Annotated in this window: 44 protein-coding genes, 1 pseudogene and 2 riboswitches; of the genes and pseudogenes, 26 read left to right on the top strand and 19 right to left on the bottom strand. The window is 62.3% G+C overall.

Features of this window, described 5'->3' with window-relative positions:
- The 6 genes from EU811_RS20345 to EU811_RS20320 form a co-directional block, all read left to right on the top strand.
- A partial coding sequence (locus EU811_RS20345; RefSeq protein ID WP_187697082.1) for an L-serine ammonia-lyase, iron-sulfur-dependent, subunit alpha occupies nucleotides 1-257 on the top strand: 257 nt, incomplete at its 5' end.
- Nucleotides 258-299: 42 nt separating this feature from the next.
- The gene (locus EU811_RS20340) at nucleotides 300-551 is read left to right on the top strand and encodes a hypothetical protein (protein WP_142940109.1); all 252 of its coding nucleotides are present in this window, start codon (nucleotides 300-302) and stop codon (nucleotides 549-551) included.
- A gap of 15 nt (nucleotides 552-566) precedes the next feature.
- Entirely contained in the window at nucleotides 567-1,388 is an 822-nt protein-coding gene (locus EU811_RS20335; protein ID WP_142940108.1) for a DNA/RNA non-specific endonuclease, read from the top strand.
- Between the two features lie 108 nt (nucleotides 1,389-1,496).
- Nucleotides 1,497-2,585 carry a lipid II:glycine glycyltransferase FemX gene (locus tag EU811_RS20330; protein ID WP_142940107.1) on the top strand — a complete coding sequence of 363 codons (1,089 nt, stop codon included), beginning with the start codon at nucleotides 1,497-1,499 and terminating at the stop codon, nucleotides 2,583-2,585.
- A gap of 110 nt (nucleotides 2,586-2,695) precedes the next feature.
- Nucleotides 2,696-4,012: a peptidoglycan bridge formation glycyltransferase FemA/FemB family protein gene (locus tag EU811_RS20325; protein WP_142940106.1), complete on the top strand. Its 1,317-nt coding sequence runs from the start codon at nucleotides 2,696-2,698 to the stop codon at nucleotides 4,010-4,012.
- A gap of 27 nt (nucleotides 4,013-4,039) precedes the next feature.
- Nucleotides 4,040-5,527 carry a threonine/serine ThrE exporter family protein gene (locus EU811_RS20320; RefSeq protein ID WP_142940105.1) on the top strand — a complete coding sequence of 496 codons (1,488 nt, stop codon included), beginning with the start codon at nucleotides 4,040-4,042 and terminating at the stop codon, nucleotides 5,525-5,527.
- A gap of 111 nt (nucleotides 5,528-5,638) precedes the next feature.
- Here EU811_RS20320 and EU811_RS20315 read toward each other — a convergent pair whose 3' ends face one another.
- Both EU811_RS20315 and EU811_RS20310 read right to left on the bottom strand, forming a co-directional pair.
- Nucleotides 5,639-6,478 carry a siderophore-interacting protein gene (locus tag EU811_RS20315; RefSeq protein ID WP_142940104.1) on the bottom strand — a complete coding sequence of 280 codons (840 nt, stop codon included), beginning with the start codon at nucleotides 6,476-6,478 and terminating at the stop codon, nucleotides 5,639-5,641.
- A gap of 82 nt (nucleotides 6,479-6,560) precedes the next feature.
- Entirely contained in the window at nucleotides 6,561-7,328 is a 768-nt protein-coding gene (locus EU811_RS20310) for a uracil-DNA glycosylase (protein ID WP_187697273.1), read from the bottom strand.
- A gap of 110 nt (nucleotides 7,329-7,438) precedes the next feature.
- On the opposite strand from EU811_RS20310, the gene EU811_RS20305 reads away from it, so the two are divergent.
- From EU811_RS20305 to EU811_RS20285, 5 genes are all read left to right on the top strand, one after another.
- On the top strand, nucleotides 7,439-7,774 hold the full coding sequence (locus tag EU811_RS20305; protein WP_024819788.1) for a DUF3263 domain-containing protein: 336 nt from the start codon (nucleotides 7,439-7,441) through the stop codon (nucleotides 7,772-7,774).
- A 49-nt stretch (nucleotides 7,775-7,823) separates the two neighbouring features.
- Nucleotides 7,824-8,456, top strand: a complete 633-nt coding sequence (locus tag EU811_RS20300; RefSeq protein WP_142940102.1) for a LytR C-terminal domain-containing protein — start codon at nucleotides 7,824-7,826, stop codon at nucleotides 8,454-8,456.
- Nucleotides 8,457-8,627: 171 nt separating this feature from the next.
- Nucleotides 8,628-8,831, top strand: a complete 204-nt coding sequence (locus EU811_RS20295) for a cold-shock protein (RefSeq protein ID WP_011773737.1) — start codon at nucleotides 8,628-8,630, stop codon at nucleotides 8,829-8,831.
- A 297-nt stretch (nucleotides 8,832-9,128) separates the two neighbouring features.
- Entirely contained in the window at nucleotides 9,129-10,754 is a 1,626-nt protein-coding gene (groL, locus tag EU811_RS20290) for a chaperonin GroEL (RefSeq protein WP_142940101.1), read from the top strand.
- Between the two features lie 160 nt (nucleotides 10,755-10,914).
- Nucleotides 10,915-11,994 (top strand): ribonuclease HI family protein, encoded by a 1,080-nt coding sequence (locus EU811_RS20285; protein ID WP_142940100.1) that lies wholly within the window; start codon nucleotides 10,915-10,917, stop codon nucleotides 11,992-11,994.
- Nucleotides 11,995-12,125: 131 nt separating this feature from the next.
- On the opposite strand, the gene EU811_RS20280 is transcribed toward EU811_RS20285, so the two are convergent.
- From EU811_RS20280 to EU811_RS20265, 4 genes are all read right to left on the bottom strand, one after another.
- On the bottom strand, nucleotides 12,126-12,416 hold the full coding sequence (locus EU811_RS20280; protein WP_142940099.1) for a WXG100 family type VII secretion target: 291 nt from the start codon (nucleotides 12,414-12,416) through the stop codon (nucleotides 12,126-12,128).
- A gap of 119 nt (nucleotides 12,417-12,535) precedes the next feature.
- The gene (locus EU811_RS20275) at nucleotides 12,536-13,999 is read right to left on the bottom strand and encodes a sensor histidine kinase (RefSeq protein WP_142940098.1); all 1,464 of its coding nucleotides are present in this window, start codon (nucleotides 13,997-13,999) and stop codon (nucleotides 12,536-12,538) included.
- Between the two features lie 3 nt (nucleotides 14,000-14,002).
- On the bottom strand, nucleotides 14,003-14,713 hold the full coding sequence (locus EU811_RS20270; RefSeq protein WP_024819794.1) for a response regulator transcription factor: 711 nt from the start codon (nucleotides 14,711-14,713) through the stop codon (nucleotides 14,003-14,005).
- Nucleotides 14,714-14,791: 78 nt separating this feature from the next.
- The gene (locus tag EU811_RS20265; protein ID WP_142940097.1) at nucleotides 14,792-15,427 is read right to left on the bottom strand and encodes a LysE/ArgO family amino acid transporter; all 636 of its coding nucleotides are present in this window, start codon (nucleotides 15,425-15,427) and stop codon (nucleotides 14,792-14,794) included.
- 68 nt (nucleotides 15,428-15,495) lie between these two features.
- On the opposite strand from EU811_RS20265, the gene EU811_RS20260 reads away from it, so the two are divergent.
- Nucleotides 15,496-16,455: a LysR family transcriptional regulator ArgP gene (locus tag EU811_RS20260; RefSeq protein ID WP_142940096.1), complete on the top strand. Its 960-nt coding sequence runs from the start codon at nucleotides 15,496-15,498 to the stop codon at nucleotides 16,453-16,455.
- 68 nt (nucleotides 16,456-16,523) lie between these two features.
- Complete coding sequence (locus EU811_RS20255; RefSeq protein WP_142940095.1) at nucleotides 16,524-16,745, top strand: hypothetical protein; 222 nt, start codon at nucleotides 16,524-16,526, stop codon at nucleotides 16,743-16,745.
- Nucleotides 16,746-16,804: 59 nt separating this feature from the next.
- Here EU811_RS20255 and EU811_RS20250 read toward each other — a convergent pair whose 3' ends face one another.
- The 5 genes from EU811_RS20250 to EU811_RS20230 form a co-directional block, all read right to left on the bottom strand.
- Nucleotides 16,805-18,922, bottom strand: coding sequence for a multicopper oxidase family protein (locus EU811_RS20250; protein ID WP_142940094.1), 2,118 nt, complete (start codon nucleotides 18,920-18,922; stop codon nucleotides 16,805-16,807).
- A gap of 12 nt (nucleotides 18,923-18,934) precedes the next feature.
- Nucleotides 18,935-19,408, bottom strand: a complete 474-nt coding sequence (locus EU811_RS20245; protein ID WP_142940093.1) for a hypothetical protein — start codon at nucleotides 19,406-19,408, stop codon at nucleotides 18,935-18,937.
- A gap of 209 nt (nucleotides 19,409-19,617) precedes the next feature.
- Entirely contained in the window at nucleotides 19,618-21,276 is a 1,659-nt protein-coding gene (locus EU811_RS20240) for a DNA repair helicase XPB (RefSeq protein ID WP_142940092.1), read from the bottom strand.
- A 13-nt stretch (nucleotides 21,277-21,289) separates the two neighbouring features.
- Entirely contained in the window at nucleotides 21,290-23,755 is a 2,466-nt protein-coding gene (locus EU811_RS20235) for a helicase-associated domain-containing protein (RefSeq protein ID WP_142940091.1), read from the bottom strand.
- 53 nt (nucleotides 23,756-23,808) lie between these two features.
- The gene (locus EU811_RS20230; RefSeq protein ID WP_142940090.1) at nucleotides 23,809-24,024 is read right to left on the bottom strand and encodes a hypothetical protein; all 216 of its coding nucleotides are present in this window, start codon (nucleotides 24,022-24,024) and stop codon (nucleotides 23,809-23,811) included.
- 260 nt (nucleotides 24,025-24,284) lie between these two features.
- On the opposite strand from EU811_RS20230, the gene EU811_RS20225 reads away from it, so the two are divergent.
- From EU811_RS20225 to EU811_RS20215, 3 genes are read left to right on the top strand one after another with little or no spacing between them, the layout of a single operon-like run.
- Nucleotides 24,285-24,668 carry a cold-shock protein gene (locus tag EU811_RS20225; RefSeq protein WP_026543217.1) on the top strand — a complete coding sequence of 128 codons (384 nt, stop codon included), beginning with the start codon at nucleotides 24,285-24,287 and terminating at the stop codon, nucleotides 24,666-24,668.
- A 7-nt stretch (nucleotides 24,669-24,675) separates the two neighbouring features.
- Nucleotides 24,676-25,236: a DUF3027 domain-containing protein gene (locus EU811_RS20220; protein WP_142940089.1), complete on the top strand. Its 561-nt coding sequence runs from the start codon at nucleotides 24,676-24,678 to the stop codon at nucleotides 25,234-25,236.
- Between the two features lie 43 nt (nucleotides 25,237-25,279).
- Nucleotides 25,280-26,587, top strand: coding sequence for an MFS transporter (locus EU811_RS20215; RefSeq protein WP_142940088.1), 1,308 nt, complete (start codon nucleotides 25,280-25,282; stop codon nucleotides 26,585-26,587).
- A gap of 81 nt (nucleotides 26,588-26,668) precedes the next feature.
- On the opposite strand, the gene serC is transcribed toward EU811_RS20215, so the two are convergent.
- Nucleotides 26,669-27,799 carry a phosphoserine transaminase gene (serC, locus tag EU811_RS20210; protein ID WP_142940087.1) on the bottom strand — a complete coding sequence of 377 codons (1,131 nt, stop codon included), beginning with the start codon at nucleotides 27,797-27,799 and terminating at the stop codon, nucleotides 26,669-26,671.
- A gap of 293 nt (nucleotides 27,800-28,092) precedes the next feature.
- Between serC and EU811_RS20205 the strand changes: the two genes are divergently transcribed.
- The 10 genes from EU811_RS20205 to EU811_RS20160 all read left to right on the top strand — a co-directional run bounded on the left by EU811_RS20205 (nucleotide 28,093) and on the right by EU811_RS20160 (nucleotide 41,469).
- The gene (locus EU811_RS20205) at nucleotides 28,093-28,788 is read left to right on the top strand and encodes a metal-dependent transcriptional regulator (RefSeq protein ID WP_142940086.1); all 696 of its coding nucleotides are present in this window, start codon (nucleotides 28,093-28,095) and stop codon (nucleotides 28,786-28,788) included.
- A 211-nt stretch (nucleotides 28,789-28,999) separates the two neighbouring features.
- A riboswitch (cyclic di-AMP (ydaO/yuaA leader) is annotated at nucleotides 29,000-29,211 on the top strand.
- A gap of 4 nt (nucleotides 29,212-29,215) precedes the next feature.
- The gene (locus tag EU811_RS20200) at nucleotides 29,216-30,052 is read left to right on the top strand and encodes a M23 family metallopeptidase (protein ID WP_142940085.1); all 837 of its coding nucleotides are present in this window, start codon (nucleotides 29,216-29,218) and stop codon (nucleotides 30,050-30,052) included.
- 145 nt (nucleotides 30,053-30,197) lie between these two features.
- A riboswitch (cyclic di-AMP (ydaO/yuaA leader) is annotated at nucleotides 30,198-30,359 on the top strand.
- Between the two features lie 4 nt (nucleotides 30,360-30,363).
- Nucleotides 30,364-31,107, top strand: a complete 744-nt coding sequence (locus tag EU811_RS20195) for a C40 family peptidase (RefSeq protein ID WP_238703480.1) — start codon at nucleotides 30,364-30,366, stop codon at nucleotides 31,105-31,107.
- A 98-nt stretch (nucleotides 31,108-31,205) separates the two neighbouring features.
- Nucleotides 31,206-32,003 carry an NlpC/P60 family protein gene (locus EU811_RS20190; RefSeq protein WP_142940083.1) on the top strand — a complete coding sequence of 266 codons (798 nt, stop codon included), beginning with the start codon at nucleotides 31,206-31,208 and terminating at the stop codon, nucleotides 32,001-32,003.
- 216 nt (nucleotides 32,004-32,219) lie between these two features.
- Complete coding sequence (locus EU811_RS20185) at nucleotides 32,220-32,720, top strand: HNH endonuclease (protein ID WP_142940082.1); 501 nt, start codon at nucleotides 32,220-32,222, stop codon at nucleotides 32,718-32,720.
- Between the two features lie 42 nt (nucleotides 32,721-32,762).
- Nucleotides 32,763-33,686: a DUF6457 domain-containing protein gene (locus EU811_RS20180; RefSeq protein WP_142940081.1), complete on the top strand. Its 924-nt coding sequence runs from the start codon at nucleotides 32,763-32,765 to the stop codon at nucleotides 33,684-33,686.
- Nucleotides 33,683-35,041 carry a molybdopterin molybdotransferase MoeA gene (locus tag EU811_RS20175; protein ID WP_142940080.1) on the top strand — a complete coding sequence of 453 codons (1,359 nt, stop codon included), beginning with the start codon at nucleotides 33,683-33,685 and terminating at the stop codon, nucleotides 35,039-35,041. The genes EU811_RS20180 and EU811_RS20175 overlap by 4 nt, the downstream gene beginning before the upstream one ends.
- A gap of 51 nt (nucleotides 35,042-35,092) precedes the next feature.
- Complete coding sequence (locus tag EU811_RS20170) at nucleotides 35,093-37,399, top strand: FdhF/YdeP family oxidoreductase (RefSeq protein ID WP_187697271.1); 2,307 nt, start codon at nucleotides 35,093-35,095, stop codon at nucleotides 37,397-37,399.
- Between the two features lies 1 nt (nucleotide 37,400).
- Complete coding sequence (gene fdhD, locus EU811_RS20165; RefSeq protein WP_142940079.1) at nucleotides 37,401-38,312, top strand: formate dehydrogenase accessory sulfurtransferase FdhD; 912 nt, start codon at nucleotides 37,401-37,403, stop codon at nucleotides 38,310-38,312.
- Between the two features lie 127 nt (nucleotides 38,313-38,439).
- On the top strand, nucleotides 38,440-41,469 hold the full coding sequence (locus tag EU811_RS20160; protein ID WP_142940078.1) for an alpha-mannosidase: 3,030 nt from the start codon (nucleotides 38,440-38,442) through the stop codon (nucleotides 41,467-41,469).
- Nucleotides 41,470-41,500: 31 nt separating this feature from the next.
- Here EU811_RS20160 and EU811_RS20155 read toward each other — a convergent pair whose 3' ends face one another.
- From EU811_RS20155 to EU811_RS20125, 7 genes and pseudogenes are all read right to left on the bottom strand, one after another.
- The gene (locus EU811_RS20155) at nucleotides 41,501-42,508 is read right to left on the bottom strand and encodes a hypothetical protein (RefSeq protein WP_142940077.1); all 1,008 of its coding nucleotides are present in this window, start codon (nucleotides 42,506-42,508) and stop codon (nucleotides 41,501-41,503) included.
- A 2-nt stretch (nucleotides 42,509-42,510) separates the two neighbouring features.
- Complete coding sequence (locus tag EU811_RS20150; RefSeq protein ID WP_142940076.1) at nucleotides 42,511-43,422, bottom strand: hypothetical protein; 912 nt, start codon at nucleotides 43,420-43,422, stop codon at nucleotides 42,511-42,513.
- 51 nt (nucleotides 43,423-43,473) lie between these two features.
- Entirely contained in the window at nucleotides 43,474-44,280 is an 807-nt protein-coding gene (locus EU811_RS20145; protein WP_142940075.1) for an amino acid ABC transporter ATP-binding protein, read from the bottom strand.
- On the bottom strand, nucleotides 44,267-44,926 hold the full coding sequence (locus EU811_RS20140) for an amino acid ABC transporter permease (protein WP_142940074.1): 660 nt from the start codon (nucleotides 44,924-44,926) through the stop codon (nucleotides 44,267-44,269). The genes EU811_RS20145 and EU811_RS20140 overlap by 14 nt, the downstream gene beginning before the upstream one ends.
- A complete protein-coding gene (locus EU811_RS20135) occupies nucleotides 44,927-45,742 on the bottom strand; it encodes an amino acid ABC transporter substrate-binding protein (RefSeq protein WP_142940073.1) in 816 nt (271 codons plus the stop codon).
- Nucleotides 45,743-45,970: 228 nt separating this feature from the next.
- Nucleotides 45,971-46,678: a hypothetical protein gene (locus tag EU811_RS20130; protein ID WP_142940072.1), complete on the bottom strand. Its 708-nt coding sequence runs from the start codon at nucleotides 46,676-46,678 to the stop codon at nucleotides 45,971-45,973.
- Nucleotides 46,675-47,047: pseudogene (locus EU811_RS20125) on the bottom strand (hypothetical protein); the annotation flags it as partial. The gene EU811_RS20130 and the pseudogene EU811_RS20125, both read right to left, overlap by 4 nt.

The following is a 47,047-nucleotide window of genomic DNA, read 5'->3' as shown; positions in this document are numbered from 1 at the left end:
AGATCGCCATGGAGCATAATCTGGGGCTGACGTGTGATCCGATCGGGGGGTTGGTGCAGATTCCGTGTATTGAGCGGAACGCGATCGCGGCGGCGAAGGCCATCAACGCGGCGAAGATGGCGTTGTGGGGCGATGGGACGCATCGGGTGTCGTTGGACGAGGTGATCGTGACCATGCGGGAGACGGGCAAGGACATGTCCCATAAGTACAAGGAAACCGCGATGGGCGGCCTGGCCGTCAACGTCGTCGAATGCTGATTCTGTAGGCTGTGGGTTCACAACTGTCTCTGGGGGGACCGTATGAATGATCAAGTAAATCCCATTGTTCCCACGCTGTGGGAAGCCGCAGTGGTGGGGGCCGGGCTAGTGTCACTGCTTCTGTTTGTAGCTGCCCTGATCCTGGTACTTCGCACTAAGTCCTTCTCACCGGGCGTTCGGTTCGCGTTGGCGCTATTGGCGCTTGCTGTGCCCGTCGCCGGCCCAGTGGCGGCCGTTGTGGTGGCACTTCTTGAGCAGCGAAGGGCCCGGCGCCCCATTACTGTCAGCCCCTGATGTCATGCTGTATCCATGAGCGGGGGATACAGCAGGGACTTTCTGCGGACACGGCTTGAACTGCCCAGTCCGTCGGCAACCACCATTCTTTTGGACTACACCCACTTCTCCGTGCGGTTCCGGGTTGCCCGGAAGCTCGCGGCAATTGTGGGAGTGAACATCAACGGCAAGGATCTGGTGCCGCTGGCCCGTGAGGGGTCATGGCATGTGGATGACAGAATCCCCCGGGAGCAGCAGGCCGGCCCGGATCTGTACAAGAACAATGCGTTTGATCGCGGCCATCTGGTCCGGCGCCTGGATCCGGTGTGGGGCGATTCAGCAACGGCGAAGAAAGCCAATCAGGACACCTTTAGTTACACCAATGCGGCACCACAAATTGATGACTTCAATCAGGGCAAGGAGCTCTGGGTGGGGCTCGAAGACCACGTTCTTGGCCATGCTGATGCCTATGACGCAAAGCTGAGCGTGTTCACGGGGCCGGTGTTTGTCGATGACGACCCCGTATATCGGGGTGTTCAGATCCCTCGAAAGTTTTGGAAAATTGCGGCATGGACCAACGACGCCAAGCTGGCCGCCGTCGGCTTTGTCCTGGACCAGTCACCCATGCTGGGCAAGGTGGAGCTGAAGAAGGCAATCGTCCAGCGGCTCCTTGAGGGCGAGCCACCGCCGCTGGGCCCCTTCAGGACGTTCCAAGTGCCCATCGGGCAGATAGCGGATCTGACCGGGCTCAGCCTCAGCAGGCTGATCAATGCGGACCGGCTTGTGAGCGGCCAGCGGGAATCCGGCGTGGAACCCAGGGCCATAGAGCTGGAGAGCATGGAGCAGATCAGGCTCTGAACCGTGGTGATCCAGCAGAATCGGGCGATATCCACATACCCCGATAGACTTGGGGCTGCATGTCCGCATGCGCACTACGCTTTTGAACACTGCACCAAAACCCTGAGATTGGACACGGCCACCTTGCGAGAATTTACCGCCCGCTTTGCCACCGCCGAGGAAATCGATAACTGGGACAAGCACGTCACGGCAAATCCGAACGGCGGCAACATGCTGCAGTCGGACGCCTACGCGGCGGTCAAGGACGGAAACGGCTGGCTCGTCCGGCGGCTCGTCGTGGAGACTCAGGAGTACTCCAGCTACAACCTGCTCCTGGAGAAGAAGTTCCCCGTGATGGGTCGGCTCTGGTACCTGATCAAGGGGCCGGACGTCCTGGAGGTCAGCGACATTCAGCCGGCCCTGAAAGCAGTGGCCGCGCTGGCTCGTGAGAAGAAGATGAACGTCTTCAGCATCAAGATCGAGCCTGACATTGTGGACTCGGCTGAGGCCGTGGCAGAACTTAATGCCGCCGGACTGGTCAAAGCTCCCAACATCCAGTCCAATGACTCCACGGCTCTGCTGGATATCTCCGCGCCGGCCAATGAAGTCCTCCGCAGCATATCCTCGCGTGCCCGTAATGCCGTGCGTAGGGCGGAGCGTGAAGGCTGCGAGGTAGTTCAGGCCGAGCCGGGTGAGGACAGCTACCGCAAGCTCTACGCCCTCATGCGGAACACCATGGACGCTAAAGGCTCCATGCCGCTGCGGAGCTACGAGTACTACTCCAGGTTCTGGGAAGAGTTCTGCAGCCGTGGGCAGGGCCACTTCTTCTTCGTATATGAGGACGGCGCACCTAGCGTTGGTGCATTCGTCATCAATTACGGATCGAAAGCGACGTACAAGGACGGCGGCTCTACCCAGAACCGCAAGCAGTACGGCGACTCCCATCTGGTCCAATGGGCAGCGATCCAGCGTATGCAGGAGCTCGGTTGCGTGGAGTACGACTTCTGCGGCACACCCTCTGCTGACCGGATCAAGGACAAGAGCCACCCCCTGTACGGACTGGGATCGTTCAAGACAAGCTTCACCAAAACCGTGACGGACTTCGTGGGTTGTTATGACCTTGTCCTGGGCCCCGTCCGCCACAAGCTGTGGCTCAAGGGCGCTGAGAAGGTGTTCAGAAGGCTCGAAACCAGGCGTACCGGCGGTCAGTTCTACTGACGGCCACCCGCAGCCAGCACGCCAAATTCAGGCCCGCCCCGGCCACCAACGGGTGCAATCTACTTTTAGGTGAGGTAATTTCTTTGACTCCGATTGAGGCTGGAACCGACATGGAATTCGTGATTCTCAGTGACGCTGATTTCGAGACATTCGCCAAGGGACACCCGCAGGGGAGCTTCATCCAGTCCATGGATCTGACGCGTTTCCAGCGCGCCCGTGGGCAGGAAGTGGAACTCTTCGGTGTGACTCGCGGCGGCACCCTCATTGCTGCGGGAAAGCTGGTGTACACGTCCAACCGCATCGGGTACAAGACCGCAGACTGCGCCAAGGGACCCCTGATGGACTACAGCGACCCCACAGTGGTGAGCTTCGTCGTCGAGCGGTTGAAGAAGCATGCGGCCTCCAAGAAGGCTGCCGAGCTGCGCATTTCGCCCAACATCCGGTACATCGCGCGGGACGAAGAAGGCGCCGAACACCCCGAAGTTGAAGACAACCGCCCGCTGCTGAAGGAGCTCAAAGGGCTTGGCTTCACGCACCAGGGCTTCGACATGAACTTCGCCAATATCAACTGGATGTTCATCAAGCAGCTCGACGGGATCGCTGACTCCGAAGAGCTCATCATGGGGATGAACTACCGCACGCGCAAGGCCATCCGTAAAGCCGAGAAGAACGGCGTCTACCTGGAACAGGCCACGCTGGAGACGCTGGACGATTTTTACAACGCGCTGAGCACCGCTGGTGATGAGAAGGGCTTCACGTACCGCGAACGCGAGTACTACGAGCAACTCCTGCGGAATACCTCCGATGAGTTCACCAAGCTCATGATGGCCAAGATCAACATTCCCGAGTACCGGGCCTCCATCACGGAGCGCCTGGAAGCCGAGTCCAAGACCTTGGCCGATCTGAAGCGCGAGGTCGAGGAGACCGGCAGCAAGAAGAAGGCCAACCGGGTCAAAGTGGTCCAGGACCTGGTGGACAGCTACGAGCGCAGCCTCAAGGACATTGAACGCTTCCCCGATTCCGTGGGTGTGGCTACGGTGGCCGCCATCCACTTTGCGTGCTCCGGCGACGAACTGGTGTGCGTCATTGGCGGAACAGTGCAGGACTACATCTACTTCAACGGCGCCACGTCCCTTTACTGGGGCATGATGCTGCACGCGTTGAACAACGGATACTCGCGCTACAACTTCTATGGCACGTTCGGTATCCAAGGCCAGGATGAAACCGGCCATGGAGGCTACGAATTCAAGAAGGGCTTCGGTGGCGAGGTGGTCCAGTTGGTGGGCGATTTCGTAGCGCCGGTGAACCCGCTCATCTTCCATGGCTACCGCGCGGTCAGGAAGCTCGCAGGGGCCGCCCAGACAGTTCTGGGACGATTGCCCCTTGAGAAATTGCCGGTAGTAGGAAAATTTCGGAGGAATCGCTAATCACACAAGCCAAGGGAGGATCACCGCGTGACTGAACGCCCCGACGGGTCCGCCAACAGGCCCCATACCGACGGGTTGCCTAAAACCCAGCCGTTGCGGCCATCCCAGGTCCGGCAGAACGTCAACGCCAAGCGCATGCTGATGCGTTTGGTTCAAGGCGATAGCCCGCCCACCGCACCCATGAACATCGTGGACCGGTTGGCCGGAAGTCCTTACGCCAACCCCACCATTCAAGTGGTGGGTGTGGACGCTTCGGCCCGCAAGACCATCGACTTCGCTCTGCATTTGGCCGAAGTCATGTTCCGTTATGGTGCAGGTGCCCTTGAGGTGGAGACCAGCATGATTGCGGTCACAGCAGCTCTTGGCCTTAAGAACGTTGAAGTGGACATCACCAACCAGTCGGTGGCCATCAACTATGCGCCCAAAGACCAGACTCCCATCACGCTGCTGCGTGTAGTGCGCTCCTGGACCAACAACTACGCTGGCCTGGCTCAGGTGCATCAGTTGGTCACGGACATCGTGGCAGGGGGAGTAGGCCGTGACGAAGCCGTGCGCAGGTTGAACGAGATCATCCGCAGCGCCAAACCGTTCCCCCGGTGGATGGTCACCATAGCGTTCGGTATTTTCTCGGCGGTATTTGTTGGCGTACTGGGTGGGGGACTGGGCGCGTCGGTGGTTGCCTTCTGCTCCAATATCCTGATCAGCCTGCTCTCCCGGCAGCTAGCACGGTGGCGCACAGCGGACTTCTTCAACACCATGGCGTGCGCATTCCTGGTTACCTTTATTGCCCTGATGCTGCGGTGGGCGGGTGTGGACATTGCTCCTTCCATTGTGGTTGCCGGCGGAATCCTGCTGCTGCTGCCAACGGGTCGACTTGTCTCATCTGTTCAAGACGCGATCAACGGCTTCCCGGTAACGGCGGCGGGCCGCTTTCTTTCCACGGCACTGACATTCGGTGCGATCGTGGCAGGTATCGGCGTCGCCGTGGTGGTGGGAACGCTCATGGGCAGCGCCGTCCTGGACGTCACGCAAACCTTCCCGGACGCGTATCCGCTGTGGATCCAGGCAGTGCTCATTGCCATCGCGGTGGTGGCCATCGGCGTCACCGAACAGACTCAAATGCGGCTGTTACTCCCGACGGCGGCAGTTGGCATAGTGGGCTTCTTCGTCTTGTGGGGGGTGGGCGAAGCCGGCCTTGGCGACCGCTTGTCACCAGCGGTCGCCGCCGTGGCCATCGGCTTGTTGGGCCGTGTAGTGGCGCTCAAACTCGGGGCACCGCAGCTTGTGGTGGCTGTTCCAGCTGCACTGATCCTGCTGCCAGGTCTGACGATCTTCCGCTCCATGTACGCGCTCACCGTTGAGGGGGGCAACATCCTTCTGGGTGCGGGTGGAATGCTCAACGCCGGCGCCATAGTGCTGGGAGTGGCGGCGGGCATTGTGCTGGGCGACAACTTGGCCAGACCGCTCACGAAGGGGTTGTCCAGCAACGAACGGCGCAGGGTACGCAGGCGCTAACCACAAAAGCCGAACGGCGCTGCCCAATGAGGCGGCGCCGTTCGGCTTTAAGAAGTGACGCTTGATCTGTCCTGAGTCTGGATCTGTCCTGAGTCTAGATTTGACCTGAGTCTAGATTTGTCCGACGGGGAGCTTCTTTTCTGCCTGGAAGACTTCCTCCACGCGACCCTGCGCCCAATACCCGGAGAGCGATACCTGCGAACGCTCCAAGCGGCGCTGCACGAAGAAGATCTCGCGGAGACCCTTCATGTAGCCCCGCTCGCCGTGAGCGAAGACATCCACTCGTCCCGGCAGCCATTCGGTGTTTCTTAGTGCTTCAAGGAGCAGGTGGCTGGATCCCGCCTGAATCCCTTTGCGCAGCAGCCAGTGCAACTCCACACCTGCGGGTGCGGAAATCGGAAGAATGTCCGCCTCGTTGTCCACTTCAAGGAACACGGTGCCGCGGGCATCCGGAGCAAGGGCCTCAACACAGGCCGCAATGGCCGGTATGGCGGCGTCGTCGCCGGCGAACAGGTACCAGTCGGCGCCAGGTGCGGGGTTGTAGGCACCGCCCGGACCTGTGAACGTCAGTGAATCGCCGGGCTTGGCCGCTGCAGCCCAGGGGCCAGCCAGTCCTTCGTCGCCGTGGACCACAAAGTCGATGGCCAGTTCCTGAGCTTCCAAGTCCACCCAGCGGATGGTGTACGTACGAGTGTGGGGCCACTGCTCGCGGGGCATGGTGTCGCGGATGGCCCACAAGTCCAGCGGGAGTTCGTACTCCACGCCGGGTTGGGGGAAGACGATCTTGACGTATCGGTCCACGTATTCGTTGTTCGCGTAGTCACTGAATCCTGGTCCGCCTGCAACGATCCGAACCATGTGCGGTGACAGGCGTTCGTTGCGCAGGACGGTCAGGGTCACCTGCGGGCGAGTCTTGCGTGAAGCGGATGAAGTGACGGGGAGTGCAGTCATGTAGGCAAGCCTAAGCTAATGACCTGCGCACCGGCTGGGTATGAGTCGAAGGTTACAGCTGCCGGAGGTTGCAGCCGTGAGTCTACAGAACCGGCAGTTCCCAGTTGATGGGGTCCGCGCCCAAACCCACCAGGAGATCGTTGGTCCGGCTAAAGGGCTTTGAGCCGAAGAAACCCCTCGAGGCCGACAGCGGACTCGGATGGACGGACACGATGGACGGCGCCCCGCCCAGCAGCGGCACCACGCCCTCGGCGTCCTTGCCCCACAAGATCGCCACCAGCGGACTTTGCCGCCCATCGCCGTCTGTACGGTTTACGACGGCGGTGACCGCCGCCGTCGTAATGGCCTCCCAACCTTTGCCGCGGTGGGAACCGGCGTTCCCGGCTTCGACGCTGAGGACTCGGTTCAGGAGCAGGACGCCTTGCTCGGTCCAGGCGCCGAGATCGCCGTGGACGCGCGGTGGAAGTCCGAGGTCGTCGTGGAGTTCGCGATAGATGTTGACCAGGCTTCGGGGGATGGGCCGTGTTTGCCGCGACACTGCGAAGGAAAGTCCAACGGCGTGGCCGGGAGTCGGGTAGGGATCCTGGCCGAGAATCAAGACTTTGACATCGGCCAGCGGTTGCTCGAAAGCCCGCAGCAGGTTTTTGGCCGCAGGAAGAACCTGTGCGCCGTTTGAGGATTGGCCGGCCACGTACTTCAGGGTCTCCCGGAGTTGGCCTTCCACAGGGCGCAAGGCGTCGGCCCAGTCGGGAGCCATCAGGTCTTCGAGCGGCGCCTCACACAACGCGGCGAAGCCCGGGTCGGCCGAGTCGGCAGGTTCAAGATCAAAGAGTGCATCCTCGCCAGTCATCACGCTATTGTCTCCCGCGCGGCACCCGCACTGCGAATGACAGCCTTGTTATTCGCCCGTAGCATGGGGGTAGGACATTTTCCCCCCAATAAGCGTCGAAGGAGTGTGCCGTGGCAGAACCAGCACCGGAACCGATGGCGTCGCAGGCCACAGGTTTCGCGCTCGAGGACCTCGCAGCCGAGACCCGCAGCGACTCTCCGTTGAGCGAACGGGATCAGCAGATGCTGGCACTGGAGCGGCAGTGGTGGAAGTACGCCGGGGCCAAAGAACAGGCTATCCGCGAGCTGTTCGACCTCTCCGCCACCCACTATTATCAGATCCTGAACGCGCTGATCGATACCGAGGACGCGTTGGCCCACGATCCCATGCTCGTCAAGAGACTGCGTAGACTACGTACGTCCCGCCAGCGTGCGAGGACTGCACGTCGCTTGGGGTCCGACGCGTAAATCGCCAGGCTGATCAGTCAGCAGCAACCAGCAAGGACACCGCTTCACCATGACCAAATATGCCAAGGACGAATTCGACCGGGTTCCGCAGAACACGTCCCGTCAAGGCGTTCACCGCGACGCCCAAGAGACCGCACGCCCCACCCTGTGGCCGGTCCTGACCGTTGGGGCAGTGGCCTTGGTGCTCGGACTGGTGGCCTTCCTGATCCTCCCCAACCTTGGGCTGGTATCACCGGGCGCAGCATCAAACGCCACGACGCCGGCACCCCAGCAGACTTCAACAGCATCGTCAGCTGCACCCACTGAAGCGAGCAGCGCGCCGTCCGCCTCCGGCGATCCCGGCAGTCAAGCCAGCACCGAACCGGCGCCGTCGGATTCTCCTTCTGCGACTCCCTCCTCGGCTCCTGTGGACAAGACCACTCCGGTAGCTGTGTACAACGGCGCTGGAACAGCCGGCTTGGCCGGGCGTGTGGCCGGCCTCGTTCAGGGTGATGGTTGGGCGTTGAGCACGGTGGGGAACTGGGGTGGACTGCCGCAGCAGACGTCCGTGATCTTCTACAACGCCCCGGAGCAAAAGGCGAACGCTGAGGCCCTGGGAACCTTGCTGGGCATTCAAACCATTGTGGAAACGCCTGAGGTTCAACAACCCCTGGTGGTTGTGGCCGGCCCCGGTTTCCAATAAGAATCACGCCCGGCTGGAAGCGATAAGGCCCAACTCGGTTAAGCCTCAATAACAAAAGCGGTGCCTTCGCTCTTTGGGGCAGCGCGGTGATGGTGACAGTGGTTACAGTGGATTGATTCCGGTACGGAGATCCCGGCAACCGGTCTTGGCTACTGCGAAAGTGTGGGCATTATGGCTTTGGGAACCGTCAAATGGTTCAACGCCGAAAAAGGCTACGGATTCATCACTGTGGATGAATCCGGCGACGACGTCTTTGTGCATTGGTCGGCCATTCAGATGGATGGCTTCCGCGCCCTCGAAGAAGGTCAGCGTGTTGAGTTCGAACTTGGGGAGGGCCAGAAGGGTCCGCAGGCCGAAGGCGTCCGCGTCGCGTAGGTCAGCCCACGGCTGAAAGCCCTCCTATTTGTAGCGGGAAGTGGCATCCCTGCTTGCACTCTCACCGGTCGAGTGCTAATTATTGAGTTAGCACTCCTACGGTTCGACTGCTAAGTCCGGCCCGGCTCATCCCGGCGGCGGGCAGGCGTCGAATCTGCGGAGGATCAAGAAACACCTTGGTGGGGTGAGGTCCGGAGCGCGTGGCATACAGAGGCCGCAAGCAATGGACCGTCCGTCGCGGGCACCCCATCTGACAGGTACCTTCTTAACGACTGTCCCGAAAGGACTACCGCCGTTATGGCCAAGATCATTGCATTTGATGAAGAGGCACGCCGCGGCCTCGAGCGGGGCCTGAACATCCTCGCAGACGCCGTCAAGGTCACCCTCGGCCCGCGTGGACGCAACGTCGTCCTCGAAAAGAAGTGGGGCGCCCCCACGATCACCAACGATGGCGTTTCCATCGCCAAGGAGATCGAACTGGACGACCCCTACGAGAAGATCGGTGCAGAACTGGTCAAGGAAGTTGCCAAGAAGACGGATGACGTCGCTGGCGACGGTACTACCACTGCAACCGTCCTCGCCCAGGCACTGGTGAAGGAAGGCCTGCGCAACGTTGCCGCCGGAGCCGACCCGCTGTCCCTCAAGCGCGGTATCGAGAAGGCTGTTGAGGCAGTCATCAGTGAACTGCTCGCCTCCGCCAAGGAAATCGAGACCAAGGAAGAGATCGCAGCTACCGCTTCCATCTCCGCCGGCGACCCGGAAATCGGCAGCCTCATCGCCGAAGCCCTGGACAAGGTGGGCAAGGAAGGCGTCATCACGGTCGAGGAATCCAACACCTTCGGCCTGGAGCTCGAACTCACCGAAGGCATGCGCTTCGACAAGGGTTACATCTCCGCTTACTTCGTCACCGACGCGGAGCGCCAGGAAACGGTCCTCGAAGACCCGTACATCCTCATCGTCAACTCCAAGATCTCCAACGTGAAGGAACTCGTCACGGTTCTGGAGAAGGTCATGCAGTCCAACAAGCCGCTGCTGATCATCGCCGAAGACATCGAGGGCGAGGCCTTGGCCACCCTGATCGTCAACAAGATCCGTGGCACCTTCAAGTCCGTTGCCGTCAAGGCTCCGGGCTTCGGTGACCGCCGCAAGGCACAGCTGGCCGATATCGCCATCCTCACCGGTGGCCAGGTCATCTCCGAAGAAGTTGGCCTCAAGCTCGAAAACGCTGGCCTGGAACTCCTCGGCACCGCCCGCAAGGTTGTTGTCACCAAGGACGAGACCACCATCGTTGAAGGTGCCGGCGACGCCGATCAGATCGCAGGCCGCGTGGCCCAGATCCGCGCCGAGATCGAGAACTCCGACTCCGACTACGACCGCGAGAAGCTGCAGGAACGCCTGGCCAAGCTGGCCGGCGGCGTTGCAGTCATCAAGGCCGGTGCCGCAACCGAAGTTGAGCTCAAGGAACGCAAGCACCGCATTGAGGACGCAGTCCGCAACGCAAAGGCTGCTGTTGAAGAAGGCATCGTTGCCGGTGGTGGCGTAGCCCTCATCCAGGCTGGCGCCAAGGCATTCGCCAACCTCACCCTCCAGGGTGACGAGGCAACCGGTGCCAACATCGTCAAGGTTGCCATCGATGCACCGCTGAAGCAGATCGCCTTCAACGCTGGCCTTGAGCCGGGCGTTGTGGTGGACAAGGTTCGCGGCCTGCCTTCCGGCCACGGCCTGAACGCTGCCACGGGCGAGTACGAAGACCTTCTGGCTGCCGGCGTCAACGACCCCGTAAAGGTCACCCGCTCGGCTCTCCAGAACGCTGCTTCCATCGCTGGTCTCTTCCTGACCACCGAGGCCGTAGTTGCTGACAAGCCCGAGAAGAACGCTCCGGCTCCCGGCGGCGACGACATGGGCGGCATGGGCGGCTTCTAAGTCTCCCTGCTGTAGCGATACAGCACCCGGCATCACGCTGAATAGCATTACGACGGCGGTCCTCACCATTTGGTGGGGGCCGCCGTTTTGCGGTCCCAGCCCAACCTAGTTGGGTGCTAGCACGGTTTCAGTGTCGGTGGGGTCTGGCAGGATTAACCCCATGACGATTATTGCTGCCGCCGATGGGTCTGCCCTCGGTAATCCTGGGCCGGCCGGTTGGGCCTGGTACGTTGATGACTCCTGTTGGCGAGCAGGGGGTTGGCCGCACGGTACCAACAATCAGGGCGAACTAATGGCCGTCCTGGACCTGTTCCGGTCCACGGCCCACGTGCCGCAGGAAGAACTGCTGATCCTTTGCGACAGCCAATACGTCATTAACTGCATCACCAAGTGGATGCCGGGATGGAAGCGGAAGGGTTGGCGCAAGGCCGACGGCAAGCCCGTGCTAAATGTGGACCTTCTCAAGGACATTGACCAAGTGATCGTTGGCCGTAAATACTCCTTCGAATGGGTCAAGGGCCATGCTGGTCACCCGCTCAATGAAGCAGCAGACGAGCGCGCCCGCGCTGTTGCCACCGCCTACCAGCAGGGCGTTGCGCACCGAGCAGGCCCTGGGTTCCCTGGAGCCCACGACGGCGGTCCGAGCCAAGACCGGGAAGGCTCGCAGCAGCAGGCTGAGCCGCAGCGGCAGGCTGAGTCACGTATGCAAGACAGTGCTCCTCTGCCCGTCTCTTCGAGCACCGGTGCCGGCGGCTCCGCTGTGGGCGCTGCTTCTACGGCCACAAAGGCAGACCGAAGCCTTCGACCGCATTTTGAGCCGACGCTCTTTGGCGAATCCGGCATCTTTGGCCAGGCCGATCTCTTCAGTGAGCTGGAGGATGACGCCTCGTCCCAGCAGTTGTCGGCGGAGGACACCGTCTTGGCGCTGGAGCGGGAACTGCTTCGGCCCGATGTGAGGGCGGACATTGGCAGGATTGCTGTGCTGCTCCACCCGGACTTCGCGGAGATCGGGAGTTCGGGCAGGTTCTGGACGCGGGACGCCATGATGGTGGCTTTGGAAGAGGACCCGGGAGAACCGACTGAACTGGAACTGCTCAGCGCAGACCGGCTCAGCGACAACACCATGCTGTTGAATTATCGAAGCTTCGCAACCACGGGCTCAGCACTTCGCAGTTCCGTCTGGATGCTGGACCGCGGCCAATGGCGACTGCGTTTCCACCAGGGGACTATTGAAAGCTAGGCCGGAATAAAGCTAGGCCGGAGAACTGACGCTGAACAGAAGTTACTCCTGACCTGCGAGGCGGCTGCACAGGGGGAAGACAGCCCGCCCCGCAGGAGTTCATGGGAGCGTAAGTAACTCGACAGTGTGAGCTAATAGGTGAAGCGCTGCGTGTTTCCCTGCTCCACTTCCAGGTAACTTGTGGCCGCTGTTGACAGAGCCAGATTGATGGAGGCCAAGGACGCCTCCACCTTGCTTTGGGTCAGGGACCACTCCATGACAAGCGCCTGGAAGTTGGTGGCTGCTGTTCCCCGCCAGGTCGCCTCGAGTTCCTCAAGGCCGCGCCGCATGGTGTGGACATCGGAACTGATGCGATCCACAGTTCCTTTGACGTTGGCTGACTTGAGTTGGAGAAGTTCGGTATCGACTGAGATAACGCTCATGGGTGATGCCTTTCGACGACGATGTTCCGCGTGGTGCGGGGATGCTTGGCTACAACATTGAGCCTAGGCAGCCGCCCGCAGCCGCAGAACAGGCATACGTCGCTATGTGGACAACAGCCCTATGTGGACAACAGCTCAGCTGATTCCTGGTGGAAGGGGAGGCTGACTACCAAAGTGGCGCCGCCGCCGTCGGTCTCTGCAACCTGGACCGTACCGCCGTGCGAGCCAACAATCGCCGCAACAATTGCAAGGCCGAGACCACTGCCGCCTGTTTCCCGGGTCCGCGACGTGTCAGCACGGTAGAAGCGCTCGAAGATCTTATTGGTTTCGGTCTCCGGAATGCCTGGCCCGTGATCGCGGATCTCGATGACTGAAACGGAACCCGACGGAGTGTTTCGAACACCGACAGCGAGTTCTATGGGGCTGCCTTCGGGGGTGTACCTCAGCGCATTTCCCACCAGGTTCCCTATGACTTGCCGGAGTTTGGCTTCGTCGCCCTGCACCGGCGCCGCGGTGGGGGAGGCGGCGTCGAGTCCGGTCAGAGTGATGGTTCGGTCTCCGGAGGAGGCCTTGGTATCCACCACGGCATCGTGTGCAAGGAGCTGCAGGTCCACGGGCTTGAGCTGAAGCGGCCGCTGCTCATCAAGCCGGGCGAGCATCAACAGATCCTCCACCATGGACCCCATGCGCTTGGCTTCGCTTTCGATCCTGCCCATGGCCATGGCCACGTCTTCTTTGGTGGCCAAGGCTCCGTGACGATAGAGCTCGGAGAAGCCTCGGATGGTCACCAGTGGTGTTCGCAGTTCATGGGAGGCGTCCGCTGCGAAGCGACGCATGCGCCCCTCGGAAGCAGCGCGGGCAGCAAAGGAAGCTTCAATATGGGCAAGCATGGCATTGAGGGAACCGCCCAGCCGGCCAACCTCAGTGTGCGGGTTATCCACCTCCACGCGGCGGGACAGATCACCGGCCGCGATGGCTGCAGCCGTCTTCTCCACCTTGGCAAGCGGACGGAAGGACCGCGCCACGGTCCACGTGGCGATGAAGAACGCCAGGACCAACGTCAACAGGCCCACGCCTACAACCACCAGAACGGCGTGCTCCATCACTTTGTCCACCGGGGTGAGAGGCAGCCCGATGATCACTACGCCGTTTTGGCCGTTGGCGGTGACCCCGATGGCCACCACGCGCCAGTTGGTTCCGGCCGTGCCTTTGACTTGGAAGGGGGAGTTGCCGCGAAGCTTGGCTTCAGCTGCGGTGATATTGGCGATCGCCGGACGATCACTCTGACTGCCGCCGAAAGGATAAGGCTCCAGACCTGGAACGTACAGCGTTAGCGAGTAGTCCGTGGGCACGGCAGTGTCGGTAGGCGTTGAGGGGTTGGGCTGGGCCAGCTTGTCGAAAGACTGCTGGTCCTGGGCCAGGGCGACGGCGGCTTTGAGTTTGTCGTCTACCTGGCCTTGCAGGTAACTCTTGACGAGCGTCAACGTTCCCGCGCCCGTGGCCGCCAGGGCGAGCAGCAGCAGGCCCATGATGATGGCGACGAGCTGGGACCTCAGGGACGCCGACTTCCAGCGAAGCAGCAAGGGTCAGCGCTTCTCTGCCGTCCGCAGCACGTAACCCACGCCGCGCTTGGTCTGAATGAGGGCTGCGGCATCGGGATCGATGTCCACCTTGCGGCGCAGGTAGGAGATGTAGGACTCCACGATCGAAGCATCGCCGTTGAAGTCGTACTCCCACACGTGGTCCAGGATCTGGGCCTTGGATAGGACGCGGTTGGGATTGAGCATGAGGTAGCGCAGGAGCTTGAATTCGGTGGGGGAGAGCTCGATCACGGTGCCCCCGCGACGGACCTCGTGGGCGTCGTCGTCGAGTTCAAGATCGTCCACGCGGATCACGGCGTCGTCGTCTTCCAGCGGCTGGGTGCGGCGAAGGACCGCGCGGATGCGCGCCACCACTTCGTCCAAGCTGAAGGGTTTGGTGACGTAGTCGTCGCCACCGACGGTGAGGCCGGTGACTTTGTCCTCGGTGTCATCCTTCGCTGTGAGGAACAGCACCGGGAAGTGCTTGCCTGCAGCGCGGAGTCGACGGGTGACCGTGAAACCGTCCATGTCCGGCAGCATGACGTCCAGAACTGCCAGGTCTGGTGAGTGGAGGTCGGCCGCGGCGAGGGCTTCGCGACCATTGGCGGCCGCAACAACCTCGAAGCCTGCAAAACGCAGCGACGTGGACAGCAGCTCGCGGATGTTGGGTTCGTCGTCGACTACGAGAAGCTTGGCTTCAGGACCGTTCTTTTTCATGACACCCATGATGCTCCCAGAAACTGGGAGTTTTCTGGACGCCGCATGGGAGCCGCCTGCGTGGCTAAGGGCAGCAGGTCAGGCCCCCAGCACCAACCCCGCTCCCAGCGCCACCATGGTTACGGCGATCCCGCCATCCAGGAATCGCCAGGACAGTGGCCGGGCAAAGAAGCCGCGGAGGTAGCGTGCTCCAAATCCCAATGAGCTGAACCATAGGATGCTGCCCAGCATGGCGCCAGCCCCGAACCACCACTGCAGCTGGTCGCCCTGGGCGCTGGCTATCGAGCCCAGAAGTGCTATGTCCAGATAGACGTGCGGGTTGAGCCAGGTTAGCGCCAGGACGGTGGTGACGGCGGCAGCGAGACCCCGCTTCGCGCCGGCGTCGTTGACGCGCCCTTCACTTGCTGTCAACGACTGCGGACGGAGGGCGCGCCGGGCGGCCACAATGCCGTACGTCACCAGGAAGGCGGCGCCCACATAGCGAAGAACCACGACGGCGGCAGGGGCTGCCGTGATGAGTGCGCCGGTGCCAAGCACGCCGGCCGCGATCAAGACGGCGTCGGACAAGGCGCAGACCGCCACGATGGGCACAATATGCTCGCCCCGGATTCCTTGCCTGAGTACGAAGGCGTTCTGTGCTCCGATAGCGACGATGAGGGCGAGCCCCGTGGCCAGGCCGAGGCCAGCGGATTGGAAGAAATCAGTAAAGTTCACCCTTCGAAATTACGGGCGCAACAACCTTTAGGCCAGCTAAAGATTCTCATGCGGCATAAGATATTCTTATGCCGCGATTTCCTTCTGACCAGCTCCTTACGTTCGCCACGGTCCTTTCAGAAGGCACTCTTGATGCTGCCGCCCGCATGCTTCACATCACGCCGTCGGCCGTCTCCCAACGGCTGAAGGCACTCGAACAGTCGGCCGGGAGGGTCTTGCTTCAACGCAGCAACCCTGCCCAGGCCACGGAAGCGGGCGAAGTGGTCCTTCGTCTGGCGAGGCAGGTAGCGCAACTGGAAGCTGATGCCGGACGCGAACTAGGGCTGGATGGGGACAGGGCCCAGTTGGCTGTACCCATTGTGGTCAACGCGGATTCCTTGGCGGTGTGGTTCCTGCAAGCGCTGGCCCACGTGCCTGAGGACCTCAACGTCACCTTCGACCTCCACAGGGATGATGAGCAACACTCCACATCCTTGCTTCGCTCCGGGAAAGTGATGGCCGCCGTGACGGCAACTCCAGAGCCCGTACAAGGGTGCCGCGTAGAGAGCCTTGGAGTGATGCGCTACCGCGCGGTTGCAGCCCCGCAGTTCGTGGAACGCTGGTTCCCGGGAAGTGAAAAGGGTTTGGACAAGCACCCGGACAAGCACCCGCGCAGCCACGTGGACGGAGCCGCACTCAATGCGGCCCCCACCGTGGACTTTGATCGCAAGGACACCTATCAGTGGGCGTTTGTGCAGTCGGCATTCAAAGCTGAGGGCGGCGCGGTTCCGGACTGGAAAGGACCCAGGCATTATGTCCCGGCTTCCCAGGACTTCGGCGACGCGATCCGTTTGGGCCTTGGTTGGGGCTTGATCCCGGAAGTTCAATGCGGGCCCGACATCGCCGACGGACGGCTCATCGAACTCGCCCCGGACCGACCCTTCGATGTGCCGCTCTACTGGCAACGGTGGAAGACGGCGTCAAGGGTATTGGACGTCCTGAGCGACACGGTCCGTGAGGTGTCCGGCCAGTACCTGGCCAAGCCCTGAATCCACGAAATCCCAACACGCCTGCGGATGCTTCCTATAATGTCAGTGCCCCGTTCCACACTTAAAACATGGCAAACACAGCAGCTCCCGCAAGCATCCACCAGAACCGCACCAGGGACGTCGAGTTCCATGTGACGTATCTGGATACCGATTCAGGCCGTATTAGGCGCGAGGATTTTGACGACCTGGCCGCGGCCGAACGGTTTGCCAGTGCCCAGCTTCGCGATGAGGACGGCTGGGCCGTGGTGGATCACGTAAAGATTGAGGTCACCAGCAGAATGGTCGCCTAAGGTTCACCCCTCTCAGGCCGGCCGTTTACTCAGGCCGTCCGTTTACTCAGGCCGTCCGTTTACTCAGGCCGGTTGTGTGTTTGGCCGCCATGCACGAACGGCGATGACACGCCTTGGTACTTCAGGAGCATCATCATTCCTTCGGCAGCGTGGTCCAGGTTGTGGCAATGATCCATCCAGATTCCAGGGTTGTCAGCATGGAGTAGTAGTTCCCACACTTCGCCCGGCAGCACGTCCACGGTGTCCAGGTTGAGTGGTGACCCGCTGGGGACCACTCCGTTCCTGCTGAGGACCTGCACGTGGTGACCGTGCGGGTGCATCGGATGTGGCTCTGAGGTGCGGTTCACTACCGTCACTTTCACGGTGTCGCCCTCAGCCACTTCAATGGACGGAACCAGCGGATACGCTGCCCCGTTCACGGTGAAGGCGTACCGGGGAATCCCGTCGACAAATCGGAATTGCCGGTCCAGCACCATCACTTCTTCCCGCGTGATGGGACGGACGGGTCCAGAGCCATCACGGCTCCTATCCAGCGGTTCGACCCCATCCAGCGGTTCGACCCTATCCAGCGATTCAACCCGATCCAGCGGTTTGCCATATTCCAGAAGGTCGAGCACCGGCGTGGTGGTGAAGACCCCTGCCGGCGCCTTCTCCCGAGCCAGTTCCTGGGAGTCTGCGTCTGCTGAACCTGGCGGAGCAATGACCACGACGGCGCTGGCTGCTGCGTCCGAACGCACGGTGACGGGCGAGGCGGGCATGGTGAAGGCGACGTCCACCCGACCACCGGCGCCAAGGCGTACCAGTTTGCCGGTCACTTCCTGGGGCTGGTTCACTTCGGTTCCGTCCACGGCTACGGCCTTGAAGGCCACGCCTTGAATCAGGTACCGCTGCTGTACGGAATCGGTGTTGATCAGACGAATCCGCACACTCGAACCAGGTGTGGCCGTATGCACGGTGGTGCGGTCTGAGGAGCCCAGCAACCCCAGACCGCTGAGGTCGTGCCCCGCCACCACAATGTCCGTATCGGCCCGGGGGGATGTGGGGTGGTGCACGACGAACGTGCCATAGAGGCCCTTGCGGACCCCCTCGGCGGAATCCTGGTGGGTGTGGTACCAGTAGGTGCCGGTTTGGGCGGCGGCGAAGCGATACGTCATGGACCCTCCGGGCATGACGGCGTTCTGGGTAGCCCCTGCCACCCCGTCCATGGCGTTGGGGACGTCGTACCCGTGCCAGTGCAACGTCACCCCCGCAGCCACATCGCGGTTATGGAGCACCACCTCCATCACTTCTCCCAGTTGGGCTTCCAAGGCCGGCCCGGGGAGGCTGCCATACGTCCAGGCCTCCGTGGTCTGTCCGGATGGAAGCGTTACCTGTTCCATTCGCGCCGTCAGTTCGTAGCGCCGGACCACAGCGTCCGCGAAGGCATCGCCCACCAGGCTGGTCACCGGCGTCGGATCCTTCACCGCAACGCCAGCACCGCCGTGATGACCGACGGCGGCGGTGATGGTGGCGCCGTCCACCGACCGGCTCCCAAGCCAGGCAAAGACCCCCGATCCCAAAGCGGTACAGATCATAAGCCCGGCCACCGCGGCAGCCGCCGTCGGCCGCCGGACAACGGCAGAAGCGCCGCCGCCGGGAGCCGCGCCGGACCGAGGTGGGACCTGTCCTGTCTGAGGAAACAGTGCGAGCTTGACGGTCAGCACAGATGCCGCCACCATGAACAGCACCACCGCTAGGCTCCAAAGTGAGGGGAATGGCCCCAGGACGAACGTCAGCGCCAGCGATGCCACGGCGGAAGCGGCAGCAGCCACTATGGCCAGGACGGCCCATTCGCGGGATCGTCCAGGATCTGGTGTGACAGGTTTGGAGCCGGTGTTCCGCCTCCTCAGCAAGAACGGAACACCGGCCGCCGCGGCCCAAGCCGCGGGGATGGCGGTCAGAGGCACGTTGATGGTTATGCGTTCGCTGGCAAACCACCAACTGCCCGCCACCAAAGCGGGAAGCAATGCGTACCGTCCCACTGTCACTGCGACGGCTGTACCCAATAGGAGCAATGCAAGGTCAGTCCGGCGGGACTTGTCCTTCAAGGACGCGGTCATCCACGCCGCGCCGATCCAGGCGCCAGCCGACACGAAAGACAGCAGCAGATCTACTGCCAGCAGCTGCGAGGTGTTCACAGCTGCCGGTGCTTAGGCTGTGCTGGGGGACGTGGAAGCATCCGAAGATGCAGCCTTGGGAGGCAACGGTTGAGGGTTGAGGGCGGCAGCTTGTGCGCGCTTGAACAACCAATAGGACATGAAGATCATCATCGCGCCCACGATCGGGTGGATGGAAACCACCCACGAGCCCGAAGGAGTGATGAACTCCGGCGAGGATCCGGTCAACATGCCGCCAACAATAAAGATGATCAGCTGAAGCCATGTCAGCAGGAAAATACCTGCCGCCAGCCAGATGGTGCGGGACCCCGCCTTGGCAATGGCTGCTACGATCGCGGCCAGCAAAGCTGAGTACCGAAGCACATATTGGCCGTTCACGGCATGGTAGACGCCGGCTTCACGCTGGGCTTCGATGGTGTTTTGGAAGTGGAAGTATCCGGCGAAGAACAGCTGTGCGAGTGCTGACAGCAGGACAATCGCGGAGAGGACCAAGAGGGCTTTACGCATTGGGGAATCCTCTGGTAATCAATTCACAGATTCTTCAAGGCCTTCGAACCATCGGCTCCCTGGCTGCGGGCTTCCCCCACCGCCGATGGCTGGCCGCCAGGCTGCCTGGACCAGGGGCAACCATTAAGGGCGGAGAGCTTCTCTAGGAATCGTAAAGTTGATGGAAATGAATAGCAAGAGGCGTGGGAAACATTGTTCCGGCTGGCTTCCTACTGCTCCTGCCCAACGTCCTTGCCCACGTCTTTGGCGTCCATGATTCTGTAGGCGTAGCCCTGCTCAGCCAGGAACCTTTGGCGCTTTGCCGCGAAATCCTGGTCCAGCGTGTCCCGTGCAACCAAGGAGTAGAACCGGGCTGCGCGGCCGTCTTGCTTGGGACGCAGGAGGCGTCCCAACCGTTGGGCTTCTTCCTGCCGTGAGCCAAAGGAACCTGAGACCTGGATGGCGACCGACGCTTCAGGCAGGTCGATGGAGAAGTTGGCCACCTTGGACACCACCAACGTGTGAATCTCACCTTTGCGGAAGGCATCAAAGAGTTTCTGCCGTGCCTTGACAGTGGTTTCGCCCTTGATCAGGGGAGCGTCCAATCGCTCGGCGATCTCGTCCAGTTGGTCAATGTATTGGCCGATCACCAGCAACTGTTCACCCTTGTGGACTGCCACGAGCTCTTCAACCAGTGTGGTTTTGGTTTCCGAGGTGGCGCAGAGCCGGTATTTGTCGGCATCGTCGGCCATCGCATAGGCCACCCGTTCGTCGCGGGGGAGGTCTACCCGGACTTCAACACAGTCGGCGGGCGCGATGTAACCCTGCGCCTCGATGTCCTTCCATGGTGCGTCGTAACGTTTGGGACCGATCAGGCTGAAGACCTCGCCTTCGCGCCCATCCTCCCGCACCAGCGTTGCTGTGAGGCCTAGCCGACGCCGGGCCTGGAGGTCTGCGGTCATACGGAAAATCGGGGCGGGCAGCAGGTGGACTTCGTCATAGATAATGAGTCCCCAGTCGTGCCCGTCCACGAGTTCCAGGTGCGGATAGAGTCCACCGCGCTTGGTGGTGAGGACCTGGTAGGTGGCAATGGTGACCGGCCGGACTTCCTTGATTGCACCGGAGTATTCGCCGATTTCGTCTTCGGTCAGTGATGTCCGCTTGAGCAGTTCGTCCTTCCACTGCCGGGCGGAGACGGTATTGGTGACCAGGATGAGCGTGGTGGTGGAGGATGTAGCCATCGCTGCTGCGCCTACCAGCGTCTTTCCCGCACCGCAGGGAAGCACGACGACGCCGCTGCCGCCGGCCCAGAAGTTCTCCGTGGCCAACTTCTGATAAGGGCGCAGCTGCCAGCCGCTTTCGTCCAGCATGATGAGGTGCGGTTGCCCGTCAACGTAGCCGGCCAGGTCCTCCGCGGGCCAGCCCAGTTTGAGGAGCAGCTGCTTCAACTGTCCGCGCTGGGAAGAGTGCACCACCACGGTTTCGCCGTCGATCCTGGGCCCCAGCAGGGGAGCAATCTTTTTTGCACGGATGACTTCCTCCAGCACAGGGTAGTCATCGGTGCGCATCACCAGTCCGTGCTGGGCGTCCTTTTCAAGCCGTAGCCGGCCGTAGCGGGACATGGTCTCTTCGATATCGATCAGCAGGGAGTGCGGGACAGGAAAACGGGAGTACTTCAGAAGGGTATCGAGCACCTGCTCCGCATCCAGCCCTGCAGCCCGGGCGTTCCAGAGACCCAGCGGCGTCAGCCGGTAGCTGTGCATGTGTTCCGGGGCACGCTCCAACTCGGCGAAGGCGGCGATTGCATGCCGGGCCTCGGTGGCGAGCTCGTGATCGACTTCCAAGAGGATGGTCTTGTCACTTTGTACGATCAGCGGACCGTCGGTCACTGTTGAGTCCTTTTCATGAGCGCAGCTCTCCTGCGGGTTCCACATCGATGATCCGGTGGATGGACAACACCCGTTCGGTGTCCTTGGCGGGATCGAACACCCTCACACGCCCACCTGAGACAGATACAGGAACAACGGTTTCAGTGTTGGCATTCCCCAAGCTGTCCACCACGTTCATGGTGACCGCCTGTTTGAGCCGGATAGCCGTTTGCAGGGTCTCCAGGCCGAGCTGGGTGGACGCCTCGCCGGTGGTTTCGGCCGGGACGGCACGGTGTTGGCGCAGCACCGAAAGCTGTGCCTCCACGTCGTCCTCCGGCGGAGCCGTTCGGGGCGCAGTGTAGACCGGACGGGCGCTGCCAGGCAGCGCCGTGGTTCGCTTGAAACGCACGACGGCGGTCTCGGCCTCCTGCACTGCAGGCGATAGTCCCAGCTCGCGAAGGACGCGCGCAGTCTCTCGCGGGCTGGCAGAGGAGGTCAGGACAGTGGGTGCGATGCGCACCAAGCTCAAAGCCGACGTCCGGGCTTCGCGGAGAAGATCGGTAATGGCGGTCTCGTCGTCGCTCTGGATGAAGCTGGCACTCGTTCCGATTCGGAGGCGGCCGTGCCGGGAAGCGGTGTCCTGGATAAGGTACTCCAAAGGTTGGGGCACGTCCGTGGCCGAATGCTCACGGAGGAACGCCAACAGAGATTCCGCATCCTGTCCGGCGTCCAAGGCCCTCCGGATGGAGGTGGCCGAGAACCGGTAGATCGACGCCGGACCCTGGCCCTCGGCGTCGGCCATCAGCAGCAGCGTATCGCCCAGCTCCGGCGCGAGGTACCCGGGCGCCACTGCTGTGAGATCGGCTTGGAGGAGAATATGGTTCACGGCGGCCGGTAAATGCTCACCAAGGATGGTCAGGGCTTTTTCCGGCTGGGCATCGGCAATGGCCGCACCCAATTGGGTTAACGCCCCTGATCCCATCAGGCCCAGAAGCGTGGCTTCCTCAAGGATGCCTCGGACCAGTGAACTGAACCGGCGGGACATCCGCGGCTGGGACCACTCGGCCCGCTGCAGTACAGCCCTGGCGTCCAAAACAGGCGCTTTGCCATCCGGTGCGGCCGCTTCGGCTGTGAGCTCATTGAGAATTTCAAGGACCCGACGGCGAACAACAGGGGCGTCGGGCCGTTGCGCTTCCGCGGACAAAGCGTTGATGGTGGTACCGGCCGTGCCTTGATGGGCGGCCGACGACGTCGGGCCGGTGAGGGGCTGCCCCACCAGGGAAGGTGCCCTCTCGCTGGCCAGCCAGGCATTGACCAGCCACAACCACTGTTCCTGCCGGGGAAGGTTGAGCCATTCGAGCGATGGCGGCTGGACCCACGTGGAACTGTCCACGTCCAAACGGAGCAATCCCGCCATGGCGCACAACTCCAGGAGGACGGCCGTTTCATGGACACCCAAGCGGATGGATTCGGCCAATCGTCGCAACTCGCGCACACCCACACCGCCGCTTCGCAGCGTCGCCAGGGGTTGTTCCCGCACCGCGAACAACAGCTCAGCAGTCAGCCGCAGGATTTCCGCGATCGCCCCCATGGCCGCATTCCGTCGCAGGGCAGCACTGGTATGGCCGAGTTCCGGAACAGGTGGCGTCAGCGTGAAGTCGTCCACGATCGCACCTCCGCGCAACGCAAGACCCACGCTGTGGGGCAGCTCCACGTGGCCGGCATCCAGGGGGACCAGCAAACCGCGGGCCAACAGCCAGTCGATAGGGCCGACGTCGTGACTTTCGTGGGTGACCGAGGCCCGGCGCTGCGCTTGGGGCACTGCGCCCATGGCCCAGCTGCCGAATTTGTCCAACAAGCCCGTGGTCCGCGCCGGCGCCGTCGCAAGGATGGCGCGCAGATTCTCAGGGGTGGATGTCCAGCGTTGCAATGCCAACGCAGCGTCCATGGGAGTGCTGGCGGGGTGGATGCCCGCGCCGCTTTGATGAAGCTCGGCCACCAACTGCACTACCCGCTGGGCAAAGGCCGGTTGTAACCGGACAAGTTCGGTGTAGCTGCGCCCGAGTCCCGCCGGGTAGATGCCGATCACGTCCTTGAGGCTGCCCACCGGAAGATAAAAGCGCTGACGGGACGATGTTGCTGGTGACCCGGTGGGCGGATCCGCCCTGTGGACCAGTGCCAGTTCCTGCAGCTTTGCGAGGATGGGATCCAGTGCCGAAAGGGTGGAACCGGCAATGACCTTCTTCAGCCCGGCCGCGGAAATACTGTGGCCGGTATCGGCATTGGTACACAGGTGCAGCGTCTCCAGCACCTGCATTTCCGGTTTGTTCAGGCGTTCCAGGGCCCGTTGGACACTGACCCGGGCGCTCGCCCTCGCAGCCAGGGCCGCAAAGTCGGGCGCCATGGGGGAGATCAGGTCCGGCCGCGCGGCAAACAAGGCCCGCAGCGAATCGTCGCTGCGCGCTTCCAATTCCTTGCTGAGCGCGCGAATAAGGGACATCAATCCAACGTTACCGCTCCGGGGCCGCTGGTGCCTGTCAGCGGGGGCGCAGGTTATTGCCGGCGCCGCTGGCGAACGGAGTCAACTACCAGGAATATGCCGAGCATGAAGGCCACGGGCAGTCCGTAAAGTGCCGTCCAGGTTACCCACACCGGCGCAACTCCCTCATTAAAAGCCACAGCCATGACCGTGCCCACTGCGGCCAGGGAGAGGACTGCAATGACGGCGGCGATGATCATGAGGGGGCGGCGGTAACCCGGGAAAGTCATGGGCACAACGCTAGCAGTTAGGCCGCAGAGGGGACTTCTGTCCGCACCATTGTTGCCGTTCTTGTCCTGTTCGCGTGCTGCCTGTGTCTTGTTCCGGTGCTGCGTGGTCGCGGCAAAGCGGGAATAGGGGGTCCGGCAGGATAACCTTGAAGGAACAGACCAACACGGACCGGGCTGTCACCCTCGATCCCGCAGATCCCTGCGGATGCGGTGATTGGCCCGACGTGTCTCCCAAAGCAAGAACGAAGAAGGTTGATTACGTGCCTACCGGCAAGGTCAAGTGGTATGACAAGGAAAAAGGCTTCGGATTCCTCGCGGCAGAAGACGGGCAGGAAGTATTCCTGCCCAAAACGTCCCTGCCCGCGGGCGTAACTGAGCTCAAGGCCGGAACCCGGGTGGAGTTCGGCGTTGCCGACGGCCGCCGTGGCGCCCAGGCGCTGGGACTGCGCGTCCTGGAGAAAACGCCGTCCATCGCCAAAGCCAAGCGCATGAACGCCAAGGACCTTGCACCCATGGTGCAGGACCTGGTGACGGTACTGGATAACCTCTCCGGCTCCTTGTCTTCAGGCAAGTACCCCGACGGCAACAAGGCAAAGGCCATCAGCCTGGCCCTGCGCAAGGTTGCCGACGAGCTGGAAGCTTAGGACCGCCATGACTTCGGAATCCGCACAGGACACCAAGGCCGGCCCTGAAGCTGCCCAGGCTCCTGGAAACGGGGAAGCCCCCGCGCGGAAGCCTGTCGCGGCCAAACCGCGCACCGGGTTACCCGTGTGGCGCACCGGCAAGCCTGACGCGTTTCTGGCTGCCGCCGTCGATGCTGCTCGTGTTGCAGTTGAAGGCATCGCCAGCCCGGGTGAAGTGGGGGCGCACCTTGGCGCCAAGTCGGAGGGCGACCGTGTGGTGACCCACCTGTTCGAGTCCCGCCTCGCCGGCTACGGCGGCTGGCAGTGGTACGCCGTGCTCACCCGGAACTCCCGCTCCAAGGTGGTAACGGTGAGCGAGCTCGGTTTGCTGCCCTCAGAGGATTCCATCCTGGCCCCGGAGTGGGTGCCGTGGGCCAAGCGCGTCCGTCCCGAGGATGAGACGCCGTTGGTGGAAGAGACTGTTGAGGACGTCACGGAGGAGTCCGTGCAGGCCGCAGAAGACGAGGCCACCGAGGCAGCCGAGGATTCCGACGACGCTGAAGACGACGACGAAACCGGGGCTGAATAGGCATTGCGGAAACCCGGGGTGACCACAGTGAAGGCGGACGCTGATGTCCACCTTTAGGTCACTCGGAATCCTCAACTACCGCATCTGGTTCTTCGGTGCGCTGATCTCCAACATCGGCACCTGGATGCAGCGGACGGCGCAGGACTGGTTGGTCTTTGACCACTTGACCGCGCACGACGCCGGGGCCATGGGCATTACCCTGGCACTCCAACTCGGTCCCCAGCTTTTCCTTGCTCCGTGGGCGGGGCTGCTGGCCGATCGTTACAGCCGGCGGAAGCTCCTGCTCATCACCTTGGTGGCCATGGCCCTCCTCAGTACGGGCCTGGGCGTGTTGGTACTGCTGGGCGTCGCTGAACTCTGGCACGTCTACCTCTTTGCCCTCATGCTTGGAATAGTCACTGCCGTGGACGCCCCCGTCCGCCAGACTTTCGTCTCCGAACTCGTCACCGACGATTACCTGCCCAACGCGGTTGCGCTCAACAGCGCCTCCTTCAACGTGGCGCGGATGATCGGCCCCGCTGTTTCCGGTGTTCTGACGGTGGTGGTGGGCCCCGGCTGGGTGTTCCTCATCAACACGGTGTCTTTCGTTGCCATGCTGTGGGCACTGAAACTTATTCCTGCGTCCTCACTCCGCAGTCAACCCCGGGCAGCCGCGGGCAAGGGGCGGATCAGGGAGGGATTGCAGTATGTCAGGAACAGGCCCGACATCCAGGTGGTCCTGGTGGCGATCTTCATCGTGGGCACGTTCGGGCTCAATTTCCCCCTGTTCATCGCAGCCATGGTGGGCACCCAATTCGGCATGGATGCGGGTGCCTTTGGGGCCTTGAACTCGGTCATGGCCATTGGCTCGGTGACCGGTGCGCTGTTGGCCGCCCGGCGAGGCAGGCCGCGCCTCAGGTTGATCTTCGGGGCCGCCGGCGGGTTCGGACTTGCCAGCGCCCTGGCCGCATTGGCACCCAACGCCGTGCTGTTCGGGCTCGCCCTGATTCCGTGCGGACTCTTCGCCCTGACCCTTATCACCAGCGCCAACGGCTACGTTCAATCCACCACGGAAGCCGTGATGCGCGGGCGGGTCATGTCCCTCTACATGGCCATCTTCATGGGCGGCACCCCCATCGGGGCACCGCTGGTGGGGTTGGTGGCCAACGTCGGTGGCCCACGGTGGGCCGTGGGCGTCGCCGCGGTTGCCGGCGTCAGCACCGCCGTCGTGGGTTTGCTGTGGATCATCCGTGCGAAACAACTGCGGCTCCGTTTTGACCGCCGGGCCCGCGGACTGCGGCACTTCCGGGTGGAGTCGCTGCTTGCCCCTCCGGATACGGACGACGACGGCGCAAGCAGGCAGGGCGGGTAGCGCACCTTAAATGGCGGCGGCTTAAATGGCAGCGGCGCCGTACGGGAGCTACCCGCACGACGCCGGCCAAAGCCCGTGGTGCTACTTCTTCAGTTCTCCCACCACGTAGTCGATGCTGGCGAGCAGCGCGGAAACGTCGTCCGGCTCGATGGCGACGAAGGTGGCGATGCGGAGCTGGTTGCGGCCGAGCTTACGGTACGGTTCGGTGTCCACCACGCCGTTGGCGCGCAGGACCTTGGCGATGGCCGCGGCGTCAATGGAGTCGTCAAAGTCGATGGTGGCGATGACGTTGGAGCGGTCCTCGGCGTTTGCGACGAAAGGCGTGGCGTACTCGGAGGCCTCAGCCCAGGAGTAGATGCGGTTGGCAGAATCTGCCGTGCGCTTGCTGGCGAAGTCCAGGCCGCCGTTGCTGTTGAGCCACTGCACCTGTGCGTCCAGGGTCACCAGGGTGGAGAGCGACGGGGTGTTGTAGGTCTGGTTCAGCTTGGAGTTATCAATGGCCGTCTGCAGGTCCAGGAAGTCCGGGATCCAGCGGTCGCTGGCCTTGATGCGTGCAGCACGCTCCAGGGCTGCGGGGGAGAAGAGGCCCAGCCAGAGGCCGCCGTCGGAGGCGAAGTTCTTTTGCGGGGCGAAGTAGTAGACGTCCGATTCGGCAACGTCAACGTCCAGCCCGCCGGCCGCCGAGGTGGCATCCACCAGGACGAGGGAGCCTTCATCAGCACCCTGGACGCGTTTGACGGGCGCAGCCACGCCCGTTGACGTTTCATTCTGGGGCCAAGCGTAGACGTCAACGCCGGTTTCGGCCTGTGCCACCGGGCGGGTTCCGGGTTCGGCCTTGATGATGGAAGAAGCATCAAGGAAGGGTGCCTTGTTGGTGGCGGCAGCGAACTTGGAACCGAACTCACCGAAGGACAAGTGCTGTGCCTTCTTCTCCACCAGGCCAAACGCCGCCACATCCCAGAACGCCGTTGAGCCGCCTACGCCGAGGACAACCTCGTAACCTTCCGGAGCGCGGAAGAACTGGCTGAGTCCTTCACGGACCGAACCCACCAGGTTCTTGACCGGAGCCTGGCGGTGGGAGGTACCCAGGATGGTGGACGATGCTGCAGACAACGCCTCGATCTGTTCCGGGCGAACCTTGGACGGTCCAGCGCCGAAGCGTCCGTCCTTGGGCAGAAGGTCGGCGGGAATGGTGATGCTGTTGTCGCTCACGTGGCGCTCCAATGGGTGTCGGCTAGAGATGGGAGGTGGCATGGGGCATCAACTGCCCCTTCGACACCCCAATTCTGCCTGACACGGCCCGGCCTCAGGAACCTGCCACCGTCATAGTCCGCCACGTGGAATGCGGTCCCACCGAATGCGACCGGAATTATCCAGAGTAATTCCAAATAAGCTAGGCTGGGGGTTGGCGTTCAGGGGGCGGCGGTGCACACCGTCCGCCCTTGCCAGGGACGCGGTACGGTGGAGATTACGCAAGGAACTGCGTTCGAGGAGAGCTGAGCTGGATGACGGATCTGATCGATACCACTGAGATGTATCTTCGGACCATTTTGGAGCTTGAAGAAGAAAACATTGTGGCCCTGCGGGCCCGCATCGCCGAGCGCCTGCGGCACTCCGGCCCCACTGTTTCCCAGACCATTGGACGCATGGAGCGCGATGGCCTGGTGATTGTGTCCAACGACCGCCACCTGGAACTGACGGAAGCGGGCCGGAAGCGCGCCACCGAAGTCATGCGCAAGCACCGCCTCGCGGAGCGCCTGCTGGCCGACGTCATTGGGCTTGATTGGGCCTACGTCCATGATGAAGCGTGCCGCTGGGAGCACGTCATGAGCGAGCGTGTGGAGCGTCGGCTCTACGAGCTCTTGGAACACCCCACGGAGTCTCCCTACGGCAACCCCATCCCCGGACTTGAAGCGCTTGGCGGCCTTGCCAGCCAGCCCTTCCCTCGGCTGGATGTCAACCTTCTCCAGGCAATGGACGGATATGCCGCCGCTACCCGCGTGGTGGTCAGCCGCCTCGCGGAGCCCATCCAGGTTGAGCCGGAGCTCCTGACCCAATTGGACGAAGGCGGAATCCGTCCCGGAGCAAGTGTCTCGCTGGAGCGCGTCGGCGAGTACATCTCCGTCCGTGTTCCGGGCATCGAAGGAGCTTTGGAGCTGCCGCCCGAGGTGGCCGCGCACGTCTTCGTATCCCTCAACTGAGTGTCGACGGCAGCGCCGTGTCAAACCTCACTTCTGTCACTTTTTAGCGTGCGTGACCTGCGGTTTTCCGAAAATAGTGATAAGGGCTTCTCGCTCTGAGCCCGATCCTGTTGATAACGAATTTATTACCGAAGGCCTTAATCCCCTATAGTTATTTACTAGCGCTGATACCAAAGCGTTACCTGATCCGGAGCCGAGCTCTGCCAGCGGATCAGGTGTGTCACCCACCACTGGCAGAGGCGGGGGAACCACAAGCGGCTGTCTAAAGAAGCAGCCTTGGGGTGAAGTCCGCAGCAGAAGTGCCCACGTATACAAGTCCCTCTTGGGATACCTGTGTGCCGTGAGCGCCTCGCGCGGACCGGGTCTTTGTACTCTCTGACCCGAATCCGACAGCTAACTTCGCAGGCTTTTGAGAGAGGAACAGAGTTTGACATCGCAGAACGTCAGGGGTCGCCGCCGCGCGTCCGGCCCCGCTGCTGAGCTGCGGCCAGCCACCGTCGTCACGGAGATCCGGCCCCGCGCCACCGAGCGTCAAGTGCGCCGCCGTAAGAGCCCCCTGCGCCAGGTTGCCGACTTCGCCGCTGCCAGCGGCGTCGGGCAGAAGGCCGGTGTTGCGCTTGCCGCCACCGGGCTTGCCCTGACTGTCGGCCTGCCGGCCACCAGCCCGGTCATGGCCACCTCGGAATCGGGCCAGACCGAGTCCGCCCTCGCCGTCGCAGCCCCCGCGGGCAGCCAGCCCGAGGTTTCCGCGGCCGCGTCGGCGAAGATCGACTTCAGCCGAGCCGCAGTCGCCACTGCCGCTGACCCCGATGGGAAGTTGAAGCAACTGCTCAGCGCCCAGTCGGCCGGAAGCATCCAGCGCGCATCATCCGTTGGCACCATGGCCAGCCCCCTTGACACACTTACCACGGCATCGCCCTTCGGCTACCGCATCAGCCCCCTCACGGGCGGCGCCGGTGACTTCCACCGGGGCCAGGACTTCGTTGCCCAGTGCGGCACCGCTGTCCACGCAGCGGCAACCGGCAAGGTCACTTTCGCCGGATGGCACGAATATGGCGGAGGCAACCGTGTGGTGATCGACCACGGCAACGGCCTCGAGACCACGTACAACCACCTGTCGTCCTTCACCGTCCAGGTGGGACAAACCGTCAACCGTGGCGATACCGTCGCGCTGAGCGGCACCACGGGCGCTTCAACCGGCTGCCACCTCCACTTCGAGGTTCAGGTCAACGGTGAAGTCGTAGACCCCATGGGCTGGCTCTAACCAATCTGATGGTCGCCTCTCGCATGTGCGGGACACCCCGTGACCTGAATGTGACATTTGCGTTCAACTGTTGTAGCGTACAGAGCGCATCGGCTTTTTAGGGGGCCGGTGCACTTGAGTGGATTGCCTAGCTCTGCCACCTCTCAAGGTCCGTTCGCATAAATCGTCTGGCAGGGGCGGGGGAACCACTTCTGGTCTTCGTGAGAAGGCCTTGGGGTTAAGTCGCAAAACTTCCTTGGAAGCGGCGCGGCCGGATGACTCCCATCCGAATCCGACAGCTCACCTCGCAGGCATTGGGAGAGGCTACCTACGTGTCATCACGCACTACCCCTGCGCGCCATCGCGCCCAAACGGTTCGCACGAACCCGTTGAACACGCTTTCCAAGGCTGTATCCACCAACGCCGGAACCATGAGCCGTCAGGCCATCGTTCTGGCCGCAGCCTCAGGCCTCGTCCTCACCGTCGGATTGCCCGCACAGGCAGCCGACGCCGATGTTTCCAAGACTGAAGCCTCCAGCACCCAGCAGCTGGTTGTAACGGCAGTGGTTACCGCAGAGCCAACAGCCACCGTTTCCTTCGAGAGCCCCACCGTGGCCACCAAGGAAGCCCCCAAGGTAGTCCAGCGCGCAGCGCAGGTTACCGAACGAGCAACGGCCACCACGGACGAAGCCCCTGAAGCCGTGACGGCGAAGTCCTCCGAGGCCAAGGACCCGGCTGCCAGCGCAGCTGCTTCCGGCCTTGCTGCTATTGCCTACACCGGCATCGGCTCCCCGTACGTTTGGGGCGGAACAACACCTAACGGCTGGGACTGCTCCGGCTTCACCCAGTGGGTCTACGCCCAGGCAGGCATCAGCATCCCCCGCGTGAACGCCTGGACGGCTATGACGCCCACCAGCACTCCTTCTCCCGGCGACCTCGTCATGCAGAACGGCGGAGCCCATGTGGGCATCTACGTCGGCAATGGCATGATGATCAGCGCTTTGAACCCCGGCCAGGGAACGCTGCTGCACTCCGTAGCGTCCACCGGCACCTCCTCGTTCTACACCCTCCGCTAGAAACAATCCGGCTCGGGGTGGGCCGGCATGCCCGCAATGCCGGTCCTACCCGCTACCCGTGTGCACCCAACGGCGCTCGGATACGAAAAGAGAAAATCATGACCAGTGCAAACAAGCTTGCACGGCACCGCGCTGAGGCCCCCAAGACCAGCTCGCTTGCCGTCATTGCCAAAGCTGTCAGCTCCAACGCCGGTGGCGTTGGCCGCCAGGCAGCAGTGATCGCCGCAGCTTCAGGCCTGGTCCTGACCAGCGGCATCGCGGCCAACGCAGCCGAGACCAACGTTGATCGTGAGTCGACCTCCACGTCCACATTGGACGTCCAGTCCGTAGCGCAGGCCACCATCGCGGCCGACTCCACTGTGGCTATCTCTTACGAGCGTCCCGTGGTCACCACCGTGGAAGCTCCGGCTCCCGTTGTGGTGGAAGAAGCGCCGGCCAAGGTTGAAGCCAAGGTTGAAGCCAAGGAAGTACCTGCGGTTGCCGCCAAGGCCGCTCCTGCAGCCAACGCCACCGTGGCCGTCAGCAACTCAACCCCCGCTCCAGCAGCTCCGGCGGCTTCCAGCGGACTCGGCGCAGCCATCGCTGCAGCTGCTTACGCCCAGCTCGGCGTCACCCAGGACTGCACCATGCTGGTCACCAACTCCCTTGCAGCCGTGGGAATCAACTTCCACGACTGGCCTGCAGGTTACCTCTCCTTGGGCCGCACGGTCAGTGCAGCAGAAGCCCAGCCCGGCGACCTCGCCTACTACGCAAACGGTGGTTTGGCCGGACAGGCGCACATCGCTGTATACGTGGGCAACGGTCAGGCAGTTCACGGTGGATGGAACGGATCCACCACGGCACTGTTCAGCGTCAACGTCGGTTCCGGCCCGGTTTTCATCCGCGTCAACGGCTGATTCACTTTCTTCAGAACACCCCGCAGGCTCCGGCCGGCGGGGTGTTCTGCTTTAACCGCGCATGAACTCTTGCCGACACTGTGAGCGAAACGACAGAAAAATTCGTTGATACGGCATATAAGTGCTTACCCTTATGTTGTCGATCCACAGCCCGTACATGCAGAGGGCAGCCGGCCCTCGTGCCCCTGACGGGTGCGGCCGTGAAGAGGTACGTGCATGCGCACACTCGTTCTGAATGCTGGATATGAACCGCTGGCGGTAATAACATTCCGCCGGGCGCTGGTCCTTGTGCTCACTGGGAAAGCTAGCGTAGTGGCCGAAGGCGACGAGCCTGTCGTCGGGCCACAGGAAATTCTTGGACGCCCGTCCGTGATTCTCCTTAACCGCTACATACGTCCCAAGTACAACAAGGTCACCGCCGTGAGCCGCCGCGGCGTGCTTCGCCGCGACGGTCACCGGTGCGCCTATTGCGGCAAAACAGCCCACACCATAGACCACGTCCACCCCAAATCCAGGGGCGGCGCGGATTCCTGGGAAAACCTGGTTGCGGCGTGCTTGAAATGCAACAACGCCAAAAGCGACCACACACTGGCTGAAATGGGTTGGAAGCTCCGTTTCAAACCCGGAGTGCCCCAGGGAACCATGTGGCAGATCAAAGAACTCGAGAAACCTGCGCCGGACTGGGACCCGTTCCTGTTGCCGGAATCCGCTGCCTGATCGATTTCTGCTGACCTCCGGCCGCCCGGGTAGTCTGGGCGGATGGAGTTCAACGCCGTGATTTTGGCGGGTGGCAGGGCCACCCGCCTCGGCGGCGTGCCCAAGCCATGGTTGAAGTACGACGGCGACACCCTCCTTTCGCTCGCACTTCAGGCTGCCCGGGGTGCTTCGGCGGTGGTTGTGGTGGGGCCGGATGAGCCCGGCTCAGGCGGCGGCGAGCCAGGAGGCACCGGGAACCTACCGGACGCTGTTCTGCGGACACGCGAAGAACCTGTATTCGCAGGGCCGGCAGCTGCCATCGCGGCCGGCTTGAGCGCGCTGAAGAATGGCGGTAGGAGCACTCCATGGACGCTGGTGCTTGCCTGCGATATGCCGCATGCATCCCGCGGTGTTGGCCTCCTTTGGGCCGCTCTTGAGTCCAGTCCCGGAATGGAAGGAGCCATGGCCGTCTCTGCCGACGGCCGGAAGCAGCCACTTCTGGGGGCCTACAGTACAGAGGCCCTGGAAAGGGAAGTGGCCGTAGCTTCGGGAGGTTCCGGGTTAACGAACTCATCAGTGTTCCGCCTGCTTGCTAGGCTGAACGTGCTGGACGTTGAAGTCCCCGCTGGGTCCACCGATGACGTGGATACATGGGAGGACGCTGCGGCCCTGGGCATTGACTACGAGTTGGAGGCGGACGTGAAGAGCCAGGAAGAGACGCTCGAGGAATGGTGCCGGACACTGCTTCAGGCATTCGAGCTTGAGGGCGTGGAAGTCGACATCAACGAGGTCCTCGCGGTGGCTGGAGTAGCAGCACATTCCGTGGTGCGCCCCGCCGCACCCCTGACCACGTTTATTGCAGGTTACGCGGCCGGAATGGCCCGAGGAATCGGCCAGGCCAGCGATGACGCGTCCATGAACGCTGCCTTGGAACTGGCCCGCAAAATTGCCCGTGAGTACTCGGAGTCCGGGACCGGCCCGGAATGACGGAGGCCCCCAACGAGGGCCATCACGCGGCACACACATGGCATGAGGCCCGGCAGCGTGCGTTCGACGTCGCCACACCCATTCCGTCGGGCCCCGTGCCGCTCAGCTCAGCGCTCGGGCGCACCCTGGCTTCGGATGCCCTGGCAGTGCAGGACATGCCCCATTATGCGTCTTCCGCCATGGATGGATGGGCCGTTAACGGCAGCGGTCCGTGGATCCTCAGCGAACCGGGGCAGAGGCTTGCGCCGCACCAGGCCAGTCCCATAGTTACGGGCGGGCTTATTCCGCCCGGTGCCAAGGCAGTACTGCGCAGTGAAAGCGGCGTGATAGCTACTGACGAGGATGGCCTGCCGGTTCTTGCGCTGGGAGGCAGCGCCAAACCGGGGGAGCCCCGCAACGGCCAACATATCCGAAAGGCTGCGGAAGAGGCCGCTGAGGGTGATGTCCTGCTCAAGGCCGGCACGGTGCTGAATCCGGCCCATATTGCCTTGGCAGCGCTTGCGGGCCTGGACCATCTTGTGGTGCTCGGAAAACCCTTGGTCCGTTTCCTCCTGACGGGCTCGGAAGTAGTGGCTCACGGTGTTCCCTTGCCCGGCCAGGTCAGGGATACCTTCGGTCCGCAGCTGGGCGCCGTGGTGGAGCTTTTGGGCGGCATTGCCGGGGAGCAGCTCAGGGTGGGTGACAGCTATGAGGAGTGGATCGACGCACTCCAGGACACCGAGCCAACGCTGGACGAGCCGGGACCCGGGGACCACTTCGGTGAAGCGGAACCTCCTGCCGACGTCGTTATTACCACGGGCGGCACGGGACGCTCTGGAACCGACCACCTACGCAAAGCCGTAGCTGAACTTGGCGGGAATTTGCTGATTGATGGGATCGCCATGCGTCCCGGACATCCGGCGGTGTTGGCAGAGTTGCCCGATGGCCGGTTTGTGTTGGGCCTGCCTGGAAATCCGCTGGCGGCCATGATGGCTTTGTTCACCGTGGGTGGACCGCTGCTGGCGGCCTTGGGCCATGGCCGTTTGGAGGAGGTGGGCGAGGTTCCCTGTGGCACCACCCTTGATGCCGAGCCCGGCCGCACCCGCCTGATGCCGTTCAAGCTGGTGTATGGGTTGGCGTCGCCAGCCAATCATGCAGGCCCTGGAATGATGCGTGGCCTGGCCGGCGCCGACGGGGTCATGGTGGTGCCGCCGCATGGTGTCCAGCTGGGCGAAGCGGTGCCTGCCTTCGCCGTACCCTGGGGAAAAGCGCTTCCCGTGCCGAAGGCGCCGGAAGAGAAGAGCCGCAAAGCCGTGCCTCGGCAACAAAGGAAGGCTCCTTCCGGCCCCGTGGACTGGAGTGCGTTGGACACCTGAGGCGCGTCATGAAGGGGTTTGGCTCTGCTGACAAAGTGCAATGATGGACACATGAACAGGCATGCTCCCGAACAGGACATCAATGAAGATGACCTGCAGATCCACCCGCCCAAACAAGCCGCGGCAGGCCTCAAAGCTGTCACGGTTGCCCTCGAACGAGGTTATGCCCAGGCCGGCGTGGGCCGCACGGTTCGTTCCATGCTCAGGGTCAACCAGCATGACGGGTTCGATTGTCCGGGCTGTGCGTGGCCGGAATCAATCACGGGCAAACGCAGTCCCGCAGAGTTTTGCGAAAACGGTGCCAAGGCGATCGCCGAAGAGAGCACCACCAGGACAGTCGGTGCCGAATTCTGGGCCAGGCATTCCCTGGCAGAACTTGAAGACAAAACAGAGTACTGGCTGGGGAGCCAGGGAAGATTGTCCGAGCCTGTGGTCATCAAACCGGGTGACACTCACTATTCGGCCATCACATGGGCCGACGCCTTTGCCTTGATCGGCGAACACATCAACGCCACAACCCCGGATAAGTGCGTGTTCTACACCTCCGGCAGGACGGCCAACGAGACCGCGTTCATGTACCAGCTGTTTGCCCGAAGCCTCGGAACCAACAACCTCCCCGACTGCTCCAACATGTGCCATGAGTCATCCGGTAGTGCCCTCAACCCCACCATCGGGATCGGAAAAGGCACTGTGTCGTTGGAGGACATCCACCACGCGGAGCTGGTCCTGGTAGTGGGCCAAAACCCTGGAACCAACCATCCGCGCATGCTCTCCGCCCTCCGCGACTGCAAGAACAACGGCGGCAAAATCATTGCGGTCAACCCGCTTCCCGAAGCCGGCCTCCTGAACTTCAAGGACCCCCAGTCCCTCAACGGCATGATTGGCGGTGGGACCACCATTGCCGATGAGTTCCTGCAGATCAAGGTAGGCGGCGACCTCGCCCTCTTCCAGGCGCTCGGCCACCTGCTCCTGGAGGAGGAGAAACGGAACCCGGGGACGGTCGTCGACCATTCCTTCATAGCCGGGCAGACCGAAGGTTTCGCCGCCTACCAGGAAGCCCGTTCGGTTCTGGACTGGGACGAAACGGAGCGGGCAACAGGGCTGAGCCGGGGGGAGATTACCAAGGCGGCTTCGATGTTGGCGGCCTCGAAGGCAACCATCATCTGCTGGGCCCTTGGTTTGACCCAGCAGCCGCACTCGGTGGATACACTCCGGGAGATCATTAACCTCCTTCTGCTCCAGGGCAACTTCGGCAAACGTGGAGCCGGTGCCTGCCCCGTGCGGGGCCACTCGAACGTCCAAGGCGACCGCACCATGGGCATCTGGGAGAAACCCAAGGAATCCTTCCTTGCCGCGCTGGATTCCGAATTCGGCTTCCACATGCCACGGGATCATGGCTATGACTCCGTGGAAACCCAGCACGCCCTGGAAAAGGGCGAGGTGGATGTTTTCGTCTCCATGGGCGGAAACTTCGCAGCCGCGGGTTCGGACACGGCCGCCTTGGAGCAAGGCTTGAAGAAAGCCGGACTGACGGTCCATATTTCCACCAAGCCCAACCGCGCCCACGTGGTGCACGGCAAAACGTCCCTGATCCTGCCCACGCTGGGCCGGACGGATACAGACGACAAGCACCCCAAGGGCAAACAGTTCCTCTCCGTGGAGGACTCCATGTCCGTCATCCACAAAACACAGGGGCGGCTGGAGCCCGTGTCCGAGCACCTGCTGAGCGAACCGGTGATCGTGGCCCGCATGGCGCAAGCAACGCTGGGGGACAACCACAGTGTGGACTGGCGTGCCATGGCCGAGGACTACGACGTCATCCGGGACCACATCTCACGCGTCATCCCCGGCTTTGAGGACTTCAACGCCCGGGTTCGAACCAAGAATGGCTTCGTCCTGCCCAACCCGCCGCGCGATACCCGCACCTTCGCCACGGACATCGGCAAAGGACGTTTCTCCGTGCGGCCCCTGGAGTACCTTGAAGCGCCGGCGGGCCACCTGATTCTCCAGACGGTTCGCAGCCACGATCAATACAACACCACCTTCTACGGTTTGGATGACCGGTACCGCGGCGTCTCGGAGGGGCGTCGTGTAATCCTGGTCCACCCGGAGGACCTGTTGGAACTTGGCTTCGAGGACCGGGACCTGGTGGATGTCATCTCCACCTTCGCGGGAACTGAACGGCGTGCCAACAAGTTCCGGCTGATCGGGTACCCCACGGCCAAGGGCTGTGCCGCAGCGTATTTCCCGGAGGCCAACGCCCTGGTGCATCGCGAACTGGTGGCACGGGAATCCAACACCCCCGGGTACAAAGCCATGACCGTGCGCTTTATCCAGCATGAGGAGAACGGATCCTGATATGGGACGTGTAACCCAGCGCCGCAAGGTGCACAAATTTGTCCTGGACGGCTCGCCCCAGGCATTGGAGCATCCCGTCCGGTTCAAGGAAGACGTCCTGGCCGTTGAGGAGCCGCTGGAGATCCGCTTGGGCGAGATGTCCTTTTCCGTGACCATGCGAACACCCGGAGACGACTTCGATCTCGTCGCGGGGTTCCTGGTGTCCGAAGGGATCATCTGGGAGCCCGGACAGTTGATCTCGGAGCGCTTCTGCTCCGGGGAGGACGAAAACGGGGTGCAGACCTTCAACGTGGTGGATGCCCAGCTCAGACCGGACGTGGAACGGCCCGACACCGGCCGCAATGTGTACACCTCCAGCTCGTGCGGAATCTGCGGTACGGATTCCATCGAGGCCGTCCGCAAGTCTTCGCACCACAGCCCGCGCGAGGATAATGTGACAGTCCCGGTCCGGGCCTTGGCTGCACTCCCGGACCGCCTCCGCGAGGCACAGGCTGTTTTTGATAAGACCGGTGGCGTTCACGCCGCGGGACTTTTCAGGATCCACGACGACGGCACCACCGAGTTGCTGTGCCTCCGCGAGGACGTAGGCAGGCACAACGCCGTGGACAAGGTGGTGGGCTGGGCTTTGCGCGCCGGTATGCTCCCGCTGAAAGGGACGGTGCTTCAGGTGTCCGGCAGGGCTTCGTTCGAACTCGTCCAAAAAGCTGCCATGGCCGGTATCCCTGTGCTGGCCGCCGTGAGTGCGCCGTCCAGCCTCGCGGCGGAACTGGCGGAGGAAACGGGAATCACCTTGGCCGGCTTCAGCCGTGGGCTCAGCCTCAATGTGTACGCCGGACGGGACAGAGTGGTTGCCGAAGCCCCGGAAGCGGACCCGTTGCCCGTTGGTGATAGCCCACAGTCACTTGGCTATTAAGCTGGAACAAAGTAGATTTTATCCATCGATTGGAAGCGTGGCGATGCCACATTCGCCGTCCGCACCCAGCACTACCGGGTCGCGGTAACCAAGCTAACTACCCAGCGAACGCCCAAAGGGGAACTCATTGCACGACGACCGCCGGATCACTGAACAGCGTCTCGATCGATTTGTTCGGGAACGCATTCTTCCGGCCATTTACGGCAGGGCGATCCCGCTTCAGCTGAGCAGCTGGGATGCGCCTGGCGAACCCGTGCCGGCCGCCGAGGCGCTGCGCCAGGTCTATGCACCGCAGGAACCCGGCGTTGCATGGGGTAAGGCGTGGAGCACCAAATGGCTGCGCCTGCAGGGTGAGGTACCGCAGGACTGGGGCATGGCTGAGTCCACAACGGTGGAGATCATTGTTGATCTTGGATTCAACAGCGATGTCCCCGGGTTCCAGTGTGAAGGCACGGCGTGGCGCGCTGATGGAAGCATCATCAAAGCAATTTCGCCACGGAATTACCATGTGCCGCTCAAGCTCCTGGGTGGAGGTCAATCCGTGGATTTCTACGTGGAGGCCGCAGCCAATCCAGACGTCGCCCAGGGTTGGTCGTTCGCCCCCACCCTGCTGGGGGATAAAGCCACCTCCGGTGATGAGCCCCGGTACCGGTTCGGCCGCATCGCCATCGCTGAACTGAACGAAACCGTGTGGGAACTCAACCAGGACGTCTGGACGCTCAGCGGTCTGATGCACGAACTTCCCATGGAAATGCCGCGTCGCCATGAGATCCTGCGCGCCCTTGAACGCATGATGGACGTCATGGACCCGGACGACGTCGCCGGAACCGCCGCCGCAGGCCGTGCTGAGCTGGCCGAGGTCCTAAGCCGTCCCGCATATGCCTCGGCCCATGAACTGTTGGCTACCGGCCACGCGCACATCGACTCCGCCTGGCTGTGGCCCGTCCGCGAAACCATCCGTAAGTGTGCCCGCACTTTCTCCAACGTGGTGGCGTTGATGGATGAGGACCCCGACTTCGTGTTCTCTTGTTCTTCGGCCCAGCAAATGGCGTGGATGAAGGAGTTCTTCCCAGAGCTCTTTGTGCGCATCAGGGAAAAGGTAAAAGGCGGCCAGTTCGTTCCAGTCGGTGGCATGTGGGTGGAATCGGATACCAACATGCCAGGCGGCGAGGCCATGGCCCGCCAGTTCGTGGAAGGGAAGAGCTTCTTCCTCAACGAGTTCGACGTCGAGTGCCAGGAAGCCTGGCTGCCCGATTCCTTCGGTTACTCCGGCGCCATCCCGCAGATCGTCAAGGAAGCCGGCTCGCGGTGGTTCCTCACCCAGAAGATTTCCTGGAACAAAGTCAACAGGATGCCTCACCACACCTTTGCCTGGGAAGGCATCGACGGCACCCGGCTGTTTACCCACTTCCCGCCGGTGGATACGTACAACGCTGAGCTGCACGGACGCGAACTGGCCCACGCAGAGCGCAATTACCGTGATCACGGCCGAGGAACCATGTCACTGGTGCCGTTCGGCTATGGCGACGGCGGTGGAGGACCTACTCGCGAAATGGTCGCCGCTGCGCATCGTACGGCGGATTTGGAAGGCTCCCCGAAGGTCCGGATGGGCGCAGCCCGGGACTTCTTCATCCGAGCTGAGGCCGAGTACACCAATCTGCCGGTTTGGGTGGGTGAAATGTACCTGGAGATGCACCGCGGCACGTACACCAGCCAGGCAAAGACCAAGCTTGGCAACCGTCGGAGCGAACATCTCCTTCGCGAAGCGGAGCTCTGGTGCGCCACGGCCGCCGTCCGCCTGGGCGGGGCCTACGCCTATCCCGCCGACGAACTCAAGCGACTCTGGCGGCTGGTCCTCCTCCAGCAATTCCACGACATCCTGCCCGGCAGCTCCATCGCCTGGGTCCACCAGGACGGTGAACGGAACTATGAAGCCATTGCCCGGGACCTTGAGGGCATCATCAGCCACGCCGCCCACGCCTTGGTGGGGGAGGGTGATCAGCAGTTCCTGCTGAACGCCGCTCCGCATCAGCGCAACGGCGTCCCAGCACTGGGGGCGGCCGAGGCCACAGCACCGGAGTCCGGCGTCCAGGTGGACGAGTTCGACGACGCCTACGTCCTGGACAACGGCATCATCCGGGCCGTCCTGAACCGTGACGGACTCCTGACATCGCTGGTGGACCACGCCAGCGGGAGGGACGCCATCGCCCCCGGGCACACCGGTAACCTGCTGGAGCTGTTCCGCGATACCCCGAACGAGTGGGATGCCTGGGACATCGAGGAGTTCTACCGCCGTAACGTCACCCCGTTGACGCACGCGGATGCGATCGATGTTGAGCGTTCGGCGGACGCCGTCGTCGTAGTGGTCAAACGCACGGTGGGTGCCTCCACCATCACGCAGCGCCTGACTCTCGACGCCGGTGCGGCGTCGCTGGGTATCAGCACCACGGTGGACTGGCAGGAACGCGAAAAGATGCTCAAGATCGCGTTCCCGCTGGACGTCAGGGCGGACCGTTCAGCGTCGGAGACCCAATTCGGCCATGTCTTCCGCCCGACGCACACCAACACTTCCTGGGAAGCTGCCAAGTTCGAGATCTGCGCCCACCGCTGGATCCACGTCGCCGAGCCCGGCTACGGCGTTGCAGTGAGCAACTCCTCCAGCTATGGGCACGACGTCACCCGGGCGGTCCGTGCCGATGGCGGAACCACGACGACGGTCCGCACCTCGCTGCTGCGTTCGGCGCGTTTCCCGGACCCGGAAGCAGATCGGGGCGAACACACGCTCGAGTTGTCCATCAGGCCCGGTGCTGCGATCGCTGATGCCGTGGAAGAGGGCTACCGCACCAACCTGAAGCCGAGGTTCGTCACAGGCGGACAATCGGTGGAACCCCTGCTCTCCGTGTCCAACCCTGCCATTGTGGTGGAAGCGGTGAAGCTGGCCGAGGATGGCTCGGGTGACGTTATTGTCCGGCTCTATGAATCGTTAGGGGAGCGTTCAACGGGAACCTTGAGGGCCAACTTTGAGAGCTCGGATGCGATGGCCACAGACCTGCTGGAGCGCACCACCGAAACCCCCGGCGTGACCGTGGAGGAAGGCCCCGAGGTCAAACTGGTACTCCGGCCCTTCCAGCTGGTTACGATCAGGCTCGTCCGCTGAGGTGGCTGGCGGAGTTACTGCGTTTGTTGGGTTACTCCGCCAGTTCCGCGTCGAGGGCATCTTTGAGCACTTGCACCCGGATGGGGATCACGGCGTCGTGGTGTTTGATCTGGTCTGCGACGTCTTTTGTGAACACATTTTCAACCAAGGTGGGCATGTCCCTCACGCCGTTGACGTAGCGCTTGGCTGCAAAGTCGAACTCTGACCTGTTGTTTTTTATCCGGGTGTTGAGGGCTTTGAGTTCGTCGGCAATCGTAGCGTATTCCGCGTCGGGGGCATTCCGGGCGGTGGCGTCATCGATCTTCTTGACGTACTCGTCCTTGAGCCGGACAAATTCGTTGTAGTTTTCCTCGGACTTTGCCGTTGTTTCAGCATGTGTTTCCAACTGGGCAATCTGGTTGTCCAGTGTGCGGGCAAACTCTACGTAGGACACGTTCTTCGATTGTTTGAGTTGGTTTACGGCTTCGCGGCACTGGACTGCTGCCTGTGCCAGGAGTGTTTGGCGTTCCCGGAGGTTGGCTGCTTTGGAGCCCACAAAGAGTCCGCTGCACCCGGCGTCCTGCCTGAAGAGGCCTTCGAACAGAGGGTAGGACTCCACCAGTCCTTCCATGGAGTCGAGGTAGGCCTGGTAGGAATCGCCCAGCATAGCTACTGCGCCGGAGACCGTTTTGTCTTCTGCGCCGGCGGTGTCGCTGGTCTGCACTTCGTTCAAGGCCGTGCGGGCGGAGATGATGGCCTGCTGGAAGTCGTCCCGTTCCTTGGCGGAGCCTTTCTCAGCTTCCTCACGTGACGCGGGGGCATTGCGGGCCTTCTTGTACGCGGCCAGGTAGGTGTTCACGGCGGGCTGGATCTTGCCTCTGGCCTCATCGAGTGCCGTCAGGCGCTCATCCTTGAGGAGGACCAGGCTTTCCCTGCGCTGCTGAGCGGTCATGGTGCTCACGGAAATCACCACAGCCGAGGCAATCAAGGCCAGCACGACGGCGAGGGTGAGGGCAATCAGGACCGGGTGGCGCTTCTTGCGAACAGGCTCAATGGTCATGGCTATTTCCCCTCACCGGACGCGGCATCGAATTGCTCAAGGCTCTTCTTAAGGACGCCTTCCAATTCGGTGTTTGAGCTGTTGGCATTTTCAATGATTTTTGTGTATTTGTCTTTGCTGGCAGTTTCATAAGTTGCCTGCGCCTTGCCGAATGCCTCATTGATATCCAATAGTGCAACGGCGGCAACGGTGCTCTTCGCGAGGCGCTCCAAAGAGTCCTTACTGTTGAGCACTTCCTGTTGCTTGTCCCGCTGTCCACGGATGACGGACTCCACCTCCGTGAGCAGGGTAGTAGTCTCGGCGTCGGCGCCGTCCTTGGCTGTGCCAAGGGCTGCCAAGCACTCATCTGCACTCTTGACATAGTCCTCGGAGTAGGACTCGCTGGCCACGTTCAGCGATGAATGCAGGGCCGCGCAGGGACCGCCTACAGACCGGTAAATGTTGGCAGTGTTGATCAGCAATTGATCGTTGTACGCGATCACCGCAGTGTACTGATCCTTGAAGCGGTTGAAGGATTCGGCGACTTTTTGATCCTTCAGGGCCGGCGATTCTGACATTTGCTCCAGCCGGTCACGGTTTGCCGCGGACTCGCGTACTATCCGTTCACGGTCCAGGCTGAGGACTTTCTCCTCTTCAGGCTGTCCTGCTTTTTCGGAGATGGCGTTCGAGTACCGTCCGGAGAACTGTTGGACGAGGGGATCGTACAGATTCATGGAGTTGTCCACAATGACGCGGTGCTTGTCCAAACGGAGCACGTCTGCGCGGTCTGTTCCGGCCGGACGGGAAAGGGCAAACCACGTGCCAATCCCGACGGCCACCAACGCCGCGACGAGGAGAACAGCAATGATTGCCGTGCGTTTGGAGCTACCCCTGCCGGGCGCGCTGGCTGTCTCTTCCAAGGATGTATCCCCCATATTTGCGAACTGCTTGGATCCTGCGAAACCTGACAAATCCTGGCTAACAACCTAGACGTCGTGCTGGAGCCGCTTCACGAAGAGCTTGGTCCGCTCCTGCCGCGGTTCCCGCAACACCTCAGCTGCCGGCCCGCGTTCCACCACGACGCCGCCGTCCATGAAAATTACCTCATCCGCCACATGCTGGGCAAAGGCCAACTCATGGGTAACGATCACCATGGTCCAGCCCTCTTCGGCGAGTTCTTTGATGACGCCCAGCACATCCCCTACGAGCTCGGGGTCCAGCGCCGAGGTGGGCTCATCGAAGAGGAGCAGTTGGGGCTTGAGGGCCAACGCCCGGACGATCCCCACGCGCTGCTGCTGACCGCCGGAGAGCTCAAAGGGGTAGGCGTCGCGTTTATCGGCCAGGCCAACGCGCTCCAGAAGGCGTTCGGCGTCGGCAATGGCCTCAGCGCGCGGCCGTTTTTGTACCTGGACGGGGCCTTCAATGATGTTCTTCAACACGGTCATGTGAGGGAACAGGTTGTAATGCTGGAAGACCATGGCACTGCGGTCCCGGAGGGCAGCCACCTCCTTCTTCCCGACCTTGGCGCCGAAGTCTATGGCGAGCTCTGCTGAGGCATCGCCGCTTCCAAAGGTGACCGTTCCGGCGTCGGGAATTTCCAGGCCGTTGAGGGAACGCAGGACCGTGGTCTTGCCCGAGCCCGATGGCCCGATCAGTGCCACTACCTGACCGCGCCGGATGTCGATGTCGATGTCGCGCAAAACGACGTTGCTTCCGAAGGCCTTGGCCAGGCTCCGCGCCTTCAGGACTGAGGCGACGGGCGGCTGCTGTAGGGATTCGTTAGTGGGCGACATAGCGGTCCAATCTCTTTTCCACCGCGGATTGGGCCGTGGAAAGGACCAGGCAAATGACCCAGTAAACCAGGGCAGCCTGGAGGTAAAGGGCCATGAACTCCTGGCTGAACGCAGCGATTTGCTGGGCGTTGCGGAACAGTTCGGTGACCAGGATGAGTGAGGCGAGGGAGGTGTCCTTCACCAGTGAAATGAACGTGTTGGACAACGGTGGAACGGACACCCGTGCCGCTTGGGGAAGGATGATCCGCACCAGTGCCTGCGGCCGGGACATGCCAATGGTGTGGCCGGCTTCCCATTGGCCCTTCGGCACGGACAGGATGGCCGCACGGATGATCTCCGCGGCGTACCCGCCCACATTCAGTGAGAAAGCGATGATGGCGCTGGGCCAGGGGTCAAGCTTCACTCCGATGCTGGGGAGCCCGTAGAAAATCACAAAGAGCTGCACCAGCAACGGGGTGCCGCGGATGACCGAGACGTAGAAACGGCCGATGCCCGACAGGATAATGTTGGGGCTCAACCGGAGCAGGGCAACCACCAGTGCGAGGACGAGGCCGATGGCGAAGGAGGCCAACGTGAGGGGAATGGTCCCCGTGACCGCGCCGGTGATCAGCGGACCGAAGGAACTCCAGATGAGGTCCCAGTTCATCTATTTGGTGACGTCCGCGCCGAAGTACTTCTCCGAGATCTTAGCCAGCGTGCCATCAGCCTGGAGATCGGCCAGTGCCTTGTCCACAGCTGCAGTGAGCTCCGTGGAGCCCTTGCGGAACACCATGGCGCTCTCGGTCTTCTCCGGGGCCTCTGCCGCCACCTTCAGGCCGGAGTCGGGCGTGTTCTTGGCGTAGTCCAAGTAGGTGAGCTTGTCGTTCACAGTGGCATCCACGCGTCCCTGCTGCACCAGCGTGGCGGACTGTGCCCAGCCTTCCACTGCCTGGACGTTGGCACCGGCTTCAACGGCCATTTTGTAGAAGTTGCTGGTCAGTGACTGCGCGGTGGTCTTGCCCTTGAGGTCCGCAAAGCTGTTGATGCTGTTGTTGTCCGACTTCGTGACCACAACACCGGTGGAGATGGTGTACGGGGTGGAGAAATCGTACTTGGCCTTGCGTTCGTCATTGATGGAGATCTGGTTGGCGATGGTGTCAAAGCGCTTTGACTCCAAACCTGCAAAGATGCCGTCAAACTGGGTCTCCTGGAAGGTGGCCTTCACCCCGAGTTTCCCGGCCACCGCCTGGGCGATCTCCACATCAAAACCTGTGAGCTCGCCTGCGCCGTCAGCGTGGAAGCTGAAGGGACGGTACGTACCTTCGGTGGCGATCACGAGTTCGCCCTTGGATTTGACGTCGGAAAGGGACGTATCGCCACCGGACTGGGCGGGCGCGGACCCTCCGCCGCACGCGGAAAGTGCAAGGGCGGCCGCGGCCACGGTTGCTGCGAGGACAGAGCGGCGGGTACGAAGGCTGTTCATGGAGCCATCTTAGTCACCGCCCGGGGCGGGGGTGGCGGCGGCGTGCAAAAGCGCGTTAAAAAGGCTGAGTGGGGGCGGTCCCCAACAGCCCGCCACCACTCATCCCCCCAATTGTGATCACGTGGGCGCCACATCCACCGGAAACCCGTTCTCTGATTCCGGTGTCAGGCTGCAAGCCGCGTTCACACATTCATGATTGTGCCACGATCTAATGGTTTTGTGAAAGTCTTACGCCGAAAGTCGCGTCTTCCGGCGGGCGAATGCCTTGGAGACCCAAATACCGGCAAGCCCAATGGCCGTGAAAGTGGCCGCTGAGTAGTTGATAAGAACCCGCAACCACGCCTCGGAGAACGGTATCAGCGGGAACAGCTGGGACAGCAGGAGAAGCGACAGGCCGAGCAGCAGCACCGCCGAGGCGATCCGCAGCAGGACTGGGGCCGTGCTCACTACGGTGCGCCAGATGGCGGGGACCAGGCAGGCGGCAACGAAGCCGGGGTAGAGGCGTCCCATGAAGGCGTAAGCCTCCAATGAGGGCCCCCAGCGCAGGCCGCTCATACCGGCCGATGATCCCTCTGTATCCGTGATGAGGAAGAAGTAGATGGTCAAAACACCTATAAGGATGGCGGCGGTGATGCCGAGGGGTCCTCGAATCGCTTTCACGGCAGCGGGTGAGCCGAAAGCCGTGGCGATCTTGATGCCCATGAAGTAGAAGGTTCCGTACAGCAGGAAACGGAGGACAAGATTGCAGATGTTCATCCCGCCCAACCACCCGTCAATGACCAGGTAGGGGGCCTCGATGCTGATGAAGATGCTCAAAGAGATCAGTGCAAAAATGTAGAAAACCTCGCGGTTTTCACCCCGTAACGCGCTGGGAACCCGGGCCAGGGTTATCGCCAGGCACACCACCAGCGTGACCCAGGGCAGGACAGCCGTCATCCGAGGTTCTCCCAAATTCGTTCAGTTCGTTCCTGGTCTTGTTCCTGCCGGCGCAGTGTTTTGCCGAGCGCCAAAAGACGTTCGCCGGCCAACGTCACCAGTCTGCCCTGTGACAACTTATCCAGCGCTTCCTGCCGGGAATTGGGCGGCCATCCGGCTTCGGCCTCCGTAATCAGCCCACCAGCCACCAGCCCGCCCGCAGGTCCCACCCCGGCGGCGCGTGAGGTGGCGATCGCCAATGCGGGCGGGGGCCTGTTGGCGGTCAGGTGGGCGGAGAAGTTCTGCGGCGCAATCCCGGTGGTGTCGCTGACCCGGTGCCGCAACTCGCCGTCGTCGATCGCGTCCACCCAGTTCCGCACGGAGGTGGGG

It is taken from the genome of Arthrobacter sp. TS-15, assembly GCF_006964045.1.
Taxonomy (GTDB): Bacteria; Actinomycetota; Actinomycetes; order Actinomycetales; family Micrococcaceae; genus Arthrobacter.
The sequence above is the reverse complement of the archived record's forward strand: the minus strand, read 5'-3'. Positions and strand labels throughout refer to the sequence as shown.

Bases quoted from the DNA above. Each gene is read 5' to 3' on its own strand.
- EU811_RS20155 (WP_142940077.1), bottom strand. From the start codon at position 42,508: ATGACCATTGAGCCTGTTCGCAAGAAGCGCCACCCGGTCCTGATTGCC.
- EU811_RS20140 (WP_142940074.1), bottom strand. From the start codon at position 44,926: ATGAACTGGGACCTCATCTGGAGTTCCTTCGGTCCGCTGATCACCGGC.
- EU811_RS20335 (WP_142940108.1), top strand. From the start codon at position 567: ATGAGCGGGGGATACAGCAGGGACTTTCTGCGGACACGGCTTGAACTG.
- fdhD (WP_142940079.1), top strand. From the start codon at position 37,401: ATGGGACGTGTAACCCAGCGCCGCAAGGTGCACAAATTTGTCCTGGAC.
- EU811_RS20340 (WP_142940109.1), top strand. From the start codon at position 300: ATGAATGATCAAGTAAATCCCATTGTTCCCACGCTGTGGGAAGCCGCA.
- EU811_RS20180 (WP_142940081.1), top strand. From the start codon at position 32,763: ATGGAGTTCAACGCCGTGATTTTGGCGGGTGGCAGGGCCACCCGCCTC.
- EU811_RS20285 (WP_142940100.1), top strand. From the start codon at position 10,915: ATGACGATTATTGCTGCCGCCGATGGGTCTGCCCTCGGTAATCCTGGG.
- EU811_RS20170 (WP_187697271.1), top strand. From the start codon at position 35,093: ATGAACAGGCATGCTCCCGAACAGGACATCAATGAAGATGACCTGCAG.
- EU811_RS20215 (WP_142940088.1), top strand. From the start codon at position 25,280: ATGTCCACCTTTAGGTCACTCGGAATCCTCAACTACCGCATCTGGTTC.
- groL (WP_142940101.1), top strand. From the start codon at position 9,129: ATGGCCAAGATCATTGCATTTGATGAAGAGGCACGCCGCGGCCTCGAG.
- EU811_RS20230 (WP_142940090.1), bottom strand. From the start codon at position 24,024: ATGACTTTCCCGGGTTACCGCCGCCCCCTCATGATCATCGCCGCCGTC.
- EU811_RS20145 (WP_142940075.1), bottom strand. From the start codon at position 44,280: ATGTCGCCCACTAACGAATCCCTACAGCAGCCGCCCGTCGCCTCAGTC.
- EU811_RS20135 (WP_142940073.1), bottom strand. From the start codon at position 45,742: ATGAACAGCCTTCGTACCCGCCGCTCTGTCCTCGCAGCAACCGTGGCC.
- EU811_RS20190 (WP_142940083.1), top strand. From the start codon at position 31,206: ATGACCAGTGCAAACAAGCTTGCACGGCACCGCGCTGAGGCCCCCAAG.
- EU811_RS20295 (WP_011773737.1), top strand. From the start codon at position 8,628: ATGGCTTTGGGAACCGTCAAATGGTTCAACGCCGAAAAAGGCTACGGA.
- EU811_RS20245 (WP_142940093.1), bottom strand. From the start codon at position 19,408: ATGCGTAAAGCCCTCTTGGTCCTCTCCGCGATTGTCCTGCTGTCAGCA.
- EU811_RS20260 (WP_142940096.1), top strand. From the start codon at position 15,496: ATGCCGCGATTTCCTTCTGACCAGCTCCTTACGTTCGCCACGGTCCTT.
- EU811_RS20310 (WP_187697273.1), bottom strand. From the start codon at position 7,328: ATGACTGGCGAGGATGCACTCTTTGATCTTGAACCTGCCGACTCGGCC.
- EU811_RS20185 (WP_142940082.1), top strand. From the start codon at position 32,220: ATGCGCACACTCGTTCTGAATGCTGGATATGAACCGCTGGCGGTAATA.
- EU811_RS20220 (WP_142940089.1), top strand. From the start codon at position 24,676: ATGACTTCGGAATCCGCACAGGACACCAAGGCCGGCCCTGAAGCTGCC.
- EU811_RS20255 (WP_142940095.1), top strand. From the start codon at position 16,524: ATGGCAAACACAGCAGCTCCCGCAAGCATCCACCAGAACCGCACCAGG.
- EU811_RS20270 (WP_024819794.1), bottom strand. From the start codon at position 14,713: ATGAAAAAGAACGGTCCTGAAGCCAAGCTTCTCGTAGTCGACGACGAA.
- EU811_RS20205 (WP_142940086.1), top strand. From the start codon at position 28,093: ATGACGGATCTGATCGATACCACTGAGATGTATCTTCGGACCATTTTG.
- EU811_RS20235 (WP_142940091.1), bottom strand. From the start codon at position 23,755: ATGTCCCTTATTCGCGCGCTCAGCAAGGAATTGGAAGCGCGCAGCGAC.
- EU811_RS20150 (WP_142940076.1), bottom strand. From the start codon at position 43,422: ATGGGGGATACATCCTTGGAAGAGACAGCCAGCGCGCCCGGCAGGGGT.
- EU811_RS20315 (WP_142940104.1), bottom strand. From the start codon at position 6,478: ATGACTGCACTCCCCGTCACTTCATCCGCTTCACGCAAGACTCGCCCG.
- EU811_RS20280 (WP_142940099.1), bottom strand. From the start codon at position 12,416: ATGAGCGTTATCTCAGTCGATACCGAACTTCTCCAACTCAAGTCAGCC.
- EU811_RS20300 (WP_142940102.1), top strand. From the start codon at position 7,824: ATGACCAAATATGCCAAGGACGAATTCGACCGGGTTCCGCAGAACACG.
- EU811_RS20325 (WP_142940106.1), top strand. From the start codon at position 2,696: ATGGAATTCGTGATTCTCAGTGACGCTGATTTCGAGACATTCGCCAAG.
- EU811_RS20175 (WP_142940080.1), top strand. From the start codon at position 33,683: ATGACGGAGGCCCCCAACGAGGGCCATCACGCGGCACACACATGGCAT.
- EU811_RS20130 (WP_142940072.1), bottom strand. From the start codon at position 46,678: ATGACGGCTGTCCTGCCCTGGGTCACGCTGGTGGTGTGCCTGGCGATA.